The 57340-nt window shown below is 65.5% G+C and carries 47 protein-coding genes and 7 pseudogenes (2 of these 54 running past the window's edge); 30 read left to right on the forward strand and 24 right to left on the reverse strand.

From position 1 onward, the window contains the following. Window positions 1-1001, forward strand: partial view of a group II intron reverse transcriptase/maturase gene (gene ltrA / locus ACRXBZ_RS33195; RefSeq protein WP_433882425.1) — the 3' portion only. Its footprint begins 664 nt before the window's first position; only the last 1001 of its 1665 coding nucleotides appear in the window; its start codon lies beyond the left edge, outside the window; it ends in the stop codon at window positions 999-1001. Between the two features lie 224 nt (window positions 1002-1225). After that, entirely contained in the window at window positions 1226-1612 is a 387-nt protein-coding gene (locus ACRXBZ_RS33200) for a hypothetical protein (protein ID WP_433879291.1), read from the forward strand. Between the two features lie 22 nt (window positions 1613-1634). On the opposite strand, the gene ACRXBZ_RS33205 is transcribed toward ACRXBZ_RS33200, so the two are convergent. After that, entirely contained in the window at window positions 1635-2456 is an 822-nt protein-coding gene (locus tag ACRXBZ_RS33205; protein ID WP_433882426.1) for a hypothetical protein, read from the reverse strand. Window positions 2457-2716: 260 nt separating this feature from the next. Here ACRXBZ_RS33205 and ACRXBZ_RS33210 point away from each other — a divergent pair, with 260 nt between their 5' ends. The 5 genes from ACRXBZ_RS33210 (at window position 2717) to ACRXBZ_RS33230 (ending at window position 8151) form a co-directional block, all read left to right on the forward strand. After that, the gene (locus tag ACRXBZ_RS33210) at window positions 2717-3880 is read left to right on the forward strand and encodes a dsDNA nuclease domain-containing protein (protein WP_433882427.1); all 1164 of its coding nucleotides are present in this window, start codon (window positions 2717-2719) and stop codon (window positions 3878-3880) included. Beyond that, the gene (locus tag ACRXBZ_RS33215) at window positions 3867-4391 is read left to right on the forward strand and encodes a hypothetical protein (RefSeq protein ID WP_433882428.1); all 525 of its coding nucleotides are present in this window, start codon (window positions 3867-3869) and stop codon (window positions 4389-4391) included. The genes ACRXBZ_RS33210 and ACRXBZ_RS33215 overlap by 14 nt, the downstream gene beginning before the upstream one ends. After that, window positions 4388-6253 (forward strand): hypothetical protein, encoded by a 1866-nt coding sequence (locus tag ACRXBZ_RS33220; RefSeq protein WP_433882429.1) that lies wholly within the window; start codon window positions 4388-4390, stop codon window positions 6251-6253. Before ACRXBZ_RS33215 ends, ACRXBZ_RS33220 begins: the two co-directional genes overlap by 4 nt. A gap of 131 nt (window positions 6254-6384) precedes the next feature. Continuing rightward, entirely contained in the window at window positions 6385-6549 is a 165-nt protein-coding gene (locus ACRXBZ_RS33225; protein ID WP_433882430.1) for a hypothetical protein, read from the forward strand. A 228-nt stretch (window positions 6550-6777) separates the two neighbouring features. Beyond that, window positions 6778-8151 (forward strand): IS701 family transposase, encoded by a 1374-nt coding sequence (locus ACRXBZ_RS33230; protein ID WP_433881654.1) that lies wholly within the window; start codon window positions 6778-6780, stop codon window positions 8149-8151. 97 nt (window positions 8152-8248) lie between these two features. On the opposite strand, the pseudogene ACRXBZ_RS33235 reads toward ACRXBZ_RS33230, so the two are convergent. From ACRXBZ_RS33235 to ACRXBZ_RS33250, 4 genes and pseudogenes are all read right to left on the reverse strand, one after another. Then, window positions 8249-8527: pseudogene (locus tag ACRXBZ_RS33235) on the reverse strand (transposase); the annotation flags it as partial. A 154-nt stretch (window positions 8528-8681) separates the two neighbouring features. Continuing rightward, entirely contained in the window at window positions 8682-9905 is a 1224-nt protein-coding gene (locus ACRXBZ_RS33240) for a tyrosine-type recombinase/integrase (RefSeq protein WP_433882431.1), read from the reverse strand. 152 nt (window positions 9906-10057) lie between these two features. Next, window positions 10058-10399, reverse strand: coding sequence for a helix-turn-helix domain-containing protein (locus tag ACRXBZ_RS33245; RefSeq protein WP_433882432.1), 342 nt, complete (start codon window positions 10397-10399; stop codon window positions 10058-10060). A gap of 81 nt (window positions 10400-10480) precedes the next feature. Next, window positions 10481-10969, reverse strand: a pseudogene (locus tag ACRXBZ_RS33250) (site-specific DNA-methyltransferase); the annotation flags it as partial. A 5-nt stretch (window positions 10970-10974) separates the two neighbouring features. Between ACRXBZ_RS33250 and ACRXBZ_RS33255 the strand changes: the two are divergent. Together ACRXBZ_RS33255 and ACRXBZ_RS33260 are read left to right on the forward strand one after the other, a co-directional pair. Next, window positions 10975-11649: pseudogene (locus tag ACRXBZ_RS33255) on the forward strand (PrgI family protein); the annotation flags it as partial. Next, window positions 11646-13458: pseudogene (locus ACRXBZ_RS33260) on the forward strand (VirB4 family type IV secretion system protein). The pseudogenes ACRXBZ_RS33255 and ACRXBZ_RS33260, both read left to right, overlap by 4 nt. A gap of 29 nt (window positions 13459-13487) precedes the next feature. Here ACRXBZ_RS33260 and ACRXBZ_RS33265 read toward each other — a convergent pair. Beyond that, complete coding sequence (locus ACRXBZ_RS33265) at window positions 13488-14114, reverse strand: nucleotidyltransferase domain-containing protein (RefSeq protein WP_433882433.1); 627 nt, start codon at window positions 14112-14114, stop codon at window positions 13488-13490. Window positions 14115-14121: 7 nt separating this feature from the next. Beyond that, on the reverse strand, window positions 14122-14655 hold the full coding sequence (locus ACRXBZ_RS33270; RefSeq protein ID WP_433884046.1) for an AMP-binding protein: 534 nt from the start codon (window positions 14653-14655) through the stop codon (window positions 14122-14124). A 288-nt stretch (window positions 14656-14943) separates the two neighbouring features. Between ACRXBZ_RS33270 and ACRXBZ_RS33275 the strand changes: the two genes are divergently transcribed. Genes ACRXBZ_RS33275 through ACRXBZ_RS33285 form a run of 3 tightly spaced genes read left to right on the forward strand, consistent with a single transcriptional unit; the run spans window position 14944 to window position 17479 of the window. Continuing rightward, entirely contained in the window at window positions 14944-15882 is a 939-nt protein-coding gene (locus ACRXBZ_RS33275) for a metal ABC transporter substrate-binding protein (protein WP_433882434.1), read from the forward strand. Continuing rightward, window positions 15879-16619, forward strand: coding sequence for a metal ABC transporter ATP-binding protein (locus ACRXBZ_RS33280; protein WP_433882435.1), 741 nt, complete (start codon window positions 15879-15881; stop codon window positions 16617-16619). Before ACRXBZ_RS33275 ends, ACRXBZ_RS33280 begins: the two co-directional genes overlap by 4 nt. Further along, window positions 16616-17479 (forward strand): metal ABC transporter permease, encoded by an 864-nt coding sequence (locus ACRXBZ_RS33285; RefSeq protein WP_433882436.1) that lies wholly within the window; start codon window positions 16616-16618, stop codon window positions 17477-17479. Before ACRXBZ_RS33280 ends, ACRXBZ_RS33285 begins: the two co-directional genes overlap by 4 nt. Here ACRXBZ_RS33285 and ACRXBZ_RS33290 read toward each other — a convergent pair. Further along, the gene (locus ACRXBZ_RS33290) at window positions 17472-18383 is read right to left on the reverse strand and encodes an NADH-quinone oxidoreductase subunit C (RefSeq protein ID WP_433882437.1); all 912 of its coding nucleotides are present in this window, start codon (window positions 18381-18383) and stop codon (window positions 17472-17474) included. The genes ACRXBZ_RS33285 and ACRXBZ_RS33290 overlap by 8 nt on opposite strands. Then, window positions 18380-18607: a hypothetical protein gene (locus ACRXBZ_RS33295; protein ID WP_433882438.1), complete on the reverse strand. Its 228-nt coding sequence runs from the start codon at window positions 18605-18607 to the stop codon at window positions 18380-18382. Before ACRXBZ_RS33295 ends, ACRXBZ_RS33290 begins: the two co-directional genes overlap by 4 nt. Window positions 18608-18953: 346 nt before the next feature. Between ACRXBZ_RS33295 and ACRXBZ_RS33300 the strand changes: the two genes are divergently transcribed. Beyond that, the gene (locus ACRXBZ_RS33300) at window positions 18954-19553 is read left to right on the forward strand and encodes a hypothetical protein (RefSeq protein WP_433882439.1); all 600 of its coding nucleotides are present in this window, start codon (window positions 18954-18956) and stop codon (window positions 19551-19553) included. A 75-nt stretch (window positions 19554-19628) separates the two neighbouring features. After that, the gene (locus ACRXBZ_RS33305) at window positions 19629-20177 is read left to right on the forward strand and encodes a helix-turn-helix domain containing protein (RefSeq protein WP_433882440.1); all 549 of its coding nucleotides are present in this window, start codon (window positions 19629-19631) and stop codon (window positions 20175-20177) included. Window positions 20178-20241: 64 nt separating this feature from the next. Here ACRXBZ_RS33305 and ACRXBZ_RS33310 read toward each other — a convergent pair whose 3' ends face one another. From ACRXBZ_RS33310 to ACRXBZ_RS33325, 4 genes and pseudogenes are all read right to left on the reverse strand, one after another. Further along, window positions 20242-21231, reverse strand: coding sequence for a tyrosine-type recombinase/integrase (locus ACRXBZ_RS33310; protein ID WP_433882441.1), 990 nt, complete (start codon window positions 21229-21231; stop codon window positions 20242-20244). Continuing rightward, complete coding sequence (locus ACRXBZ_RS33315; RefSeq protein WP_433882442.1) at window positions 21228-22160, reverse strand: tyrosine-type recombinase/integrase; 933 nt, start codon at window positions 22158-22160, stop codon at window positions 21228-21230. The genes ACRXBZ_RS33310 and ACRXBZ_RS33315 overlap by 4 nt, the downstream gene beginning before the upstream one ends. Then, complete coding sequence (locus ACRXBZ_RS33320) at window positions 22157-22516, reverse strand: tyrosine-type recombinase/integrase (protein ID WP_433884047.1); 360 nt, start codon at window positions 22514-22516, stop codon at window positions 22157-22159. Before ACRXBZ_RS33320 ends, ACRXBZ_RS33315 begins: the two co-directional genes overlap by 4 nt. After that, window positions 22461-23438, reverse strand: a pseudogene (locus tag ACRXBZ_RS33325) (tyrosine-type recombinase/integrase); the annotation flags it as partial. The gene ACRXBZ_RS33320 and the pseudogene ACRXBZ_RS33325, both read right to left, overlap by 56 nt. 110 nt (window positions 23439-23548) lie before the next feature. Between ACRXBZ_RS33325 and ACRXBZ_RS33330 the strand changes: the two are divergent. From ACRXBZ_RS33330 to ACRXBZ_RS33340, 3 genes and pseudogenes are all read left to right on the forward strand, one after another. Beyond that, a pseudogene (locus ACRXBZ_RS33330) lies at window positions 23549-23974 on the forward strand (DDE-type integrase/transposase/recombinase); the annotation flags it as partial. A 27-nt stretch (window positions 23975-24001) separates the two neighbouring features. Next, entirely contained in the window at window positions 24002-24490 is a 489-nt protein-coding gene (locus ACRXBZ_RS33335) for a Mu transposase C-terminal domain-containing protein (RefSeq protein WP_433884048.1), read from the forward strand. Continuing rightward, window positions 24483-25295: an ExeA family protein gene (locus tag ACRXBZ_RS33340; RefSeq protein ID WP_433882443.1), complete on the forward strand. Its 813-nt coding sequence runs from the start codon at window positions 24483-24485 to the stop codon at window positions 25293-25295. Before ACRXBZ_RS33335 ends, ACRXBZ_RS33340 begins: the two co-directional genes overlap by 8 nt. Window positions 25296-25370: 75 nt before the next feature. Here the strand turns inward: ACRXBZ_RS33340 and ACRXBZ_RS33345 are convergent, their stop codons facing one another. From ACRXBZ_RS33345 to ACRXBZ_RS33360, 4 genes and pseudogenes are all read right to left on the reverse strand, one after another. Further along, on the reverse strand, window positions 25371-26129 hold the full coding sequence (locus ACRXBZ_RS33345; protein WP_433882444.1) for a proton-conducting transporter transmembrane domain-containing protein: 759 nt from the start codon (window positions 26127-26129) through the stop codon (window positions 25371-25373). A 564-nt stretch (window positions 26130-26693) separates the two neighbouring features. Further along, a complete protein-coding gene (locus ACRXBZ_RS33350; protein WP_433882445.1) occupies window positions 26694-26837 on the reverse strand; it encodes a hypothetical protein in 144 nt (47 codons plus the stop codon). A gap of 158 nt (window positions 26838-26995) precedes the next feature. Next, window positions 26996-27547, reverse strand: coding sequence for a Tn3 family transposase (locus ACRXBZ_RS33355; RefSeq protein WP_433882446.1), 552 nt, complete (start codon window positions 27545-27547; stop codon window positions 26996-26998). Then, window positions 27444-27673 (reverse strand): annotated as a pseudogene (locus ACRXBZ_RS33360) (transposase); the annotation flags it as partial. The gene ACRXBZ_RS33355 and the pseudogene ACRXBZ_RS33360, both read right to left, overlap by 104 nt. A 249-nt stretch (window positions 27674-27922) precedes the next feature. On the opposite strand from ACRXBZ_RS33360, the gene ACRXBZ_RS33365 reads away from it, so the two are divergent. The 3 genes from ACRXBZ_RS33365 to ACRXBZ_RS33375 all read left to right on the forward strand — a co-directional run bounded on the left by ACRXBZ_RS33365 (window position 27923) and on the right by ACRXBZ_RS33375 (window position 31592). Continuing rightward, a complete protein-coding gene (locus tag ACRXBZ_RS33365) occupies window positions 27923-28615 on the forward strand; it encodes a hypothetical protein (RefSeq protein WP_433882447.1) in 693 nt (230 codons plus the stop codon). Window positions 28616-28710: 95 nt separating this feature from the next. Continuing rightward, a complete protein-coding gene (locus tag ACRXBZ_RS33370) occupies window positions 28711-31278 on the forward strand; it encodes a cation-translocating P-type ATPase (protein WP_433882448.1) in 2568 nt (855 codons plus the stop codon). A 107-nt stretch (window positions 31279-31385) separates the two neighbouring features. Then, entirely contained in the window at window positions 31386-31592 is a 207-nt protein-coding gene (locus ACRXBZ_RS33375) for a three-helix bundle dimerization domain-containing protein (RefSeq protein ID WP_433882449.1), read from the forward strand. Between the two features lie 147 nt (window positions 31593-31739). On the opposite strand, the gene ACRXBZ_RS33380 is transcribed toward ACRXBZ_RS33375, so the two are convergent. Together ACRXBZ_RS33380 and ACRXBZ_RS33385 are read right to left on the reverse strand one after the other, a co-directional pair. Next, entirely contained in the window at window positions 31740-36362 is a 4623-nt protein-coding gene (locus ACRXBZ_RS33380) for an HAD-IC family P-type ATPase (protein WP_433882450.1), read from the reverse strand. Between the two features lie 2 nt (window positions 36363-36364). Then, window positions 36365-36649: a hypothetical protein gene (locus tag ACRXBZ_RS33385; RefSeq protein ID WP_433882451.1), complete on the reverse strand. Its 285-nt coding sequence runs from the start codon at window positions 36647-36649 to the stop codon at window positions 36365-36367. A 711-nt stretch (window positions 36650-37360) separates the two neighbouring features. On the opposite strand from ACRXBZ_RS33385, the gene ACRXBZ_RS33390 reads away from it, so the two are divergent. Beyond that, a complete protein-coding gene (locus tag ACRXBZ_RS33390; RefSeq protein ID WP_433882452.1) occupies window positions 37361-37666 on the forward strand; it encodes a hypothetical protein in 306 nt (101 codons plus the stop codon). Between the two features lie 932 nt (window positions 37667-38598). Here ACRXBZ_RS33390 and ACRXBZ_RS33395 read toward each other — a convergent pair. Further along, window positions 38599-38757 carry a hypothetical protein gene (locus ACRXBZ_RS33395; RefSeq protein ID WP_433882453.1) on the reverse strand — a complete coding sequence of 53 codons (159 nt, stop codon included), beginning with the start codon at window positions 38755-38757 and terminating at the stop codon, window positions 38599-38601. Between the two features lie 521 nt (window positions 38758-39278). Here ACRXBZ_RS33395 and ACRXBZ_RS33400 point away from each other — a divergent pair. Continuing rightward, window positions 39279-40640 carry a wax ester/triacylglycerol synthase family O-acyltransferase gene (locus tag ACRXBZ_RS33400; protein ID WP_433882454.1) on the forward strand — a complete coding sequence of 454 codons (1362 nt, stop codon included), beginning with the start codon at window positions 39279-39281 and terminating at the stop codon, window positions 40638-40640. A 566-nt stretch (window positions 40641-41206) separates the two neighbouring features. Here the strand turns inward: ACRXBZ_RS33400 and ACRXBZ_RS33405 are convergent. Further along, a complete protein-coding gene (locus ACRXBZ_RS33405; protein WP_433882455.1) occupies window positions 41207-41836 on the reverse strand; it encodes a response regulator transcription factor in 630 nt (209 codons plus the stop codon). A gap of 1329 nt (window positions 41837-43165) precedes the next feature. Between ACRXBZ_RS33405 and ACRXBZ_RS33410 the strand changes: the two genes are divergently transcribed. Continuing rightward, entirely contained in the window at window positions 43166-44125 is a 960-nt protein-coding gene (locus tag ACRXBZ_RS33410) for a tyrosine-type recombinase/integrase (RefSeq protein WP_433882456.1), read from the forward strand. 88 nt (window positions 44126-44213) lie between these two features. Here the strand turns inward: ACRXBZ_RS33410 and ACRXBZ_RS33415 are convergent, their stop codons facing one another. After that, a complete protein-coding gene (locus tag ACRXBZ_RS33415) occupies window positions 44214-44483 on the reverse strand; it encodes a hypothetical protein (protein WP_433882457.1) in 270 nt (89 codons plus the stop codon). Between the two features lie 10 nt (window positions 44484-44493). Then, entirely contained in the window at window positions 44494-45444 is a 951-nt protein-coding gene (locus ACRXBZ_RS33420) for a tyrosine-type recombinase/integrase (RefSeq protein WP_433882458.1), read from the reverse strand. 1419 nt (window positions 45445-46863) lie between these two features. On the opposite strand from ACRXBZ_RS33420, the gene ACRXBZ_RS33425 reads away from it, so the two are divergent. The 7 genes from ACRXBZ_RS33425 (at window position 46864) to ACRXBZ_RS33450 (ending at window position 51197) form a co-directional block, all read left to right on the forward strand. Then, entirely contained in the window at window positions 46864-47298 is a 435-nt protein-coding gene (locus ACRXBZ_RS33425; protein ID WP_433882459.1) for a hypothetical protein, read from the forward strand. 318 nt (window positions 47299-47616) lie between these two features. After that, the gene (locus ACRXBZ_RS33430; RefSeq protein ID WP_433882460.1) at window positions 47617-47982 is read left to right on the forward strand and encodes a Ku protein; all 366 of its coding nucleotides are present in this window, start codon (window positions 47617-47619) and stop codon (window positions 47980-47982) included. Beyond that, complete coding sequence (locus tag ACRXBZ_RS33435) at window positions 47969-48442, forward strand: Ku protein (RefSeq protein WP_490885444.1); 474 nt, start codon at window positions 47969-47971, stop codon at window positions 48440-48442. Before ACRXBZ_RS33430 ends, ACRXBZ_RS33435 begins: the two co-directional genes overlap by 14 nt. Before the next feature lie 717 nt (window positions 48443-49159). Further along, window positions 49160-49381, forward strand: coding sequence for a helix-turn-helix domain-containing protein (locus tag ACRXBZ_RS42190; RefSeq protein ID WP_490885429.1), 222 nt, complete (start codon window positions 49160-49162; stop codon window positions 49379-49381). 151 nt (window positions 49382-49532) lie between these two features. Continuing rightward, window positions 49533-49922, forward strand: a complete 390-nt coding sequence (locus ACRXBZ_RS33440) for a hypothetical protein (RefSeq protein WP_433882461.1) — start codon at window positions 49533-49535, stop codon at window positions 49920-49922. Further along, window positions 49919-50638: an AAA family ATPase gene (locus tag ACRXBZ_RS33445; protein WP_433882462.1), complete on the forward strand. Its 720-nt coding sequence runs from the start codon at window positions 49919-49921 to the stop codon at window positions 50636-50638. The genes ACRXBZ_RS33440 and ACRXBZ_RS33445 overlap by 4 nt, the downstream gene beginning before the upstream one ends. Before the next feature lie 88 nt (window positions 50639-50726). Then, on the forward strand, window positions 50727-51197 hold the full coding sequence (locus tag ACRXBZ_RS33450) for a hypothetical protein (protein WP_433882463.1): 471 nt from the start codon (window positions 50727-50729) through the stop codon (window positions 51195-51197). 240 nt (window positions 51198-51437) lie between these two features. Here ACRXBZ_RS33450 and ACRXBZ_RS33455 read toward each other — a convergent pair whose 3' ends face one another. Further along, window positions 51438-57340: the 3' portion of a hypothetical protein gene (locus ACRXBZ_RS33455; protein ID WP_433882464.1), read on the reverse strand. Its footprint extends 70 nt past the window's final position; the window shows 5903 of its 5973 coding nt (coding positions 71-5973); the start codon falls outside the window, past its right edge; its stop codon occupies window positions 51438-51440.

Raw genomic sequence — 57340 nt, forward strand, 5'->3', positions numbered from 1 at the left:
TAGAGGAAGGAAAAGGGTTCACGCCAACCGATGAGGGCACACCCCAGGGTGGCGTGATCAGCCCACTCTTACTGAATGTCGCTCTGCATGGGCTGGAAACAGCAGCCGGAGTCCAATACTACCCCGCCGGCACCAGCGAGGCGAGGAAAATCAAACCGGGCTCACCGATGGTAATTCGGTACGCCGACGACCTGGTCGCACTCTGCCACAGCCAGCGGCAGGCACAGGAAATCAAGGCCAGAATCGCTGAATGGTTGGCACCCAGGGGTCTCAGCTTCAATGAGGAAAAGACCAAGATCGTAAACATCGATGATGATGGGTACGACTTTCTGGGCTTCAACATCAGGCGGTATCACGGCAAGCTGCTGATCAAACCATCGAAAGCGGCTGTCCAGCGAATCCGGGAACGGCTCCGCACCGAGTTCCGCGCCCTGCGCGGGGCGAACGCGGCTGCGGTCATCGCCAGGATCAACCCCATCACCCGGGGTTGGACGGCCTACTACCGGGGCGTGGTCTCGTCCAGCACATTTTCCAGTCTGGACAACTATCTGTGGGTGCTCTGCTACAAGTGGGCAACCTTCAGCCACGCCAACAAGCCGAAGAAATGGATCGTGGCCCGCTACTTCGGCAAATACAACAAGTTCAGAAACGATCGCTGGGTGTTCGGTGACGCCGCCAGCGGCACCTACCTGGCGAAACCCTCCTGGACCGGCATCGTCCGGCACACCATGGTCAAGGGCGCGGCATCCCCAGATGACCCTGCCCTGGCCGAGTACTGGGCCAACCGGCGACGGCGCGTCAAACCCCCGCTGGACAGCTACACGCTGCGCCTGCTCACCAAGCAGGACGGCCGCTGCCCGATCTGCCGGGGACCGATCCTGACCGCCGACCAACCGCAGTCCCCCCCACGAATGGGAACGGTGGTGGCAGCACGTCGTCCGACGGGCGATCAACGCCAACTACCTCACCCATCACGGACGGCCCAGCTCACCAGACGGTGACCACACCCGCCTCGTCCACGCGGCCTGCCAGCGCGAACTCCTCGCTCGCCAGCGCAGCCGCACAGCCTGCACTCCCACACCGCCCTCGCGGCTTGCTTGCGCTGACTCGCGGTGAAAGCCGCACGGGCAGTGCTGAGGGGAGGCCAGCGGGGCAACCCGCTGGCCTTACCCGATAGATCGAAACCGCCTACCTGGAACTGAAATCGTCCATCCTCGGCGGCCGGGTGTTACGCGCCCGCACCCCGGCTGGCGCCGAACAGGAGATCTACGCCCTGCTGGTCACCTACCACCTGCTGCGCACCGCGATGGCCGACGCCACCAACACCCAACCCGACATTGATCCCGACCGAGCCAGCTTCACCATCGCCTACCAGGCCGCCCGCGACCAACTCATCCAGGCCGCCAACGTCATCGCCGACACGGTCATCGATCTGGTCGGCACCATCGGCCGCCATATCCTGGCCAACCTGCTCCCCGCCCGACGACTACGGGTATGTCCCCGCATCGTCAAACGCGCCATCTCCAAATACCAGGCCCGAGGCCCGAACATCGACCGAACCAGCTACAAAGCCACTGTCGGCGTCGACATCCTCACACCCGCAGACCCTTGACGATCACTACAACAGCCAAACTTCACGGCCTTGAGGTTAGCATCCGGCCCTGCCAGCCGGCGTACACCGCCAGGGTCTCCAGCCGCAGCACGTCATCCCAGTCCAGAAGCAGGTAACCCAGGAGTTGTCGCAGCCACTCCCCCACTGGAGGCGTAGATTCCCTGGTGAGCTTGACGTCAACCAACGCCTTTCCGACGATGAGATCAGCGATACCAAACCCATTACCGAGCTCCGGCGCAACGACGACACGATCCCCCAATGCATGAAATGCCGCGCGGCCCTGCTCGACATACTGCGCCCATGCCTTACCCAAGGCATCGACCGCTTCGAGATCAGCTCCCAGCGAGCCGCCCTCGGTGGCCGCGACGAACCAGAACCGCCGCCGATCGACCGCCCAGTCGCGATGGTTATGGGCCATCTTGTTGACTTCCATCAGGTCCAGGGACGTCGCCAGAGCGCGGCGTTCTCTCTCCTGGTCAACAGGCTGTGGTTCGGGAGCGCGTCTCCAGTCCAACAAGACAGGGTCACTGGTCCCGCCTGCAGGCATCCCGCGAACGTACCTCGGTTTCATCCCTACAGAGACCAGTAACTCCGCGTACTGCTCCGGCGGAAGATACGTCAGCAACCCCTGGGGCTCAGGACACTGGCCAAGATCGAGGCCAATACGAAGTTCCAGAGCACGACCAAGATCGTCCCACCTATGGCGCAAACCGCACTCCGGACCAGACGCCGCTTGAAGCATCTCCACCCAGCCATCCTCAACATCGCCGCGATGACGCAGACGATCGTCCAGGAAACGACACAACACGCTCGCAGAACGCTGAGCTTGAGCAACGATCGACATGCGATGAGCGTCCCAGACCTCACCGACATCATCTGGAACCGCGAAACGCCGCCGTTGGGGCCAAGCTGGCCACGACGATCGCATCCAGCAGGAGCCAGAGATGCGCGGGAGCCTTTAACCCTGGCGCCATCATAGGGGGGAGTCACCGGATTGGCCTATTGCCAGTATGGCGTACAAGGCGTTTTGTCTCATTAAGATCGACAACCTCAGAGATCACGCTCTAGACTAGCTTGAGCAGGACTAAGTTCACTGGGGGATGTGTGGGCGATCCACTCGACATCGCGGCACCTGACGATTCCGGCTCCGCCACACTACGTCGGTTCACCTATCAGGAACACGTTGCCGGCCGTTCCGTGCTGGCCATGCTTGCCGAGGGAGCATCTGTCCAGTTCGTGATCTGCGAACATATCGAGGATGTCGTAGTAGGACGCCTACTCAACGGAGACATGCTCTGGGACTTCCAACAGGTCAAGACGCGCGATAACCCCGCGCCTTGGGGCTTGACGGAGGTCTTAAGCAGCAAAGCCCTCAAGAGTTTATGGCGCACTCACGAGACACTCGATGGCCAAAATCTCTGCTACCAACTTACCGCTTCACTCGAAGGCAAGCTCGATCCTGCCGATGACGCCCTAGCTCACCTCGCCCGCGGAGCTGGCGCCGAACACGAGAAATGCCTGGCTCGGGTAGCAGCGCATCTAAAGGCACCGCTTGAGAAAGTGAAGTCGTATCTCAGGTTGGTACGGGTTGAAGCACTGCCAACGCGCGGGAGTCTGGAAGAGAAGAGTCTGCTCGCCCTGAGTGAGTTGGCACCCCAAGTCACGAGCGCAGTGCAGCGGGCTGTCTACGAGGCTGTACTCACCCGGATCCATGAGGCCATGCAGGGCGCGCTGGGACCCGATTGGCTCCGTCGCCTCGGGCTTGAGCCGGACGGCGTATTCGATAATAAAAGAATTTCCCGAGCCTCGATCGCCGACCTGGCCCAGCGCCTTCAACACCCCGACCATGTCCTCCTGAGCGCCTACACTGAACGCATAGAAACCATTGAAACAAAACTGGTACACAAGATGCGCGCAGGCGGCGCCTCCCCCGACACCATCCAAGAAGCGCAGTACCTACGGGCGGAGGCGGACTACCGTCGTCTGCAGGAGGAATCCCTCGGTACCTGGCCGGGTCGGGAGACCGCAGACGACCTGGACACCCGACTTTTGCTGATGGCACGACGTATAGTGCGCCGCCACAACGCGACCATCGATCGACCGGCAGACCAGATATTCGATGAATTGGCCACGGAACTCAACGCGAACGCCCACATGTTGGACGCGCGATCACTCTACGCCAAAGACGGGTTACTCCTGTTAGGACGTGCCTGCGCGAAGTCTGATGAATGTCACTTCGCCTGGGGGAACGCTAATGACACCGTCTGATGTCCTCGAATATGCACCACCGTCGATCGACGCACAAGCCCGCCTGCTGGTGTTGATCGATGCCTTCGGCACAGCTGGTGTCGAAGGACGCATGAAGCTCGCTAAGCTGGACTTCCTGCTCCGCTACCCAGACCGCTTCGCCCGACTCATGGCCGACCGCGCTCCCGATTCAGACGTAGGCGATGACCCGTGGCTGACAGGCGCTATCGAGCAGGGGATGATCCGCTACCGCTACGGCCCCTGGGACCCCGCCTATTACAGCCTTATAGGTGCGTTGATAGGCAAAGGGCTGATCAAGCCCCACCAGAAGGGACCCACTGCGACATACACAACAACCAGCCAAGGAAAACAGGTCGCTAGAGGTTTAGCTACTAGCACCAGTTGGTCTGCGGTGCGCGAGCGCGCCCTCCTGCTGCGGCGCCATTTCAATCTGAGCGGGACTACGTTAAAAAATCTAATCTACAACACGTTCCCCGACATCGTCGAGGCATCGTGGGGGACGAAGCTATGAGGCTACAAATCGAAAGTTTGAGGCTCAACGGCACAAGCCGCGAAGTCAACTTCAAGCCAGGCATGAACGCCATCACCGGCGCGATGAGTGGTGGCAAGACAGCGGCCGTTTCTTGCTTGCGCGCCCTCCTGGGAGCCGATGTCAGCGTCATCCCGGAGTTACGAGGAAAAACGATCTCGGGAACAGTATTGATCGGAGACCGCCGTTTCCGCATCGTCCGCCCCTTGGTAACGACGGACACTGCCAAGGTTGAAATTGCCGAGATAGGCGGCCCGCGGGAGGCGTGGCGGCTGCCGGCCAGCAGACTTCAGGCCGGATACGACCTCACGTTCCGCGACTGGTATCTGCGGATGCTCGATCTGCCACAGGCCAAAGTCCCCCGTGCCCCCTCTGACCAGACCAGCGATCTGGTACCTGTGACGATCAGCGATTACCTCATGTATTGCGTGCTGCGGCAAGATGAGATCGACTCTTCTGTCTTCGGAACGCCAGACAACCACAACAAGAACATCAAGCGCCGATACGTCTTCGAGATCCTATACGGCATCTACGACCCAAACACGATCGGCTTGCGTGCCCGCCTGCGCGAGGTTGCCATCGAACTCAAATCGCTAACCGGCGATAGCGCGACCCTGGAGCGGGTCCTGTCCGGGCAGGTCTTTGACTCGCAGGCGACGCTCGAGAACCGTAGGGCCGATGCACTCGACCGCCTACAAGAGCTCCGTGCACAGGAGCGAGCCCTGTCCCTGATCGCCAGGGATTCTTCGACGGTGCGCCTGAGGAGACAAATTGGCGAGATTGAGGCACAAATGCAGTCAGCCGAGGCCGAGCTACGCTCAGAGACTGCCTCGAAGACACGGCTGACGGGGCTGCGCGACCAGCTTGTGGCCCAAAGTCGAAAGATCACCCGGACCCTGGTCGCCGAACGGTTTCTGAGCGATTTCGAGTTCCATACCTGCCCACGCTGCGGCTCATCAATCCCTGGCCGCGGCGATGAAGACACCTGCAGACTATGTCTGCAGGTGCACCCGCCAGCTCCGCCGACATCGGCCTTGGCATCCGAACAAGACCGGGTCATTGAGCAGATCGCGGAGACTGACGAACTCGTTACCAGAAGCGACGAGCGCTTGGCCGCCCTCGAACAGAAACGTTCCGACCTCGCCAATCGACGCGCTGTCCTCGGCACACAGCTCGACGAAGCAGCAGGTCACTATGTCTCCGATCGAGTTGATTCGCTCCGCAGACACGCAGCCGAACAGGCGCGACTAGAGGAGCACGTAGCACGTATCGACGATGCGCTCGCTCTGTACACGCAACTACGCGGCAATACCGCACGAATTGCCGAACTTCAACGTGAACACGATCACCTTGTCACTCGTCTCGACAGTGAACGACACCACGATCCCAAGGTCGCCGGACGCATGGCAGCGCTCGATGCAGCCTTCGAAGAGACCCTACGGGCCTTCGACGCACCGCGATTCGATGACAGTCCCGGTTCCTACATCAGCCGAAAGAACTACCTACCCATCGTGGACGGGCGATCTTTCTCAGAGCTGAGTTCGCAGGGCGTGGAAGTACTTGTCAACGTCGCCCATGCCCTAGCGCACCAACGAGTGGCTCTCTCCGACCCCAGCAGTCATCTGCCTAACTTACTGGTAATTGACGGTGTCAGCAGCAATGTAGGCCACGAGGGAATCGACCTGGTCCGATTGAAGAACATGTACCGCGAGTTGCTGAACGCCGCCACGAATCACGTCGATGAGCTGCAGATCATCGTGGTCGACAACGACCTGCCACCGGTTGAGGGCGTCCACATCGCCCTGCAGCTGTCTGATATCGAGCGATTCGTCCCTTCGGAATAGCGATTTCATACGATCCGTACTAACTTCTCGAGACGCCCGAGCGATTTCTTACGGGTCGACTGGTTCACGATCGTCAGCCCGTTGGCCTGTCGGGTTCCAATACTCGGCCGGTGGGGCTGATTTGCGGTTTCATGCTGCAGGTATTCGTTGATGAGACCTGCGAGGACCGCGCGTTGTGCGATCCGTTCGTGGTTGAGGTTAGGGACGGGGTGGTCTGGCTGTGGAGGTCGGAGCTGCTGACCTCGGTGCGGTCGCTGACCGTTGTAGTGCCGTACGCAGTGGGCCAGTACGGTTAGCAGGTGTCGTTCAGCGAAGATCAGGATACGGGTCGGTGATTTCGGTTCTGGCGGTGAGCACGAATCGTTCGGCGAAGCAGTTCGCTCGGGGACAGCGGGGAGGAATCTTCACAGCACGGATGCCGACGTCAGCTAGTACGGCAGCCGCACTTTGGTGATCTTGGCTGGTCAGGGGCGTTGAGGGGGCCCGGTTAATCAGGCGGGCAGCCGCCTCGCGATGATCATGTTGTGACGCAAGAAGATCGTGAGGCGGCTGCGGCTGTCATGGTAGAGGGTGCGCGTGCGGTGGCGAACCTGGAGGTGCTGCACGGACGGTTGAGGCCGTGTTTCGCGCGGGCGAAGCCGTTTGGGCAGGCCAGGAAGTACATGTCCGGGTTGATGAGTGATCTGCCGCGCAAGAACGGGTGGACCATCGCCGAGCACGCGGGAGACCGGACTCCGGATCGGATGCAGCGGCTGCTCAATCACGCGGTGTGGGACCACGATCAGGTTCAGGGGGTGGTGCGACGGTTCGTGGTCGACCAGTTAGGAGACCAGCCGTTGCGGGTGGTGGCGCTGGACGAGTCCGGTCAGGAGAAACAGGGGGAATGCACTGCGGGCGCCAAACGGCAGTACATGGGCTGCGCGGGCCGGGTCGCGAATGGGGTGAACACAGTCTATTGTTCGTACGCCACCCCCGGCGGGCACGCGCTGGTCGGTGCCCGTATCTATGTGCCGGCCGAACAGCTCGACGATCCTGATCGCCGTGTCGCGCTCGGTGTTCCCGACAAGACCGAGTTCCGAACGAAACCGCAACTGGCGCAAGACATTCTTTTTGACATGATCTCGGATGAGACGATACCACCGTGGGTGGCGGGCGACGAGGTCTATGGCCGATCGGGCCCGCTACGGACTTTCTTGGAGGACAACGAGATCGGGTACGTGATGCGCGTCGGGTGCGCCTTCACCATCGAGTTGCCAACGGGTGAGCGGATACGCGCGGACGCTACCGTGGCCACGCACCTGGCCAGCCGCGAGCACGAGCGGGCCTGGCAGGTCTGCTCGGTGACCGGGTCGAAAGGCGAACGCATGTACGCCTGGGCCTGGATCGCGACCGCGAGCCCACGCCACTTTCTGTTGATACGCAAACACTTGCAGACCGGCGAGTTGGCCTACCACTACTGTCACGTTCCCGCTGGACGGCCGATCACGCTGATGACCCTCGTGCGGGTCGCATGCTTGCGCTGGCCAGTCGAAGAAGGGTTCGAGTTCGGAAAAGACCACTTCGGACTTGATCACTCCCAGGTCCGCCTCTACACCGCACTGCTGCGGCACATCGTACTCACTCTGGCCGCGCTCGCCGTCTGCGCCATCACCGCAGCCCAAGCCAGAACCCGAGCTCCAGCACCAATCTTGCCCACCACGCCCGATCAGCAGCCACCCGAGGATCCCGGCCTGATCGCACTCACTGTCGCCGAGATCAAACGACTATTCACACTGGTCACCCGTCGGCTCCACCCCGAAACCCACCACCTGCACTGGGTCTGGTGGCGACGCCGACACCAAGCTCGCGCCCGCTGGTTCCATCACCGCACCCGACTACGTCGTGACCAGCGAACATAGCCCAACCGGAAAGTGCGGCTGCCGTACTAGCCTCGATGTTTCGCGCGTCCAGCAGACCGGAGGTGATCTTGTGTAGGTGATCTTTGGTTGTCGGATCCGAGGCCACCGCCCCGAACACCTCCGGCTGCGCCCGCACCACGTCGATATCGGCCGCGCAGTCCCCACCCAGCGCGACCGCAATCGCCAGATCGGCCACGATCTTACCCGGATCATGCACTGCCAGCGGCAGCCGCCAAGGCCCTAACGCCGCCGACAACACCCGTTCCAGGCCACACGCCTGGGCCGTCTGCGCCAACAGAGCACCACCGGCCGAGGAGATCAACGACTCGCCGCCGACGATCACGGACAACCACGGACGCCACTGGTTACGCTTCACTCGCGGGGTGCCTTCCTGTTCGGGTCAACTGTTGTCGTCGCAAACACCAGTTTCCCTTACAGGACAGGCACTCCCGCGCAAATCACGCCACGTGTCTCCACACACCGCGTGAAAGCGGCAGATTAGGGCCTCGTCCGCAACGACGTCAAGTTGTTCATGCTGCTGTCATGGCAGGGAGTGTTCGTAGTCCGATGGCTTCGGTTGTGGTCGTAGCGGTGCGGGTGCTCTGTTGGTCGAGCAATGCGGTGAGCGCTGTAGCCCAACGCTGTTGGAGTCCTTGGAGAAGGCGGGTTTCGATTTCGGGGGCTACGTGGGAGTAGATGTGTTCGATCTTGTCGGGGATGACGTGGCCGAGGCGGCGGGCTTGGGCGACCTGTGGAATGCCGTCGGCGATGAGCCAGGTTTTGTGGCTGTGGCGGAAGCTGTGGAAGACCAAGCCCGGCGCGATCGCCTGGAGATGGTGCCGTGCGCAGGGTTTGTGGAGAGTCCCGTCGGCTGCGGGGCGCGTCGCGCGACGGGAGAAGTTGCTGCGGCGCAAGAGTTCGTTGTCCTTGGTGACGAATACATGGGAATGGGAGTGGGTGTCGAGATGGGCTCGGAGCATCTCGATGAGAAACGGCGGGAGGGAGATGGTGCGGGCGGATTCCTCGGTCTTCGGCGGGCCTAGGCTCAGGACACCGTCGACCTCGTGGAGAGCGCCGATCTCCGGGTCGATCACGATGCAGCCATCGTCCAGATGGGTATTGAAGCGTTGCAGGCCGGCGAGTTCGCCCCAGCGTGCCCCGGTGTAGGCAGCAGTGATCATCAGTACTCCTGCTCCTGGCCATGCTGTGACAGCAGCTTGCAGGGCGATCCTGAGGACTTGATCAGGGGTGGCCCAGAGAGCTTCGCGACGGGGTGCGCGTCGGCGTTTGCCTCGTCGTTGGGGCCGGACGGGGTTGGCGGGGATGAGTCGCTCATGAGCGGCATCGGCGAGCATCATCGAGAGGATCTTGACGATCGTGATGACGGTGGAGTTGGCGTAGCCCTTGGCTCGGAGTTTTTTGGACCAGCCGTGTACGGCGGATCCGGCGATGTCGTTCAAGGAGGTGTTTCCCCATTGGGGGAGGATGTGGTTGCGGGTGAGACTGCGGTACTGCGATTCGGTCGCCTGTTCCACGTCGAGGGAATCGAGCCATGTGGTGGCCCAGTCGGCGAGAAGGAGTCTCCCGGCGTTGGGGTCGAGGAAGGTTCCGTGGCGGCGTTCGCTGTCGATCTCGTTTGCTTTGTTTTCGGCGGCTTTTTTCGTGGCGAACCCTGGGATAGAGCCGTGTGTGCCGTCATCTTTCCAGTATCGGACACGCCACGTGTTCTTGCCTGATTTTTCCACAAAGGACATGACAGGGCTTCCTGGGAAACTTGCGCCGTATTGGCTGGGTTGGTGTTGTGACGGACACATGGACGCTCTGTTACTGACCGGTGTCAAGTAAATCCGGTGGGTAATGCCCTGTTTGGGCGTATGTAGTCGTGTGGTAACTGCGTTGAGTTTTCCTAGGTATTGCTCGCGGTGGGAGGGTCGATTCCTGCGATCTCTGCGATATCGCTACGCGAGAACCGCAGGTGTTTACCAAGGAACCGGCAGGGGATGGCGCGAGCGGAGGCTTTCCGTCGCAGCCACGAAGGGCGGACGCGCAGAAGGTAGGCGGCTTCTTCAGCGGTGTAGAGGAATGTGCCCTGGTTTTCGATACTGCTTGCGTGCTCGGCCTGTTGTCCAGGTGTGGTGTTTTCTTGCAAGACCTCGGTCGCAGGGATGCTGGGTTTACTTGCCGGCGTACTGCGAGGTGTTTTCAGTCCGGCCCGGCGTGGTAGTGCTGATCTGCCTACATTTCTCATGAGATAAACGTCCTGTCTGGATCTGACTTCGGTGATCGCCGTCGTGCTCGCCGTGGATGCGGGTGTCTTTGCGGACAGTACCTACGCCGCAGTAAGTGGCGCGTGCACCGAGTCTCGGAGCTGTAGCTGAGGGGTTCCTTTTTCTGCGGTGGCTCTCGACGTGGTGGGTTTGGTGAAGATGAGGACGTCTTCGTGGGCGATGAGGTGCAGGGGGAGTCCGTTGTCGCGTTGTTTGCGGATGAAGTCGCGTTGGAAGAAGCTGCCGCGGGCAACGAGGTCGGTTTCGGCGATGCGGGCCAGCAGTGCGACGCAGCGTTCGGTGGGGATGAGTCCTGCTTGGCGGCCGCAGGTGAGGATGTGGGCGGGCAGGTCGATGAGTTCGGCGTGTTCGCGCCAGGGGCGCAGTGTGACCGCGACGTGTCCGCCGGGCTTCAGGAAGACGGCTGTGTGGGTGAGGATCCGGGTGAATCCGGCGAGGAGGCGGTGGTGGCCGATGTTGGCGAGGTTGCCGCGGTCGAGGGTGTTGCCGTAGCGGTGGTGGTGTTTGTGGACGCCGGCGGTGCCGGTGGTGGCCGGCCGAGGCCGGTGTGGTGGATCTCGGCGCGGACGGGCTGGCGGTGGTGGCCGTGGCCTCGACGGTCAACTTCGCGCTGCGCACCCCGGCCGAACAAGCCGGTCTGGTAGCCGGTTTCGGGCGTTATCTGCATTCCCTGACCGCCCCGATCCAGGTCCTCATCCGCGCCGAACGTCTCGACCTGACCACGCAGATCGCCGACCTTCGGGATCGTGCCGGGGGATTGCCACATCCCGCGCTGGAAGCCGCCGCGGCCGAACACGCCGACTACCTCAACTATCTCGCCGGGCACGCGGACCTGCTCCGCCGCCAGGTCCTTCTCGTTCTGCGTGAACCCCTGCAACACGCCACCACGAAACCAGTCTTTCTCACCTGGCGGCGCCACAAGCGCACCACCAGGAGCGTCCCCGGGGATGCGGCGCGGCGGGCCGCCGAAGCGCGCCTGGTGCGACGGCTGGACGAAGCCACGGATCTCCTTGCAACTGCCGGGATCGTGGTGACTGCCCTGGATGCGGGACAGGCCACCAGTGTGCTGGCCGCCGCCTGCAACCCCGACCGCGTCCTGCCCGCGTTCACGGGTGTGGTCGGCGCGGAGGACATCATCACCACCCAGCCCGAGGCATCGCGGCATACCCATGACATCGCCGGCGAGGACGAGTGGCGGCGAGCGGCATGAGGGCCCGCACACGGCAGCGTGCCGCACGGGAGGCGAGTTCGGCGGTGTTCGCGCCGGAGGCGCTGAGCATCTGGCCTCGGCACGTGGAGGTCGGCGGGGACTGGGCCGCGTCTTTCGCGATCACCGGGTATCCCCGCGAAGTCCATCCGGGGTGGCTGCAGCCCCTGCTGACCTATCCCGGTCGGCTGGATGTGTCGCTGCACGTCGAACCGGTCGACCCCACGACCGCCGCGAGGCGCCTGCGGAACCAGTTGGCGAAACTGGAATCCGGTCGCCGGCACACCGCCGAGCACGGCCGTCTCGCGGACCCGCAGATGGACGCGGCCACCGAGGACGCCTACGAGCTCTCCGCCCGGATCGCCCGCGGCGAAGGCAAACTGTTCCGCCTCGGCCTCTACCTCACGATCCACGCCAGCACACAGGAGGCCTTGGCTGACGAGGTTGCCGCGGTCCGGGCGTTGGCGGCGTCGCTGTTGCTGGACGCCGCACCCGCCACCTACCGCAGTCTGCAGGGCTGGGTGTCCACCCTCCCCATGGGACTCGATCTGCTGGGGATGCGCCGCACCTTCGACACCAGCGCGCTGGCCGCAGCGTTCCCTTTCACCAGCGCCGACCTCCCTCCGGCCGACCCCACCTCGGTGTCGGCGCCGACGGGGGTGCTCTACGGGTTCAATGTGGGCAGCCAAGGGCTGGTGCACTGGGATCGCTTCGCGGCCGACAACCACAACAGTGTGATCCTTGGCCGCAGTGGTGCCGGGAAGAGCTACCTCGTCAAACTGGAGACGCTGCGTTCGCTGTATCGCGGGATCGAGGTCGCTGTCATCGACCCCGAAGATGAATACCGGCGTCTGGCCGAGGCCGTGGGTGGCAGCTATCTCCACCTCGGTGCCGACGGTGTGCGCCTCAACCCCTTCGACCTGCCCATCACTACCGGTGCCGATGGCACGCGCACCGCGCCGAAAGACGCGCTCGTGCGCGCAAGCCTGTTCCTGCAGACCGTGATCAGTGTGCTCCTCGACGCGTCACTGTCGGCGGGGGAGCGGGCAGTGCTGGATGAGGCGATCGCCGCGACCTACCGCCAGGCCGGAATCACCCCGGATGCCCGCACCTGGACTCGCCCCGCTCCCACGCTCCGCGATCTTCGCGACACCCTCACCGCCACCGGCCACACTGTCGCGGCCGATCTCGCCGGGCGGCTGCACCCCTATGTCGACGGAGCGTTCCAGGACCTGTTCAACGGGCCCACCACGATCCGCCCCGACGGGCACCTTGTGGTGTTCTCGCTGCGGGATCTGCCTGAGGAACTCAAACCCATCGGCACCCTGCTCACCCTGGACGCGGTGTGGCGCCGGGTCACTCACCCCGTGCTCCGCCGGCCGCGGCTGGTCGTCGTCGATGAGGCGTGGCTGCTGATGCGGCAACCCGCGGGCGCGGAGTTCTTGTTCCGTATGGCTAAGGCGTCCCGTAAACACTGGGCCGGGTTGACCGTGGCGACCCAGGACACCGCCGATGTGCTCGGCAGCGATCTCGGCAAAGCCGTCATCGCCAACGCCGCCACCCAGATCCTGCTGCGGCAGGCCCCGCAAGCGATCGAGGAGATCAACCCGCACTTTCGATCTTTCCGCCGGCGAACGCCAATTCCTGCTCGCAGCTGAACAAGGCCAAGGCCTGCTGGCCGCTGGCACCCAGCGCGTGGCCTTCCACACCGTCGCCTCACCCACCGAACACACCCTCGTCACCACTGACCCGGAGTTCCTCGCAAGATTGGAAGGTTCTGAGATGAACTCCGGGATGGTGGATCTGTCGTGAGCGTATCGGCGTCCCAGAGTTGGGCAACTTCAGTCACTGGGTGGTTGCGGCAACAGCTGCTGCAGCCAGGGATGGTGGCCGTAGGTGTCGCTGATGGCGTCCGCGAGCCATCGACGTTGTCCGGTGCTGAGCATCGGCTGGGCTGCGGCGAAATCCGCGTCGTCCTTGGGGCGCGGCTCCTTGGCTTTGTAGAACAGCTGGATCTCGGGAGCGAGGTAGGGGATGCCGTCGCTGCTGGTGTGACCGAGCGTGGTGACCGGGCGTCTCAGGTGGGGGTTGCGCTGCGATACCCAGTCGTCGCCGACGGATTCATCGAGCATGACCTGGATGCGCCACGGCTCGTCGGCGCCGGGGCGGCACCAGATGTCATGGACGCCGTCGGGCAAGCGCTCGCCGGGTCGCCAGGGCCGCAGCCTGCCGGGCGGGTCGGCGGCCCACCATTCCCATCCGGCCAAGGCATCTTGGACCGCGAGCTGATCGCGGCGCAGGAGGAGCACGTCGATGTCGGCGTGCTCCCGCAGGCGTCGTTCGAGAGCGAGTTCGATGGCGTAGCCGCCGGCCAGCCACCACGGCACGTGCAGCGAGCCGAACAGGCTCGCCACCTCTGCTGGGGTAGCAGAGTCCCAGGCTCCCCACGGCATGCATGTCGGTGTCACCACCTCATCATCGTGGACCCGGCTGCTGGTACGGGCCGGTGTGCGTCATGGCCCGAGCTCGGCGACGACGACGCTGAGGGATCAGTCTGGTGTAGACGAGGCCCATGCCGGGGTGCACCCCAGCACAGCACAGAGCACGTCCAGATCGTCGAGCCGGATCGCCGAAGACGTCGTAGACCGACAGGTCGAAGTCCAGTGTCGAGACCGCCAGCATCCGGTCGTGCGCGCCGACCGAGTACCGGGCGTTGATGTCGGCGATGGTGTTGACCGCCGAGTCACGGGTGATCTCCACCCCCTTGGGGCTGCCGGTGGAACCGGACGTGAAGATCACGTAGGCCAACGCGTCTGGTTCGACGGGCACGGGCTCGGCCAGCGGATCGGCCCGCAGGGCCGTGGGCAGATAGAGCCCGTCCCCGGTCTCGTCGATCACGACGCGGACCTCCGCATCGGCGTAGATGCGCTCTCGCCGCAGACACGGATGTTCGACGCCGACCGGAACGTAGACGCCGCCGGCGCACAGGATCCCGACCGCCGCGATGATCTGGTCAGGCCCCTATCGCGGCGGCCTGGTCGATCAGCGGATCCTGTACCGGCTCGGCGTGCGCGAGGAAGCGCTCGCCTGGCTGGGCGCCCGTGCGGGCCGCATCCGGTTGCTGGGCACGATCCCGGCTCTGCCAGCGAGATCGCGGAGCTGGCCGAGCGGGGCGGAGCGGTCGCCGAGTTCCCGACGACGATCGAAGCGGCGCAGGCCGTGCGCGGCCCCATGGCCTGACCTGTTTTCGGAGCGCCAAATATTGATATTCGTCTGTGTTAACTCTAGTGTTCTCGCATGCGAACCTGGTCTTTGCTCTTGAAGTCCGCCCGCCGGGCCGGGGCGGCGGTGGTCACGGCCGGTCTCGCGCTGTCGCTCGCCGCGTGTGGCAGCGCCACGGGCACGTCGGGCGACCGCCCAGTGGTACTCACGACGTTCACCGTGCTGGCCGATATCGCGCGGAACGTCGCGGGCGATCACCTCCATGTGGAGTCGATCACCAAAGCCGGGGCGGAGATCCACGGCTACGAACCGACCCCGGACGACATCAAGAAGGCCGCGAAGGCCGACTTGATCCTCGACAACGGGCTCAACCTCGAAGCGTGGTTCGCACAGTTCGTCGAGGAATTGGACGTTCCACATGCGGTGGTCAGCGATGGCGTCAAGCCCATCGACATCGCGGAGGACGCCTACGCTGGGCGGCCGAATCCACACGCCTGGATGTCCCCGCTGAACGTGCGGGTCTACGTGGACAACATGGTCCGGGCATTCAGCGAACTCGACCCGGACAACGCCGCCGCATACCAGGCAAACGGGCGGGCGTACCAGGCCTCACTCCAGACGGTCCAGGACGAGCTGATCACCGGGCTGGGCGCGCTCCCGGCCAACGAACGAGCGCTGGTCACCTGCGAGGGCGCGTTCTCCTACCTCGCCCGCGATGCCGGCCTGACGGAGAAGTACATCTGGGCGGTGAACGCCGAGCAGCAGGCGACCCCGCAGCAGATCGCGTCCGCGATCGCGTTCGTTATGGAGAACAAGGTTCCCGCGGTGTTCTGCGAATCGACAGTCTCCGACGCGCCGATGCGACAGGTCACCGATGCCACCGGCGCGGCATTCGGCGGCACCCTCTACGTCGACTCCCTTTCCGAGACCGGCGGCCCGGTCCCCACCTATCTGGACCTGATCCGCCACGACGTGCGGACGATCGTCGGAGCGCTCACGCGGAGCGCCCCGTGAACGATCCGGCGATCCTCGTGGAGGACGTGACCGTGCACTACGGTGACGTCCTCGCGCTCGACCACGCCAGCCTCACCCTCGGCGCCGGCCGCGTCTGCGGGCTGATCGGGATGAACGGTTCCGGCAAGTCCACGCTGTTCAAGGCCATCATGGACATGGTCAGACCCGACACCGGGCGGGTCCGCGTCAACGGCGGCCCGCCGTCGCAGGCACGGAAGGCCGGGGCCATCGGTTACGTTCCGCAGAGCGAGGACGTCGACTGGGCGTTCCCGCTGTGCGTCCGCGACGTCGTCATGATGGGCCGCTACGGGCACCTCGGGTTCACTCGGCGGCCGAAGAAGGCCGATCACGCCGCGGTGGACCGAGCCCTCGAGCGGGTCGAACTCACCGAGTACGCGGACCGGCAGATCGGGCAACTGTCCGGCGGGCAACGCAAACGCGCCTTCGTCGCCCGTGGCCTCGCCCAGGGGGCTACCGTGCTGCTGCTCGACGAGCCCTTCGCCGGTGTGGACAAGCGTTCCGAGGCGACCATCACCCGCCTGCTGCGCGAACTCGCGGGCGCGGGCGCGGCCATCCTGGTCTCCACCCATGACCTGCACGCGCTGCCCGAACTCGCCGACGAAGCCGTCCTGCTCATGCGAAAGGTCCTGCTGTACGGCACGCCGGGCGAGGTACTCGAACCTGGCAACCTGGCGCTGGCCTTCGGCGTGGACGTGCTAGATCGGGTGCCCCGATGAACGTCTTCGACTTTCTACTCGAACCTCTCGGCTACGCCTTCATGGTCCGCGCCCTCATCACCGCCGTGATCGCCGCGGTCGTCTGCGCGGTGCTGTCCTGCTGGCTCGTCCTGATCGGCTGGTCCCTCATGGGCGACGCTGTCTCGCACGCCGTCCTTCCCGGTGTCGTGCTCGCGTATATCGCCGGTGCCCCGTTCGCGCTCGGCGCTGTCGTCTTCGGCTTCCTCGCCGTCGCCCTCATCGGGGCCGTCCGGGACACAAGCCGGGTCAAGGAGGACGCGGCCATCGGTATCGTGTTCACCACCCTGTTCGCGCTCGGGCTCGTGCTGATCTCGATCACCCCCAGCCAGACCGATCTCAACCACATCATCTTCGGCAACCTGCTCGGGGTTAGCCGGGCCGACCTCGTCCAGGTCGCCATCCTCGGCGTGGTCACCTTCGGCCTGCTCGTGCTCAAGCGGCGCGACTTCACGCTCTACGCCTTCGACCCCAGCCACGCCCACGCGATCGGCCTCAATCCCCGCGTCCTCGGTGCCGCGTTGCTCGGCCTGCTCGCCGTCACCGCCGTCGTCGCGCTCCAGGCAGTGGGGGTGATCCTTGTCGTCGCGATGCTGATCATCCCCGGCGCCACCGCCTACCTGCTCACCGACCGGTTCAACCGAATGCTGCTCATCGCGCCGTCGATCTCCGCCCTGTGCTCGGTGCTCGGCCTGTACCTCAGCTACCACCTGGACACCGCGTCCGGCGGGATGATCGTGCTCACGCAAGGCGCCGTGTTCACCCTGGTCCACCTGTTCGGCCCCAGGCGCGGACTTGTTACCGCCAGACTCGCCAGGCGCCGCCGCCTTCCCGTCAACTGAACTTTCCAGCCGCCTGTTCGCCGCCGCCGGACACCTCGTGCGCACCGTCCGGCGGTGCGCACGCGAACCGCCACGCCGCCGAACGGCGAAGACTCAGCGACGATGCGGACCCCGCGAACTCCCAATTGCGACCGGGAGAGCGGGCCAGCCGACGTCGTTGCACAGCGCGTCGATGTCGGTGATGTGGTTGTACAGCCGTTCCAGTTCCAGCAGGATCGCGCGGATACGCTGCGCGTCCGGGGGGCACGGCCAGGTCCAGGGCGTCTTCCACGGCGAGGCAGAAGGCCAGGGTGTGCCCGACGGCGGTGTCGCCGCTGATGCGCTCGGCCAGTTCGACCGCCTGGTAGGGGCGGCGGCCCTGGAACAGCTTCTCCAGTCCTTTGTGGACGAACCAGAGGCGGGCCTTGAGGTCGAGGATGGTCTCGCCGACCACGCACCGGGCCGACCGGGATCTCATACACCCCGGGGCCTTCGACGGTGCGGACGGGTACGGCCCGGCGACATCGCCGGACTCCGGCGGGTCGCCGGCGTCGGCGCGCATCGGGTACCAGCCCTGCGGCCAGTGGAAGTGGCGGACCAGTCGGCGCGGCAGCGGGTGGTCGGTGGGCACGATGCCGAACAGGTCGCGCATCTCCCGTTCGAACCGGCTGGCGGGGAACGATAGCGCGGCCAGGCTCGGCACGCGCGGGTCGTCGCGGTCCAGTGGAACGCGCAATTCGACGCGGCGGTCCGGGGCGGCGGCGGTGAACAGGTAGACCGCGCGCAGCCGGTCACTGTCGTCGTGCCCGGCGATCAGCGCGACCCGGAATCCGCTGTCGAGCAACGCGTCCGCGTGCGCGGGAAGCTCCTCGGGTGCGATGGTCAGGGCGGTGCGGTGGGCACCGACCGGTTCGCCAGTGGTCATCGGGTGCCTCCCAGCAGCTGAGCGGCTTCGGTGAGCAGGGTCGTCAGGGGACCGGCGGTGACGCCGAGTGCGGCGCAGGCCAGCAGGCCGCCGACCAGCGCGATGGCGGTCGTCACCGGCAGGCGGGAGACTGCGGTGGCGGCGCCGGGGCCCTCCGGTGGGGTGCCGAGCAGCATGCGGCTGGTGCGGCCGATGAGTGCCGCGCCGATCACCAGGATCAGCACCAGTGCGGCGGCGGTCGCCCAGCCCAGGGGCCGCGCGGGCGATGCCGAGTTCGCTGAGGATGTGCAGGAGCGCGGCGGCCCGCGCCAGCGGGGTGCCGATCGCGGCGCCGAGGGCGATCAGCCCGAGGTGTTCGATGCTGGAGTAGGCTGTCCGCCGCCGCTGAGTGCGCCGATATAGGCCGGTGTTTCCGTCGGGGAGTGTGCCGATGGAGGTTCGGCCGGCGGGTGGGGGTTGATCGTGTTCGTCGGCGCCGTCACCGTGACGAGGTTGGGAGTAGGCGACGGCCCTCCCGTTGTCTCTTGGGAGGAGCCTCGGGAGGGCCGTGCGATAGCGCACGGAGGCGCTGTGGTCACGGTAGAGGCTGACGTGGATGGGGTCGAGCGCAGGTTGGTCGCGGGTGAGCTGACCTGCCCGTTGTGTTCGGGAGTGCTCACGGGATGGGGGCATGCGCGGCAGCGGACGCTGCGGGGCCAGGCGGGTCCGGTGCTGCTGTGGCCGCGCCGTGCGCGGTGCACCCGTTGTGGGGCGACGCATGTGTTGTTGCCGGTGGCGGCGCTGCTGCGGCGGGCGGATGCGGTGGCGGTGATTTGGCAGGCGCTGGTGGCCAAGGCTGCCGGTGTTGGTTTCCGGCGGATCGCCGCTGGTTTGGGTCGTCCGGCGGAGACGGTGCGGGGCTGGCTGCGCCGGTTCGCCGGCCGCGCCGAGCCGGTCCGGGCGGTGTTTACCCGGTGGCTGCGGGCGCTTGAGGTGGATCCGGTGTTGCCTGGGCCGGCTGGGGGTGTGTGGGCGGACGCGGTCACGGCGATCCTGGCCGCTGCGCGGGCCGCGGCGGGCCGGTTCGTGCTCGGCACGGTGGCGCCGTGGGAGTTGGTGGTCGCGGTCTCGGGGGGCCGGTTATTGGCGCCGGGATGGCCGGCGGAGTGGATCAACACGAGTTGCCCCTGACGCACTGGTGATCACTTCCTGTTGGGTGCATTTCTGTCCTGTGTGGAACAGGCACACCCATGGAGGTGGTGGGAGATGGTTGTCGGAGACGACGAACAAGCGGCGCGGGCCGAGCGGGCCCGCAAGATCGGGCTGTTTCGGTATCAGCTGATCCGGGAGGCGGCGGATCCCGAGCTGTCGACGAAGGCGCGGGGCAAGATGGTGCGCGCGATCGCCGCGGTCGAGCACGTCGACCCGTTCGGCAAACGGGTGCGTTATTCCCGGGACACCTTGGATCGGTGGATCAGGGCTTGGCGGCGGGGCGGGTTCGATGCGCTGGTGCCGGCCCCGCGGCAGTCGATCCCACGCACCCCGGCCGAGATCATCGAGTTGGCGCTGGCGCTGAAGAAGGAGAACCCTGACCGCACCGGTGCGCAGGTCCACCGGATCCTGCGCACCCAGCTCGGGTGGGCGCGCCGGGTGAGCGCACCGTGCAACGTTTGTTCGCCGAGCACGGGCTGGCCACCCACGGCAGCGGCGGCCCGGCGGTGTTCGGCCGGTTCGAAGCGGCTCGCCCGAACGAGTTGTGGACCGGCGACGCTTTATGCCGAATTCGGCATAAAGCGTCTTATGCGGACTATCTGATTATGCCGACTGTCGCGGGAAATGAAGTTTGTGGAAAGTTGTCGCGCTCACGTGCTCGGCATAATCATAGGCTGTTGAGGAAGGTGATGATCGCATCGGAGGGTTGGTAGCGGCCGGGTTTCGTGGTGATGGGGGCGGTTCGGTCCAGGGCTCGTTCTTTGAACGCCAGGTCGGCGTGGATGTAGATCTGTGTGGTGGCAACGCTTTCGTGACCGAGCCAGAGTGCGATGACGGTGGTGTCGACGCCGGCATGGAGAAGCCGCATGGCTGCGGAGTGTCGCAGGATGTGCGGTGAGATCTTCTTGCTGGCGAGGGTGGGGCAGGACTTGGCAGCGACGCACACGTACTGGGTGAGGCGTCGTTGCAGGGCGTCGCGGCTGAGCCGTTGGCCGCTTCGGGTAGGGAACAGTGGATCGACGGGTAGTCTGCTGCCTTCGGTCAGCCAGCTGCGGAGCAAGGTCGCGGTGGCGGTGGTCAACGGGGTGATGCGTTGCTTGCGGCCTTTGCCGTGGCAGCTGATGTGTGCTCCGGTGCTCAGGTGAACATCGCCGATGGTTACCGCTGTCAGTTCCGAGGCGCGTAGCCCAGTTTGGAGGGCTACTGCCAGCATGGTGTGGTCCCGTCGGCCAATCCAGGTGTCTGTGTCTGGGGCGTGCAGCAGGGCGTTGATCTCGGGCTCGGTGAGATAGGTGAGGATGTTGCGGTCGAAGCGTTTCGGCGGAATGGCCAGGACCCGTTGGATCACCGCCGCATGATCAGGGTGTTGCAGCGCGGCGTAGCGGAACAGGGAGTGGATCGCGGCCAGCCGGGCGTTGCGGGTGCGGACGCTGTTGCCGCGCTCGGTCTCCAGGTGGTTGAGGAACTCGCCGATCAGCGGCGCGTCCAGGTCCTCGATGCTCAGTCGGGACGGCGCGATGTCGGTGCGGTCGAAGGTGAAGGCCAGCAAGAGTTTGAACGTGTCACGGTAGGCGGTGATGGTGTGGGGGCTTGCCTGACGCTGCCGGATGAGCCGATCGGTGAAGAACGCTTGCAGGGTGCCGGCGAGCGTGCTCATGCGGTGTCTCCCAGGTAGGCGTCCAAGCGTTGCCCGGCCAGGGCGAGAAGTTCCGGTGCCGCCGACAGGTACCAGAACGTGTGCTTGGGGTCGGTGTGGCCCAGGTAGGTCGACAGCGTGGGCAGCAGGGCGGCCACGTCCTCGCCGCGGCGATACCAGTCCAACAGCGTTGAGACGGCAAAACTATGACGGAGGTCGTGGATGCGTGGCCGACAGTTGCCCGGCCGCGGCGCCAATCCGGCCAATCTCCTGATCCTGCGCCACGTCTTCTGCACGCGGCTGTGATCGAGACGGGTTGCGGCGTTGGAGATGAAAAAGACGCCGCAGTCAACGAGATTCTTGTCGCGTATCAACTGCTCCCTCCGGGTCAGGTAGCGGCGTAATCCCTCTGCGGTGCTGGGGTGTAGCGGTAGCAGACGGCTCTTGCCGAACTTACCGGCGCGGATGGTCAAGATTCCGGCGGCGGCGTCGAAGTCGGTGACATCTAGGGCGATCACCTCACCCAAGCGCATACCTGTCACGGCCAGGACGCTTATCAACGCCGGGAAGGTGGTGGCGTAGAACCGGTTTTGTAGCCCGGTTGCAGTCTGGACCAAGGCACGGATCTCCGCGTCGGAATACAGATATGGGGTGGCCCGGTGTTTGCCGCAAGCGATCAAACCAGGCGGCGGCACCTGGGTGCGATCATCGATGGTGTGTAGATAGACCGCGAAACGGCGCACTGCGCACAGACGCAGCGCATGCCACCAGCCATCTCCGCCGGGCAGTGTCGCCCACTCCACCGCGTTGTCGATGGTGATGATCTCGGCCTGCTGCTGTTCCAGGTAGGTGACGAACTGGCCCAGCAGCTTCTCCGCCCGATCCAAGGCGAAACCGAGTGCGCGGCGGACACTCAGATAGTCGGCAAGAGCTTGACGCAACGCGCTCATGCAACACTCTCCGAAGCAGGCCAGCGGCGGGCGACCTGACGCAGGGCGCCCACGTCGACCTTCGCGTAGAGGGCGGTCGTGATCGGGTCACGATGACGCAGCACTTGACCGATCTCGGCCAGCGAGGCACCGGCGGTCAACATGGCGGTAGCCGCGCTGTGACGCAGTCGATGTGCATACATCACCGGCAGCCCGGCTCGGCGGGCCGCCCGGGCCACCACGTTGCTGATGGTGTTCCGGCTCATCGGCCCATGCGGCGCATAGGCGCATAGGCGCATAGGCGCAGACAAACACTTGCCGGGAAACGGTTTTCGGTCGCCAACTCGTAAGATACGAAACGACTGCCTGCCCGACATCGGCCGGCAGCGGTAGCCGCTCAGTTCGTCGGCCCTTGCCGGTCACGGCCAGTTCGCCGTTGCGCCAATCGATATCCTCCAGCCGTAGGGATGCGACCTCACTGGTGCGAAGCCCAAGCCGCGACAGGATCGTCAGGATCGCCGCATCCCGCTGCCCCGCCTGGCTACTGAGATCGCAGGAAGCCAGCAGCGCTGCCACCTGATCGGCCGCCACGGCCTTCGGCAGACCAGCCAGTTTCCATCGGGCCACGGTCGGCACCGCAGAAGCCAACCTGACCGGGGTGATACCTGTGACATGCAGGTACCGCAGCAGCGACCGCAGCGGGGTCACCAGCCGCGGCACCGACCGAGGATCGCGACGTGATTGCTCCACCACGAACGCGGTGACCTCAGCGGCAGTCAGGTTCTCCAACTCCAGGCGGCCATCGCGCATCCGCGACACCACAAACCCGCGGATAGCACGAATGTTCCGGTCGATCGTCCGGTCGCAGAGGCCACGCTCCCTCGCCTCGTAGTGGGCATACTCGGCCAGGAGAACATCAACGGCCGTCGTCACTACCGGCGGCGGATCAGCCAGCGATAACCCCGCCGTCGGCAGGTATTCCAGCAGCGCCGCCCATGACCCCATCCTCCAGTTTCTGAAACGTCCCTGCGCATCCTTGGCCACGATGAACGCCTGCACCGTCGCCGGCCCGAACAAGTCGACGTCGATCTTCTCCGCCTGCATCCACGAGCTCAGATGCACCATCCGCCGCTGGTGGATTCGCACCACGGCAGGCGCATAACCCTTACGCACCAACCAATCAGTGAACCCCGCCTCAAAAGGTGCCAGCGGCCCGGATATCTCCAGCCTTGCACGAGACCACGTCACGATCTTCCTCCTTCTGTCCGGATCTGACACTGATCCAGACGGAGAAACCATTCGCACACGATGCAGATTTATGCGGAACTCACCCGAATAGCCGCACTCCTCACCAGGCACTCACCATCACAGTCGGCATAATCAGATAGTCCGCATAAGACGCTCTCCACGGACCGAAGGTGGGAGGCCGGAAAACTTACCTTTTCGCTTTCCTTGACGACCATTCACGTCTGATCACCGGGCACCGGTTCGGCTATGGCGAGGACACCGTGCGACTGGCCGCGGCGCTGCGTCCCGCGCTGGGAGCCCGCGGCGTTCCTGATCGAATCTACGTGGACAACGGATCATCCTTTGTGGACTCATGGCTGCTGCGGGGCTGCGCTGTCCTGGGCATCAAGCTGACCCACTCCACCCCGGGTCGACCCGAGGGCCGCGGGAAAATTGAGCGCTTCTTCAAGACCGTGCGGGATCAGTTCCTCGTCGAGATCACCGGCGAGGACGAGCCGGGACGTCACCAGGTCGCCGACCTGCTTGAGGTGAACCGGCTGTTCACCGCCTGGGTCGAGACGGTCTATCACCGGCGGGTGCATTCCGAGACCGGACAAGCTCCACTCCAGCGGTGGATGACCGGCGGGCCGATCGCGCTGCCCACCCCGGAGGCGCTGGCCGAGGCGTTCCGCTGGGAAGCCCGCCGCACGGTGCGCAAGACCGCGACCGTGTCGCTGCACGGCAACGTCTATGAAGTGGATCCGGCCCTGGTCGGCCGCGCCGTCGAGCTGGTTTTCGACCCATTCGATCTCACCCGCATCGAGGTCCGCCACCGCGGCCAGAGCTGGGGCCTGGCGGTCCCGCACCACATCCGCCGGCACGCCCACCCCAAGGCCCGGCCGGAGATCCCGCCCGAGCCGCCGAAACCGACCGGGATCGACTACACCCGCCTTGTCGACGCCACTCACCAGGCCGACCTCGCCGGCGGCATCAACTACACGGCGCTGACCGGCATCCACACCGGGATTCCCGGACAACTCGACCTGCTCACCGGCGCCGAAATCTCCCCGGCCCCGCCGAGACCGCCCATCGACGACGAGCACGCGGAGGCCCACGGTGATTGACAAGCTCAACCAGTACTGGGGCCTGACCAAGGCACCGTTCGGCCGGGACCTCGCCCCCAGCATGCTGCACCGGCACGCCTCCCACAGCGAAGCCGTCGCCCGCATCAGCTGGTGCATCGCCGAACGCCGGATCGGCGTGATCACCGGCGAAGTCGGCGCCGAGAAGACCGTCGCCATCCGCGCCGCACTATCCACCTTGGACACAAGCCGGCATATTGTGATCTACCTGCCCAATCCGACGGTCGGAGTGCGCGGGATCCACCACCAGATCGTCGCCGCCCTGGGCGGACAACCCCTGGTACACCACGCCACCCTGGTCCCCCAGGCCGCCGACGCCCTCGCTATCGAGCACGCCGAACGCGGTCGCGTCCCCATCCTGATCCTGGAGGAGGCCCACCTGCTCTCCCAGGACCAACTGGAATCCCTGCGCATGCTCACCAACCACGAACTCGACGCCTCCAGCCCGTTCGCGCTGCTGCTGGTCGGGCAGCCCACCCTGCGACGGCGCATGAAACTCGGGGCACTGGCCGCGCTCGATCAACGCATCGGCCTGCGCTACGCCATGCCGCCCATGACAGCAGAGGAGACCGGCGGCTACCTGCGCCACCACCTCGAGCTGGTCGGACGCTCCGACACCATCTACAGCGACGACGCCACCGCCTTGATCCACCAAACCAGCAGGGGCTACCCACGGGCGGTGAACAACCTCGCCATCCAAGCCCTCATCGCCGCATTCCTCGCCAACAAGACCATCGTCGACGAATCCACCGCCCGCACCGCCATCGCCGAGGTGACCGCCGAATAACCACCCCGCCACCATGACGACCACGACGACACCGTGAAGATCCCAGCCCCATCGGCACCCGCCGACGGGGCATCTTCATCCCCTCGTCATCGGCACCGTCAACGGCGCGGTCATCGGCACACATCTCGGCGGCGAACAGTAGGCCAGCATCCGCTTGTAGTCGCGTTGCGCCAGCAGCAGCGACGCGGCCAGGGCGAGGGAGGCCAGTGCCATCACCGCCAGCAGCACCTGGGTGAAGCCGGTGCCGAGTGCGGCGTCGGCGACCACCTTGACCCGCAGGATCGCGTAGAACGCGACGGAGAGCAGCACACCGGAATCAGCGGACACCGGCGCCGGAGCCTGGCTGTGGGCGTCGGGCAGCCAGGCGTGCAGCGGCGCGAGCCCGGCCTTGGTGCCGAACCCGAGAATCAACAGCACGACCGCGATGCGGGTGACTCCGGGATCGAGACCCGCGGCATGCGCGGCGAGCTCGGCCAGCTCCAGCCCGGGGGCACCTGGGGCGTGGGCGGCGGCGTAGTTGAGAAGGAAGGTCCCCAGCAGGGCCAGGGCGATCCCGGCCGAGCAGATCACCACGTACTTCCACGCCGCCTCCACGGCCGCGCGGGTGCGGCGGTGGCCGACCAGGAAGGCGGTGACGATGGTGGTGGCCTCGACCGCCACCCACGGCACCCCGAGGTTGGCGGCCAGCACCGCCACGGCCATCGCGGCCAGGAACAGCTGCACCAGCACGCTGTGCCGCGTCGCGGTGCGCGACGTGGCCCACCCGGCGGTGATCTCACCCCGGAGATAACCGGGGGTGGCCACTGTAGACAGCAGGCCGACCGCGCCGATCACGATGAGATGAAGGCCGAGAGCGCATCCACCCGCACCCCTCCGCCGAGCGAAGTGACCGGGCCGGAGCGCGTCACTGCGGCAGCAACAGTGATGGCGGCGGCGAGCAGCAGCACCGCACTTGCGGCACTATCCGGGCAGTCGCTGGCTGCCAGCCCCACACGAGGTAGGTGAGTGCTCACAGGACCGGCACTGCGACGGGAGTGAGTATCAAGAGGGTGGTCATCAGTCGCGCAACTCCCGCAGTTCGTCCAGGTCGGTGTCGCCGAAGGCTTCGCGCATGCGGGTGGTGAGGATCTGTAGGACCAGCACCGCGTTCGCGCGGGTCTCCGCGGTGCTCCGCATCCAGCCCAGGGGCTACGCCGCCTGACAGACAACACCAGCCCTGCAAGCAGTGAAGGCCCGCCGATCCCCGGCGGGCCTTCACTTTGTGGTGCACGAACCAGCAATCCGCGCGGCGCAGCGTGAGGTTCCCCGTGTGTCCTGAACGTGAAGGAGGGCTCGTGACGTAGGCGTCCCGAATTGGTGACCTCGCGGATTCAACTGTCGCGTGTTCTCCGTCCTGTGTCACCGGCAGTGGTCATCGGGGCGTAGCGGGGCCCAGGCGCCCCCGGCCTCGGTGGCGAGCCGGGCGGCGTGATCGAGGGTGTAGCCGAGCATCCTGGCGACCACCGGCGCGCTTGGAGGACGAGCTGCCGGAGCGCCAAACATCATCCACCATGGATCAAGCAAGGAGGGCCCGGCTGGTGAGGCCGACGGCGAACACGGCCAGGCCGCTGAGCACGACTCGCGGGCAGCTGTTCGCGTCCGCGCGGCCACCGGCAGGGATGAGACCGTGCCCACCGTGTTCGTCGGCGCGTAGGCGATGGTCAATCCCAGCTATCAGCAGGACCCGAGGCTGCGGTCCGCGAGTACACACCCCATTGGGTGGGCGCCATCGAACAAAACCCTCGTGGGCGTCGCTTCGGTGCCCTGCGGGCGTCGAACGGTTCCGGGGTCAGTTCGATCTCGTCGGTGGCGTACTCCCCGAAACGCTGGATGCGGGCGGTCAGGTACGGCGAGAGCACTGTCAGATCCTCCAGGGTGATCGTCCAGCCCTCGGCGATCAGCTCGCGGACCACCATCATCATGTCCAGTGTGGTGTGGAAAATGACCGTGTTGGTCAGCAGGGTGGAGAACTTGAGGATCTTCTCCTGCTCCTCGGGGTCGTTGGCGGCGATCACCCCGTGGTTGCCGAACCGGCACCAGGAGGAGAACTTGTTGTAGGACTCGACCTTGTTCGTCTCGGCCGTGGTCCGCCGACGCAGTTGGGCGTCCGAGAGGAACCGCAGCAGTTGGACAAGTCTTGGCCCGTGTGCCGTTACGCGAGTTGCCGCCGTCGCGGCCGACCGGGTCGTGCTTGCCGTAGCCGAGATGATCATCCATCTCGCCGGCTAGCGCGGCCTCGGTGACCAGCTTGGTCAGCCGGCCCAGCAGCCCACCCTCACCAGTCAGCCGCAGCCCTTCAGCACGGCCCGATTGGCCAGCTGCTGGATCTGCTCATCCATCACCGCCAGGTCTGCCGCGGCGGCCTCGCTGGCCTGCTCTGCCTTCACCTCAGTCACTGGTGCCTCCTACACGGGTCTTTCGGGGTTCGCGTGGCGTTCGCGTGTCTTACGCTCGTGGTTTACCAACGTGCTCGTGCGTCAGGGAGGCGGGTCGTGGCTAGAGCAGCAGCGCGTGCGCGATCGCGGGAATCGGGTTCGAACGGCTCAGCGGATTCGGCTCGCACGGCGTCGAACGGCTGAGCGCCTTCGATGTTGCGTACGTTGGGTGCGTTGGCCTCGCAGATCGTGGCGCCGGTGGCGGCTGCCGCGCAGAGCATCGTGGGCTTGGGGCGTCGGCGGGCTTGGGTGTCGGAGGGGCGTGCGCACGTTGAGGTGCGTGGTGTTCACCAGCCGGGGAGCGAGGAAGCCGGCGAGCGGATCGTCCGGTGGCTGGAGAAGGTGCCGGGCGTTGTCTGGGTCGAGATCAACGCTGTGGTGGGGCGGGTGGTCATCGGGCACGATCCGGACCTGGTGGGGATCGCCGGGCTGGTGGGTGCGGTGGAGGATGCCGAGGCGGACACCGGCTTGGACGAGGAACCGTTCGCCGCGGTCAGCGCGAGCCACCCGGACAATCCGGCGAAGGTGATCGCCGAGGCGACGATGCTGGGGGCGAACTCGACTGGCGCTGCGATCGCGATGGGGGCCCGGCTGCTGCCGCTGCCCGCGCTGCCGCCGTCTGTTCCGGCACTGGTGTCGACCGGTGAGTCGGTCTCCCGGGTCCGGAGGCCGCTGGAAACGCGGATCGGGAAGACCGCCACTGACCTGCTGTTCGGGCTCAGCAGTGCGATGGCGAACACGCTCGCGCAGCGCCCGGCGAGTTTGCTGGCGGAATCGGGGTACCGGTTCTGCCTGTTGCGGGAGACGCTGGCGGCGCGGCGCGGCTGGGCCCGGTGGGCGCGCTAGCCGCGTTCGGGCCCGCTATCGGGAGTCAGGCCCGTGCTGGAATTCCGGTGGCCGTGTGCGCGGCGATCGGCCTCGGGGCGGGGACGTGGTGGGGGATGCAGGCTGTGTGGCGCCCGGTTCCGCGCGCCGTGCCGCGCACTGCCTGGCATGCGATGGCGCCCGGCACGGTGCTGGAATTGCTCGACAGTTCACCAGAGGGCCTGACCGATGATGCGGCGCACCAGCGTTTCCCGGATCACGACGAAGGAGCGGACTTCCGCCGGATGGGTGTGCTGCGGGCGTCGCTGGAGGAGCTGGCGAGTCCGCTGACGCCTGCCTTGGCGGGTGGGGCCGCGATCTCGGCGAGCATCGGTGCCGTCGCGGACGCGACGATCATCCTGGGCGTGCTGGGAATGAACGCGTTGATCGGCGGCGTGCAACGTATCACCGCCGACCGTGCGTTGAACAAGCTGCTGGCGGCCAGCGTTGTTCGGGTTGTGGTGCGCCGCAAGGAAAACGTGACGCAGTTGCCCGCTGACCAGCTCGTGCTCGGCGATGTGGTGGAGTTGGTGGCCGGGGATGCTGTTCCGGCCGACTGCCGACTCCTGGAGGCGGACGGGCTGGAGCTCGATGAGTCGAGCCTGACCGGCGAGTCGATGCTGGTCACCAAGACAGTGACGGCGACTCCGGCGGTGCCGGTCGCGGACCGGACCTGCATGATCTACCGCGGCACCGCGGTCGCCGCCGGGCGAGCCGTGGGTGTCGTGGTCGCGACCGGCGCGAACACCGAGGCCGGCAGTGCGATCGGGCCTGAGGTCCGACGAGGTGCAGATGGTGTCGCGGCTCGCCTGCAGACGCTGGCCAAGGTGACGATTCCGGTCTGCCTGGGAGCAGGCGGGATTCTGCTCGTCACGGACATACTGCGCGGGCGTCCGTTGGGGACATCGCTGGGGCGGTCGGTGAGCCTGGCGGTGGCGGCCGTTCCCGAGGGATTGCCGTTCGTTGCCACCGTCGCCGAGCTCGCGGCCGCCCGGCGGTTGTCGAAACGCGGGGCGTTGGTGCGTAACTCCGCGACGATCGAGGCTCTGGGGCGGGCGCAGGTGTTGTGCTTCGATAAGACCGGCACCCTCACCGAAGGGCGGATCGCGCTGCGGCGGGTATCCGATGGTGCGTCGAGCCGGTGGCTCGAGGACATTTCCACAGTGGAACGCCGAGTGCTCGCGGGTGCCTTGCGGGCAAGTCCGTTGGTGGACAACGGAGAACTGCTCCCGCATCCCACCGATCGCGCGGTCGTCGATGGCGCGCGCGGCGCGGGAGCGTACCCCGACGATGGTAAGGAGGGCTGGGTGCCGATCGACGAGACGCCCTTCGAGCCCTCCCGCGGCTACCACGCGGTGCTCGGCACCTTCAGCGACGGCAATCTGCTGAGTGTGAAAGGTGCCCCGGAGATTGTGCTGGCCCAGTGCACCCGGTGGCGCAGACCAGACGGCGACGTGCCGCTGGAGGGTACCGCTGGTCGAGACGTCGAGCGCGTTGCCGAAAACCTCGCCCGGCAGGGCTACCGGGTGCTGGCTGTCGCCGAGCGGGCCGCCTCGGATCGCAGTGATCTCGACGAGTCCCGGATCCGGGATCTGCGGCTGATCGGTTTCGTCGCGCTGGCCGACCCGGTACGGCCCACCGCGGCCGCCGCCGTCGCGCAGCTCCAGCAGGCGGGTGTCGAGGTCGTGATGGTCACCGGCGATCACCCCAGCACCGCCGAGGCGATCGCCGCCGAACTCAACGCGCTCAACGAGCGCCGCGTCATGACCGGCACCGAACTGGACACCCTCGACGACGAGCAACTAGCGGCGGAAGTGACCACCGTCGCGGTGTTCGCGAGGGTCAGCCCGGCGCAGAAGGCGCGCATCGTCGAGGCCCTGCAGCGCAACGACCGTGTGGTCGCGGTGACCGGGGACGGCGCCAACGACGCCCCGGCGATCCGGTTGGCCGACATCGGCATCGCGCTGGGGGAGCGCGCAACTCCTGCGGCGCGTGAGGCCGCCGACCTCGTGGTCACCGACGACCGCATCGAGACCATCGTCGACGCCATCGTGGAAGGCCGCGCCATGTGGGCATCGGTGCGCGACTCGCTGGCCATCCTGCTCGGCGGAAACCTCGGCGAGATCGGCTTTACCGTCGTCACCGGTCTGATCAACGGCGGGGGCAGCCTCAACGCCCGGCAGCTGCTGCTGGTCAACCTGCTCACCGACATCCTCCCGGCGATGGCGATCGCGGTAAGGCCACCGCCGACGATCACCGCCGAGATGCTGCTGGCCGAAGGCCCCGAAGCCTCCCTGGGCGCCGCGTTGACCCACGACATCTACCGGCGTGCCGCGCTGACCGCCGGGGCCGCCATCAGCGCATGGATCCTCGGGCGCGCGACCGGAACCCTGCGCCAGGCCAACACGATCGCGCTCGTGGCACTGGTCGGCGCCCAGCTCGGACAGACCCTGGTCGTGCGCGGACGGACACCACTGGTCGTGGGGTGTGCCCTCGTCTCCCTCCTGGCGTTGGCCGCCATCGTCCAGACCCCCGGGCTGAGCCAATTCTTCGGGTCCAGCCCGCTACTCCCGCACGGCTGGATGATCGCCGCGGGCGCAACGACCGCCGCCACCGCCCTCAGCCTCCTGCTCCAACAATGGTGAACCGCCGTGTGTGAGCGCCAAGATCCCGTCAGCGCAGCCATCGTCGGGCCCGACTCGGGACAACTTCGAGCAGACAAGACCTCCAGCCGACGGGCGGTGAACTCGTGATGGGGATCGATCAAGCGCGGCTTCAACGAGAACTGGACCTGGTACGGGAAGATCTGTCCGGCCAGTTCCCCGACGCACGGCCCGGACAGATCTTGCACGCGATCAACACCGCGGCCGCCGAGCTGGTACCGCAAGCCACGATAGGAACCTTCCTGCCGATCCTCATACGCCGACGCGCGCAGGAAAGACTACGAACACGGCAATAGCACGCGAGCGGATTTCCTGCGAGTGCCTACCCGGACCGGGATAGGGCGGCGAGACGGCAAGATCGACGGCTGTCGGGTCTTCAGTTGTGGCGGTGTCCTCTCGCCAATGATTCGACTGCGCTGCTTCAGCCGTGGTTGGGCGCACGGTCAAGACCGTTCCGGCGTATCTTCCGCGACGGCAAGGGACGGCACCCGCTGCGGCGGCGGCCCGTTGGCATCGTCTCGGCTGGCGGGGCGGTCGTGTTGGTCCGGTTGAGTGTGGTCGGCCCGGACCAGCGTTCGCCCCAGTGTGAAGGAAAGCGCTCGATCTTCGTGGCCATTGTGATCGTGGGTTGTGGTTTCCGGGTCGGCGTGGTGGTGATCGGCCACGGTCTCGACGATGTTGTCGGTTTCCGACGGCATGGCCTGCTGGCTGCGTGGCCGTGGCTGGAGGATGAGGCCGGCGGCGCTGGCGGCGACGGTGCAGCCCAGGGCGATGGCCCAGCCGTGCGGCAGCAGGGGTGTGGAACCGAAGAAGTGGCTGAGGCCGGGGATCTGCACGATGGCGGCCAGTGCCACCATGGACACGAGCGCACCGGCCACGACCAGCGGGGTGCGTCCGCGGATGACCAGGGTCTGGCCGAGTTGGGCACCGACGAGCGCGACGAGCGCGACCGTGTCGGCGTGTCGCCGGGTTCCCGAGATTCGGCCGAGGATCCAGGCGGTGAACGCGGCTGCGGCGGTGATGATGCCGCGCCGGTAGATGTCGCGGTGCAGTGCGGCACCGAGGGAGGCGTCGGGCCCTTCCTCCAGGAGCATCTCAGGCGTGATCTCCGGTGGGGGCCGTACGGCGATGGCCATCGCCGGGATGACGTCGGTGAGGAGGTTGACCAACAGCATTTGGCGGGCGTTCATCGACCCACCGGGGGTAAGCAGGCCGGTGACGACGGTGAACAGGATCTCGCCGAGGTTGCCGCCTAGCAGCAGCGCCAGGGAGTCGCGCACTGAGGCCCACATGGCGCGTCCTTCGACGATGGCGTCCACGATCGTTTCGATGCGGTCGTCGGTGACCACGACGTCGGCGGCTTCCCGGGCGGCCGGTGTGGCGCGTTCGCCGAGCGCGATGCCGATGTCGGCGATTCTGATAGCGGGTGCGTCGTTGGCCCCGTCGCCGGTGACGGCGACGACGCGGTCGGTGCGCTGCAGTGCTCGGACGACACGTGCCTTGTGCGCCGGGGTGGTGCGGGCGAAAACCGCGATGTCGGCGACCTTGGCGGCCAGTTCGTCGTCGTCGAGAGTGTCGAGGCCGGCGCCGGTCATGACCTGGTGGCCGCCCAGGATGCCGAGTTCGGCGGCGATGGCTTCGGCGGTGCTGGGGTGGTCACCGGTGATCATGATGATCTGCACGCCTGCCTGCTGCAGTTGGTCCACGGCGGCGGCTGCGGTGGGGCGGACCGGGTCGGCCAGGGCGATCAGGCCGGTCAGCCGGAGGTTGCGCAGGCGGGAGTCGTCGAGGTCGCGGCGGCCGGTGGCGGGCCGTTCGGCGACGGCCAGCACGCGGTATCCCTGGCGCGCCAACCGGTCGAATTCCTTCTCCGCACCAAGGCGTGCGTCGTCGTCGAAGGCCACGTCCACGTCGTCGCGGCGCCAGTGGGTGCACTGGGCGAGCACGACCTCCGGGGCGCCCTTGATACTCAGCAGGTGGTCACTGCCGACCCGTCCGAGCACCATGTGGTAGCCCCGCGACGGTTCGAAGGGGAGCTCTTCGACGAATTGCCAGCCCGGGGTGCCTTCGCTGGGCTGCACCCCGAGATCGCGGGCACCGTTGACGACCGCGCGGTCGGTGGGATGCGGCAGGAATTCACCGTTGTCGGCCAGCGGACTGGCGCGCAATGCCGCCGCGAGAATTTTTCTATCCACTGTGGATAGATTTGCGATGTCGCGGGTGGTGGCCCCATCGGATACCCCGCGCAGGGCGATGCGTCCTTCGGTGAGGGTGCCGGTCTTGTCGAAGCACAGCACATCCGCTCGGCCCAGCGCCTCGATTGTCGAGGAATTGTGCACCAGGGCACCACGTTTCGACAACCGCCGGGCCGCGGCCAACTCGGCGACGGTCGCAACGAATGGCAGGCCCTCCGGTACGGCGGCGACGGCCAGGCTCACCGCTCGGCCCAGGGCCGCGCCGATGGGCTGACTCCGCAGCAGATCCGCGACCAGCAGCAGCCCTCCGGCGCCGATCGAGATCGGCACGGTGACCTTGGTCAGGGACCGCAAACGCGCCGCCACCCCGCCGGGACGATCCGGGGCGCCGTCGGAGACTGCCGCGCTGCCGGCTTCGGTGGCCTCTGCGGTGGCGACGACGACCGCGACGGCGCGTCCGGCTGCGATCGCGGTGCTCTGGTAGAGCATGCAGTGCCGGTCGGCCACCGCTGCCGCGGGTGTGGCGGCGGTGGTTTTGGTGACGAGTTGGGATTCGCCGGTCAGGCTGGATTCGTCGACCTCGAGCCCGTCGGCTTCCAGCAGGCGGCAGTCCGCGGGGACGGCGTCGCCTGCCACCAGGTCGATGACGTCGCCGGGTACGAGTTCGTCGGCGGGCACGCGGGTGCGTTTGTCCTTGCGGCGCAATGCGACCGGGATCGCAGTGGCATCCAGGAGCTTGCGCAATGCGCGGTCGGCGCTGACCCGCTGCACGCCGCCGATCAGCGCGTTCAACCCCAGCACGCCACTGATGATGACCGCGTCGGCGGTCGCTCCGATGCTGGCGGAGATCCCCGCTCCACCGGCCAACGCGGGGGTCAGCGGGCTTGCCAACTCGTCCAGGCTCGCGAGCATCAGGCTGGTCCGGCCTGGCTGTGAGTGGTCCTGGCGTCCGAGTGCGCGCTGCTGCGCATCAGCGTCGGTCAGACCGTTCGGCGAGCTGCCGAGCAGTTCCAGCACCGTGGACGGAGACATGGCGTGCCAGGGCGTGCGGGCGGTGTCGGACGGCACCGGGCGTCGACCCGCTTGCATGCCCCAATACGCACCGGCGCCGAGGGCCAGCAGCGCACAGGTGGACACGGGCACCGCCGCGCGGGCCTGGCTTCCCGCGGCAGGCCCGAGTGCGGCCAGCAATGCACCGCTGGCCGAGCCGATGACGGCGAGCTGGGCACTGCGCCGGCTGACGGTGCGGGCGGTGGGGATCAACCGCAGCAGCGCGCACGCCTCGCCCAGGCCGGGCCCGGTGATCAGATGCGCGCCCCACGGGGGTGGCCCGTGGCCGGTGACGCCGATTCCGAGGTCGGCGGCGGCCAGGCCCGCGCGACTACGCGTCGAGACCACGGCGACGCCGTGGCCATCGGCCTGCAACTCCCGCACGAGCTCTGCGAGGTCCGCGCCGGCAGGCGCGATGCGATCGACCTCCCATTTCTCCGCAAGCCGAGTGTCTGTTCCGGCGAGAACAACCGAGCCCACCTCACGGGCCGCGGCGAGAAGCTCGTCGGTCAGCGGCGCCGGTTCCTCCTCGATCTCGACGATGGCAACCGGGTGCCCATCCCGGTTCAGCGCGTGGGTGTGCACCCCCGGGCCGGCCGTCTGCCGGAACGTGCCTTGCCGCTCCACGTGCGACAGATCTGCGTCGCCCAGTTGCGACAGCGCCCAGCCGTCGCGTTTCGCGTCCGCGTGCACCACCACGCCGACCAGGGCGTGCGCTCGTTCCCACAATCCCGCGATGTCGACCTCGCCGTTGAGCGGAATCACGTCGCGCACCCGCTGCGTTCCCGTCTGCACGGCAGTCGCGTCGATCACGACGGTGTCGATCCGGTCCAACCTCCGCAGGATTCGTGGATCGACCACCAGCGCATGACGTTCGGAAAGCGCGATCCCGATCTGTGCCGCGAACGCATCCCGGCCCAGCCCTGCCGCTCGCGGGACACCCGCGACCAGAAAGCCCTGTGCCCGCTGCAGACTTCGTGTCACCGCCAGGGTTCCCAAGAAGGCTGCGGGCCCGGCCACCGCCGAGGTGTTCGCCACGCGCTCGATCGGTCCATTGGGCAGGGGTGCCGGGCGGGAACCCACGTCGACAGGCTCGCACCGGTGGTACTCGGGGCGGTCCCCGAACTCGGCTTCCCGCCGCGCCCAGCTTCGCTGCACCGCCTGGGACTCCCGCACCAAGCAGAACCGATGCGTGGCATCGGCCAGCAAGGTCGTCGGGCGCTGCGCCAAGGTATTCGCTGCAGCGCCCCCGAGACCGAACAACAAATCCGTGGCCGTCCAGCCCACCCGCGCCTGGACGGCACCCCGGACCTTCTGCACGGAGTCAGCGGTGGAGACCAACGCCGGAATGGACGGCGGCACGGCGGGTACCGGCAGCCAGCGGGCCGCCACGGCATAACCCAAGCCCGCCAGGTTCGCCCCCATCACCACCGTGTTGCCGAACACCCTGGCGACATCGCCCGGGCGCACCGCGCCAGCCTCGCGGCGAGGACGCTCGCCCATACCGCTGGCCTGCTCGGCTTCGTCCACCGCGGCGACCAATTCAGCGAGCTCGACTGCCTCCGGGTCGTGCCCGATGACCACCCGGCCCAGCGCCGCGTTGACCTCGGCCCACCGCACGCCGGGCAGCTGCGTGAGCCGATTGGTGATCTGCTCGGCCGCCGGTTCGGACCCCGGCTCGTGCACGCCACGCACCTCGATGTGCGCGCGCCCGTCCGCGGTCCACGCCCGCCGACCATCACCGAAAAGCACAACGTCGCGCGCGACAGCGACCGCTGGTGCCGCGAGTTGCGACACCAGCGTCTTCAACCCACCGAACATGGTTACGCGCTCGTACGGTTCGACCGAGACCCGGACGTCGCTCGTGATGAACTTGATTGTCCTTCGCCGGCTCGCTGCGCGACCATCGTGCCGATCCCGATCGCTGCGGCCACCGGCCATTCGATCAGCGACAATGCCGCCAGTGCTCCCAGAACGCCGTAATAGGCCAGCTGCCCGGGTGGGGGAAGGTTTTTCCGCACGGTGTTGACCATGCCTGCGACATTCTCCTGCCCAGGAATGTGCATTTCCGGAGGACGAAACTCCGCTGTCACGAACGGCAGCTTCACGGTCGCAGGCTGCGGGCGACCGGTCTTCCCCGATGCGCTCTGTGAGCGATCACCACGGGACCCACCGGAGGTTCCAGCCTCAGACTTCGCGTTCCGGGTTCTAGCAGCCACGACGCTCCTTTGCAGAACTAACGGGTAAACCCCGAGACTAGGCCCGGTGAAGGTCCCTTGAAGACCCGGATGCAGGCATACACCCCGTTCAAGTGAAAACAATCCACAACGGAAGAGATAGGGGAACCAGGATGTAGCTGTTTGTGGACCTCGTCCGAGCGGAACACCAACAAGCGAACACGTACTGGCGAACACTGGCCACCTACGGCTTCACGTGCGTCGCTGGCCGTGCACGCAAACGGTGTCACCTCAACGCGACATGATGTCCGTTCGCTGTTGCCTGAACGCAACACCAGCCCGGCCCTACAACGCACAATCGCCGGGCGTCCGGGGCGGTCACGTCGGCCAGCGCGTGATGCACAGCCCGGCATTCGGGCTTGTCGGCGCTGCCCGGGCGCACCGCGCATCAATGTTGTTGCAACACCGCGCCCTGAAGGAGACTGATGTGGCAACGAGTCCGAGACCCCAACAACTCGACGTGGGGCGGTTTCGTCGTATCCAGGCGTAAAATCGTGCTGTTCGTCTGGTCCGGTTCGGGCCAGTTCGATGCCGTGCGGGGCTGACCATGTCGCATGAGGCTGCCCTAGGGAGGAGCGAGTCATGGCTACCAAGCAGCGGAGACCAGCGGGCGCGGAGACGACGCCATCAGGTGCTGGCGGGACGACGGTGAACCTTCCCGGTGTGACGGCGGAGTTCCACCGCCCTGATCACTACATTCCGACCCGCGAGGATCTTACTGGTGCGGCGGAGACGGTTCGGGGCTATCTGCCGTCCGGTCAGATGATGGCTTTCTACGGTGGTCTGGGAGCGCTGGCTGCGTTGTCGATGATCGAGTGGCCGGTGGCGGCGGCGATCGGTGTGGGTGTTGCGGTCGCACAGCGTGCTGGCAGTACGGCCTCGGAGTAGTCCGGTTGCCGATGGTCCCGGTGCGAATGAGCCGCTGGCGCGTCGATGGCGCTCAGGCCAGGCGGACTTGTGCACGCAGTTTCACTGCGTGCGTCACATCCGCCATATCCGGGGGTGCTGAAGAGGGATCGGTGTCTGCTGCCTCCGGACACGAGTAGTTCGGCCAATCCTTCGATGGTCGGGACTGCGGCGCACGATCCCGGTCCGGGCACGGCATCCGGGACCCGCGTCGCCGGTTTCGCAGGCTGATCAGGGACCGCCAACGCCGCAGCAGTCATCCGTCGGTTGAGTGTCCACATGTCACGGTTCACCGTGGTGGGTATCTCCTTAGGGCTTGCGGTCGTTGTTGTGGGAGGGGCTAGTGACAAGGCCGTGAAGTTTGGACGTTGGTGTTGGCTGTCAAGGATCTGCGGGCGTCAGAATGTCGACGCCGAGGGTGGCTTTGTAGCTGGTCCGGTCAACGCGAGGGCCTCGTGCCTGGTATTTGGAGATGCTGTCGGCGGTTGCGGGTGTGTCCCCGCGAAGACGGCGGCGGCGTCGAGTCGTTCTGCCACCGCCGAGGGGGCATCCATACGCACCGCGACGCGGGAGATGCCGCGCCGGTTGTCCAGGTTCCCCCTTTTTTTGGTGACATACTCCCCGAGGGCCGACAGCGGGGGGTCGGCTCGCCCGTCGGCGAGGTGTACGACCGCGCGTTGCAGCCCACCATGGCCTACGTCGCCAGCGCGGTGAGCGAAGTGAGCCGACGGTCGGGACATCTCGGCCCAGCAGAGCGCCGAGGAACGTGCTCTTGCCCCGCTTGGCCTCGCCCGCCATCCACCCGCAGTTATCTCACACCGACATGACCGCCGCGAGCCGGGAACAGCGCGGTTCATCAGGCTGGCCACCGCGCCCACGAAGCCACCTCCGCAACTCTTCGGTGGTCACGGAGATCAACGATGCGCAGCGGCTTGCGTCCCTTGCCATGACGCGTCGTCGAGTGCGGCACTCGTGTGCCCAACGGGGATCCGGGCGAGCGGCTGCCAGGAGGTCGAGTCGTCCGCCTGCCGGCACAGCGCGAACTGCCCGCCCGGGGTGTCAGCGATCAGCATGGACGCTCTGTGCGACACGCTGGAACGACGAACCTGCGCAGGAGTGGTCCTCAAAGGGCTGCGCCGTCGGCGAAGGTCAACGGCTCATTGACAGCGCCCACTTGCCCGGAAATCGTCGTGATCGAAGCCACCATCAACGGGCCCCAGTCCTGCAGTCCAGGGTCCATGTCGAGCGGGACTGGCCACGGGAAGTGCGAGCTCGTCAGGCCACGATCTTGCGGAGCACCGCGGAGACCAGCGCGAAATCGTGTAGGGCTACCGTATGACGGCTGTGTCAGCATCGGGGATGTACGACGAGATCGCCCTGGCTACACGACGACCGTGGGATGAGCCTCTGTCGGCCAATACGGGAGTTTCACAGCGAGGTTGCTCGCGACCACTCCCGACACACCCGTCTGAGTGACGATCCCAGGATCATGTGTGGACTCCCACGAAAGTGTCCTCCGATAGCGGGCCCGGAGCAGCAACGAGCACTGTTTGACAGGTCGCGACGGCAGAACGATCACGGTGTGGGGTAGGAAATGGCGAGGCAGACTATCAGCGCGTTGGACATGGTGTTCCTGTGCCTGGAGCGGGAGCTCACGCCTATGCACCTCGGCGGCGTCGCGGTCTTCGGACCTGGTCGGCCGGTCGACGGAGCACGGCTGGTAGAGCTGATCGCCGACCGGGCCTCACGCCAACCCCGCCTGCGGCTACGCGTCAACAAAACGTGGCTGGTACCCGGCCAGGCCCACTGGGAACCTCAGCCCGGCTTCGACGCGGAAAGCCACGTAGTCGCGCACCACCTGCCCTCCCCGGGCGGGGAGCCCGAGTTGGAAACGCTGATCTCCGAACTCATGAGCTCTCCGCTGGATGTTTCCCGACCGCTGTGGGAAGTCCACGTGATCACGGGTCTCGAGGGCGGCCGCTTTGCTGTGTTCGTCAAGCTCCACCACGCGCTGGCCGATGGCGCGAGTGCCGTCGAGCTCGGCCTCGGCCTGCTGGACGGCTTCACCCCGGAGGACACCCCGCCCGAGCACACGAGCCCGCCGAGCATTCTCGGCTCCGCTGCCTCAATGCTGAGCAACCCGGGGAAAGCGCGCCAGATGTTCGACGAGACTCTCTCTGCCGCAAGTGAGTTCCTGCAGGTGTTGCTTCGGCCTGAGACGGTCGAAATCGCCACGTCCGTGCTCGGCCGCCTTCGGCCGGCCCACCGCTCACCCTTGGCAGCGCCGCACACCGCCGCCAAGCGCGTCGACATGGTCACCCTGCCCCGAGCAGATCTTCGCCGCATCAAGCGTCGCTACGGCGCCACCACGAACGATATCGTGCTCACCATCGTCACCGGAGCCCTGCGGCAGTGGCTGGCCACCCGGGGACACCCGGTCCACGAGCTCGACCTGCGCGCGCTCATTCCCGCCCAACACCGCCAGACCAACGACTCAGCCAACAACCAGCTCTCCGCCTACCTCTGCGACCTACCCGTCCACGAGCCCGACCCTTCCGCCAGGCTCGCACTGATCCAAAGCTCCATGCGCCGCAACAAGTCCAACGGGCCCACCCGCGGCGCCGGTGCACTGCCCGTGCTGGCCTCCCAACTGCCACCGCTGCTGCACCAGGTCCTCACTCCGATCGCCACACACGCCGCACACCTGCTATTCGACACCGTGATCACCAACGTGCCCCTGCCCGACATAGAGGTCTCCCTGGACGGCGCCCGCCTGCACCAGCTCTACCCCCTGGTGCCGCTGCCCGCCGGGCACGCCCTGTCCATCGCCGCCTGTCCCTACCGCGACAACGTCCACATCGGGCTCCTTGCCAACCGAAGCGCACTGCCCGACATCGAAAAGCTCCACCACGCCCTCCCACACGCCCTCGCCGAACTCGACGACCTCGCGCAATGACCAGTCAGGCCCTACACCCAGCCCGATCCGCGCGCCTACTTCAACACGCTGCGTGAGCCGGCCGGGTGAGCGTTCTCGTCAGCCCGGACGGCCACGGCGTAGTCCATGCCACGAGTGGTCAGGCGTGCCGGAACGCGGCGGTCTAGCCGAAACCGGCATCAGCGACACCGCTAGGCGGTGTGCCTGCTCGGTAAGTTCATCGAGGATCTCCAGAGCCAGCCGCCACTTTTCGACATACCTGATCTCCTCTGGCATTCCGCGGTGCGAGCCCGGCGCGTATCTTCCCGATCATCCCGCAACCAACGCCGACTGGGGATCAAGCCTCGGGCTCGGCATCCCGACACGGCACTAGGTGGCGACAGATGACATAGTGGTGGGTCATGCGTTGCATCGGCTCGAAGCCGCTGCAGTTGGTGTAGGAGACGCGAACTGCGCTCTATCGGCCCCTGAGCGTTGACGTCAGGGCAGGGTGATTTCGGGTGCCGTCAGGACGCCCCTGTCGCATTTCTGGGCACCCGCCTCGTGGTTCGGGAGGGGTCGGTTGCTGGGCATCGGGCGGTGCGGGTTCAGATGAGCCCCGAGCGAATCGCCAATGAGACGGCGTGTACGCGGTTGCGCAGCCCGTAACGCGCCATGACCTGGTAGAGGATGTTCTTGATGGTGCGTTCGGAATAGGCCAGTTTCTGTGCGATCTCCTTGAGATCGAAGCCCTCGGCGATCAGCTGGAGGACGTCGACCTCACGGGTGGTGAGTCCGCACATGGTCAGGTCGAGGGGGGCGAGCACGTCGCGTTGGACGCGCTGGTGTTCGTCCAAAAGCGTGCCTTGCAGTGATGGAGGGAGAACTCCGCCGCCGTTGCTGACTGCGTGGATGGTGTGCAGGAAGGAAGTGTGGGAGAAGCGGGCGCGCCAGAGTATGGCGCGGACGCCGTGCTGCACGGCGGTGGAGATGTAGGGTCGCCAGTCGCCGTCCACGATGAGCAGGAAGCGCTTGGCGGCTCCGGAGGACAAACTACGCAGAGTCTCCATTGCGTGCGAACCGGTGGTTTCCTGGACAAGAACGACGACGTCGGCGTCGGCAGTTTCGGTCAGCGAGAGTCGCCGGTCCTGGTTTATGCAGCTGGCCAGGCCGACACGGGTGAGGTCGTCTGTGTCGTGGAGGGCCACGCGGACTGTCGCCACGGCCGCGTCGTGCACGATGCATACCTCCTTGTGGCGGTATGAGTCAGCAGCTGATTGGGCGCGGTTGTGTCTTTCCGCGGGCGCAGGTAAGGAGTCCGCCGATTCCCGCAGCGTGTGGGCGCAATCGCCGGGCTCGCTGTGCTGATCGGCGGCCCGGTCGGACTGTCGCGGGCCGGTATGTGTCAGGTCGTGCTCCGCTGAGGTTCCCGTTGGCCGCCTTTCGGCCGACTTTCAGTCCCGGGTCCGGCAAACCGTATAACCGCCGTGCTTCGTTTGTCGAAACGAGTACCCCCGGCTGCTCCACTATGCCGCCCGGCATCCGCACGCCCGTGAGCACTCGGGTTCATGGGCGTTGCCCTGGTCGAGTTGGGCGATCGGCCCCTGTGACCGCCTGCATAGTCGAGTCTTTGTCAGAAATGACGCCGTAGTCAAGGGAAATGGGCAATGGACACGCGAAGTTGGCGCTGCGGCAACCGGTACCGTCCCTGTGCGACAGCTGCGGCAGATCGGCCCTTCCCAGTTTGCGGCCTTGGAGGCCCGGCGTCCGCAGCGGATGTACCAGCGCTCGAACTGTGCCCACTTGGACTGTGGCCACGCTGTGGTAGAGGGAGGTAACCGGCCGGCGACCAAACGTTCCCCCGTAGTTTCTTGCCTGCCCGGCCGACAACCCCGAGTATGCGTTACACGCATGACGCTGAAATGGCTTCAACCGCGAGCGCATGTGCCTGGTGAGGTATCGGGGCCCTCTCCGGGAACGGGGCCGGGCGACGGGGCGCCCGCCCCAATGCACTTATTGATGCATAACTCAAATATGGCGTGGTTGTTGGTTATGGTTTGAGTCCATAAGAGATGGTCCTTCGGCGCCTGTTGGGGGTGATCAGCTTGCAGCTGGTGCGACGCCGTTGCCCAGCGCGCGGCACGGATGGGAGGGCGAACGTGGGGCAGGGCAAAGCGGCAGGATTCAATCGCGCTGGACGGCACTGAACTGCGGCGAGCGGTCCACAGCGGAACCGTCACACGCCCGCCCGGCGGTGTTCAGGCGATCCCTTTTGACGCCAGCGGTGGGAGGAAAGTGGGAGGATCGTGCTTACGTCAACCGCGTCGTACTGCTCTGTACGGCAGCGAACGGAACCGTTTGGACCTGCGGTTTCACGGTTTCTGCTGGTGGCGCACTTGTTCGGGCGGCACTGGGGGTCAAGGGGTCGCAGGTTCAAATCCTGTCAGCCCGACGGTGAAGAGGGTCTTCGCAGGTCAGAGCCTGTGAGGACCCTCTTTTTGTGATCATGGTTCGTTCTTCGGAGTCAAGCACGCCGCTTATCGACCCCTTGACTTCGGAGCTTGGACATGCCGCTTTTGGATCTTGAACGGCTCACTGACGGCCTCTCGCCGACCTGGACGGGCTACCTGCGGGACTGGGACCGCAGCCTGCGGTCGGGCAACTACCCGGAGACCACCCGCTACAACTACATCCTGGCCGCAGCACAGTTGGCGCGCTATCTCGCCGAGCACTCGCCGGACCCCGAGGCGAGTGCGGCGTCGGAGGATCCTGCGGAGGTCACCAAGGCCCACATCGAGGCGTTCCAGTCCTGGATGATCGAGACGCGCTCGGCGGCCACGGCGGTGAACAAGCACAAGGCACTGCAGCAGTTCTTCAAGTGGCTGATGCTCGACGAAGCGGAGATTGATCGCTCACCGCTGGAACGCGTCCGGTTGCCCAAAGCCCCCACCAAGCTGGTGCCGGTGATCGACGATGAGGTGACGACACAACTACTCGGCGCATGCAAAGGCAAGGACTTCCTGAGCTTGCGAGATGAAGCGATCATCCGGCTGTTCTGCAACACCGGGGCCAGGCTGTCGGAGGTCGCCGGCCTGACGCTGGAGGATGTCGATCTCAAGACGGAGTCCGTCGTCTTTCACGGCAAGGGAGCCAAGGTTCGGCGGGTGCGTGTCGGGGCCAGGACCGCCAGGGCGCTGAGCCGGTATCTGCGCGCACGCGCCAAGCGTAAGGGCGCTGAACTGCCGGCGTTGTGGTTGGCCGATCGTGGGGGACGACCGCTGCACGCCAATGGCATCAAGATCCGTCTCAAGCGACTTGGGAAGGCCGCGGGGCTGGCGGGTCTGCATGCGCACCAGTGGCGTCATACCTACGCCCACCAGTGGAAGCTCGCCGGCGGTGACACCGGTGACCTGATGTTGTTGCTGGGCTGGAGTTCGGATGCGATGCCGCGGCACTACGGTGCCAGTGCCGCCGCCGAGCGAGCCCAGCAGACCCAGGTGCGCATGGGCATCGGCGACAACGTGTGATCACACCGCACAGGGGACAGCAGGCGTCGCGGCGTGGAGGGTGCACGCCGCGACGTTCGCATGCCTCGGTGTAACCGAGGAGTCTGCGTCAGCGCTTGGTGTTGTTCTGCTCGTCGAGCTTCCTGCGCCTGGCCTTGGCGGAGCGCTCGGCGAGCGTGAGCATGTATGCCATACGGGCGTGGCGTGCGCGCACCTCTCGCTCTCTGGGATCGAGCTGCCCGAGGGGGTCGACTTGCTGCTCGAAGCGAGCAAGAAACGCCCGAGTGCCATGACTCGTTCGTGCTGCCCGATCAGCGGTGTTGGCCCACGAGGCGTGGGCCGCCACGCGGGCACGCCGACTGCGCTGAGCGGGAGTCATTCCCTGACTGCTAGACATTTTCCCCGATCCCCATGCGTAGTTGGGTTTCTTGAGCGCGTTCCGCTGCGGCGCTGGCACCGTAGTGGCGGGCCATCGCATCCGAGCTCCAGCCCAGCAACAACATCAGGTCACCAGTGTCGCCGCCGGCGAGCTTCCACTGGTGGGCGTAGTTGTGGCGCCATCGGTGGGCATGAACGCCGTCCACCCCAGCACGTTTTCCGCGCCTCTTGAGCATGATCTTGATCCCGTTCGCCTGAAGCGCCTGGCTCCCGCGTTCGGCCAACCAGAGGCTCGGCGACTCCGCTCCGCGGTGCTTCGCCCGGGCCCGCAGGTATCGACTCACCGCTCGGGCTGTTTTCGGCCCAAACCGGACGCGTCGGAACTTCCCGCCTTTCCCCAGGTACACGACCGAATCGGTGGCCATGTCAATGTCATCGGTTGTCAGGCTTGCGACTTCCGACAACCGTGCACCCGTGCCGTAGTAGATTCGAATGATCGCGTGGTCCCGCAGATCAGCGAACGTCTTTGCTTTGCAGGATTCGAGGATCTTCTTGGTTTCCTGATCTCCCATCACGGGCACCAGCTTCGTGGGTTGGCTGGGGGCCTTGACGCACTCCATGGGGGAGCGGTCGATCTCCTCCTCGTCCGCGGCGAGCCACTTGAAGAACTGCTGCAGAACCTTGTGCTTGTTCACCGCCGTGGCCGCCGAGCGTGTCTCGATCATCCAGGACTGGAACTCCTCGACGTGGGCTCGCGTCGTCTCCGACGGATCTATAGCCGCTGCGGTGGCGTTGTCACCTGGCAGATGCTCGGCGAGAAAGCGAGCAAACTGCGCGACGGCAAGCAGGTAGTTGTAGCGCGTTGTCTTGGGCCGGCCAGAGGATCGCAGGGTCCGGTCCCAGTCGATCACGATATGGCGCCAGGCCGGGGCCAGCCCCGTTGTCAACCTCGTCAAATCCATCGCACAACTCCGAAGGCCAGTTCTTGTGCGGCAAAACTAGAATTTTGTATTGTTGCTATTTGGGATGGCTGCAGTAATGATTTTTTGTGCAACTGATGGTTTGTGGTGATGTGGGATAGGGAATTTTCTGCCGTGTGTGGGTAGGTCATGTCTTCAATATCGAAAGTGGTGTCTGTCTTGGGAATGGTTGAGCTGTGTCCATTTGGCTCGATCGTGTGGCCCGTTGTTGGACACACGATCCGCGCATAAAGCGATCAGGCGGAGACGCAGTGGCCCAGGGGGTGGGCCCAGCCCAGGCAGCGGCAGAAGGTGCCGGAAGTGTCAAGCGATTCGACAGGCACCTTCGGCACCTTCGGCACCTTTGGCGCCTTCGTGAGGAGGTGCAACGGCAGCTGCGGCATTCCTCCGCTGGATGGCTACCGCCGACCGGGAGACTGGCCCAGTCGCAACCAACCCGAATCCCCACCCGGGCAGTTGGCGAGGCCTCGATGGTCGTGGACACCTTCTGTCTGTTGGTGCAGAAACCCCGCCGACTGGTTCTCAGACGGCTTTGGCGTGACGATCGGCAGCATCGAGAGTCCCGGTTTGGGGCGCTGGACTCAGAACTGGACGGATGTTGAGCTTTGCTCAGGGGAGACGTGCTGAACCGTGCCTGACCAGGGAGTTCTCTTCGATCGGGTTGGGTACGCGATGGTTGACTCGCAGGGGTTTCGGGTCATAAAGGATGGGTTCTGGATGGCTGCCGCTGGCGGCCTTGCTTGGTTCGCGCCGGCCGAAGGAGCGCGCACGCCGGAGACGAAGCGTGGTGAGGCCGGTTCTGGCGCATCCGGAGGTTGTGCGAGGGGCTGCGTGGAGATCACGTCGAGCCGCACCGAGCGTCCGGTCCGCCTCTGCGGGCGCATGGGACGCAGCATCGCTCCTACGGCTCCCCCAGGGATACGCTTGCGAGGTGATCGACTCTTCTCGTATTGGGTGCGCAATCTACGTCTCCGGAATCAGCAGCGGCTCTTTCGAGTCTTTCGTGGCCGACGGCAGGTGGCTCCTAGAACACATCGAGACGGAGAACTTATTCATTCCCCTGGCTCTGCCGGGTAACTGGCAGACGGCCTGGGACAGGCACCCAGGTCGTTATCCGGCGATCCCAGCCCTTTTGCGGTGGCGGTGAGGTTCGCGAATTGCATCTCCTATGACCACGAGATATCGACAGTAATACGGCCGTTTCCGTCTGGGGGACCGACTTCTTACGAGCCGGTCGGCTTCTCCGGAACGTGGATAGGCCCGGGACGGTCCTACGCAGACGCGCTTGTCGCGGCAGCGGATGCTGCAGTCGAAACGCGGTTCACCGACGCCCTGGAGTTCCGATACCCCAACGACGCACTGACTGAATTCTCCGGGCGCTTCGACGGAAGGGAGGAACCATTGGCAATGTACGCAAAGGGCCCGCGTCAAGTGGATTTATTGTCAGAGTATTTGTGTCTGTACCGCATTTGCGAGTGGGCCGATCACGGCAACGGGAAGTCCTTCATCAACAAAAACGTCGATGCCATCGCCACCCGCGACTTCGGCGAACTGCTGATGTACCACCACACTACGACAAGCGAACGACCATCGCTCAACGTCTTCGAGGCTTACCGAGATCGGGCCATTGCCTCGTACATGAACAACGAGCTGCGCTACTCGCTGGAAAACGTCGTGGAAGACAAGCTCTGCTCAACGACACCGGCGCGAACGACGAGCCGAGGGGCCTGCTCAACACCACCGGTGTGCAGGAACAGACCTACACCGCCGGTGCCGATGCGACCGAAAGTCCTTGCCGGACCGGCGCGGACCGGGGTTCTGGGGGGCCGGACATGAACGCCCCGAACATGTTCAACCCAGACGATGACCTTGCCGCGCCGACCCCAGTCACGTAGTACTCCCCCAACGGATCAAGCCCGGAGGCGCTTCACCAGCACATTCAGGAAAACGATTCCCCACAGGAAGGCGACCTCTACGAACTGGAGTCGCTCCAGGAGCGCAAACTGCGCTACAAACCTACGTTCTATGGTCTCGGAGCGGGGTCATGCAGAGCTTTGAACTCACCAGGGCGCTCAACCAGCCGCAGCGGTGACGTCTGCCTCTGCACTTGCCCGCGGTGAGGTGGTGGACTTCGACCATGTAGCGAAGGAGGTGGTGAGCGATGGCGCATGCTGTGTGGGGCGGGGTGCTGTCGTTTATGTCGGCCTGGTGTCGGTCCCTGTGCAGTTGTTCACCGCGGTCGAGACCCACGCGATCCGGTTTCACCAGATCCAACGGGGTACTGGTGACCGGGTGCGGCAGAAGCGGGTCAACGAACGCACCGGTGAGGAAGTGCCGTTCGATGAGGTCGTCAAGGGCTACCCAACCGAGGACGGCTGGGTGATCGTGGAACCCAAGGAGCTGGATGAGATCGCTCCTGGTCGTTCACGGTCCTTGGAGATCGTCGGATTCGTCGACCGAGGCCAGTTGGGCCCCGTCTACTTTGCTGGGACCTACTACGTAGCCCCTGACGGAACCTGAGTACCGCAAGGTTTATACCCTGCTCAAGGAAGCGCTGGAAGCGACGAACCGTGTTGGTATCGCGACATTCGTCATGCGCGGCCGCCAGTACCTCGCGGCGTTGAAAGCCGAGAAGCACGTCCTCGCGGCCCACGTGCTCCACTGGGCGGACGAGGTCCGCGACCCACACCGGGAGCTCGGCGCGAGCCTTCCCGACCGCAGCGGCGCCACTGCGTCGGAGCTCGACGTGGCCGTCCAGTTGCTCGAGTCGATGGCAGTCGACTGGAACCCGAAGGACTACCGCGACACTTTTCAGGAACGCGTTCGTGCTCTCATCGACGCCAAACGCCACAACGAGGTCATCGAGAAGGCAGTCCCACCGCCGCAATCCACGGCCAGCGTCGACCTCATGGAAGCCCTCCAGGCCACCATCGAGAAAGCCCGGGGTGCCAGGCCATCGCAAAGCCAAACATCCCAATAACGGGCGGTAGAACCCAGGCAGCATGATTACGGCACTAGCCGAACGGACGCCGCAGCACACGTCCTCTTTGCCGTTAGCGCGCTCGGCTACTGGCCACCGTTGGCGGGTTCGCCGATCTTTCCGTCCGGGCAGAAGAGGTCGAGCGGGAGCTGGAGCTGTTGCGCCCCATGCAAGGCGGGTAAGCGAGATCGTCCGGCACGCCGCAAATGAGCCCTTCGTAGAACTTGACGACGTCGAGTGAATCTCATTGCCACCGACACGCGGGATTGGGCTACCTCGTCAGGTCATGCGCTTTCTACGCATGTCCGCTCCGGTGATCTTTGTGGTGGTGTTGGTGCCGGGGAGCTGGTGGACTGCGCGGGGGCTTCGGCCCGCCGGTCGTGGTGATCCTTCGGCCGCGGCGCCGGCGACCGCCTCGTCGAAGTCGGGGTCGGTCAGCCCGGCGTAACAGGCTGCCGTGTATTCGCATCCGATGCGGGCGGCGGCCTGTTCGATGGTCCAGTCCGCTGGGAGTTCTTCGAGATGGCGCTCGTGCTGGTCGAAACGCCGCAGTGTGTCGGCAGGTTCGGCTTTGCGTTGAGCTGTGTCGTTGGGGATGACACGAGACGAGCCATTGTGGACACAGGGATACCTTGTCGCTGGTGGCCTTCGTGGGTTATTTGTGGATAGGTGGCAGGACTTACCGCGATGAAGGTCGATTCGGTGTGGTGATGGTGAATGAATCGGGTCATTAAGAATCCCAGTGAAGCAGACCGTGTTGCTGTGACGGTGGCCGTGGCCGTGTCGATGCTGTCCTTGTCGGCGTGGCAGGTGAGGAAGTTGATCGCTGACGGGAAGCTACGCGCGCGGAATACTGGTAAGGCGTACATTATTCCGGTTCACGCGATCGATGAATTCTTGGCCGGATCGGATGCTCCGTTGCGTCACCCCGACTCGTGATCGAGAGGTGGCTTGGCGAAGCGGCTTCCTTTGAGCTATCGAACATGGAATGCCGTGCCGGACGCGGTGAGGTGTGGTTGTGATCTCGGACTGCGTCATCGTTCGACGTGTCCGAGCGGAGTTTCTGGGCTTTCCCGGCAAGGAGTGGGTGATGTCGGAGATCGACGAGCAGGTTGCCGTTCCGCGATGGCTGTATGACCGGCTTCTGGCGGATGCTGCGGCGTGGCGGGAGTTCGGTCAGCAGTTGCACGGCGAAGTGCCTGTGTTGGCGTTGCTCACCGAGTCGCCACATGTGCGCGAACTGATCAGGGACTGGTTCGAATGGTTCCGGCGGCGCCAAGCAGCGGCCGCCTCGCATGCGATAAGTGCGGCCGGCGGGTGGACGGGCGTGGCTGGTGCGCCGACGTATGCCGAACTACGGCGGCGACGCGCTCAGCCCGGAGATGTTGCCGACGATGCACGTCGGCGTCGCGGCGAGTACCGGGGTGGTCCTGTGGACTGGGGTACGGGACTGCCGATCGATTCTGGCTGCGGTTCATGAGCATGAGGTACGGGCGCCGGAACCCGGATGCTGAGGCGTGGTATGACCCGGCTGATGGCGCGGTGTATGCCGGTGGCGCGAGTGTTGATGAGGCGTTGGAGGAACAGCAGCGACGCGAACGGCAGGACCAGGAGGCCGCTGATGCTGACATCGTCGGCATCGACAGCAAACGGCCGGCTGATCCGTTGCGTCGCGTGGCCTGGCGCAGAGCCAGCGAGATCGCGATCAAACGACGGTCATGGTTGTGGGCGGACCAGGTTCCGCTCGGGGAGACGACCCTGTTTGTCGGCCATGCTGGTGTGGGCAAATCGCAGGGGGCGGCGTGGCTGTCTGCTCAGGTGACCCGGGGCATGCTGCCGGGGGAATTGGAGGGGCAGTCATGTCCGGTGATGTACGTCGCCACCGAGGACTCGTGGGAGTACACCTTGGCCCCGCGCTTGCTCGCTGCGGGCGCCGATATGGACCGGGTCCTGGCCGTGCATACCGAAACCCAGATTGGCAGCGACATCGCCGTGGGAACGCTGTCGCTGGCAGTGGATGTGCCCTCGCTGCGCGACGCGGTGGAGGCCACCGGGGCTCGTGTGATCGTGCTCGATGCGCTGCTTTCGGCCATGACCGGCGCCGATCTGATGAAACAGGGCGTTGTGCGGTGTCAACGGACGTTTGGTAGTCCGGTCGCTTCTGGAACCGCTTTCCGCGCTCGCCCAAGATCGTGAGCTCGCCATCATCGGCGTCGCTCACTTCCGCAAGGCCGGGGGCGCAGACCCGTTGCTGTTGATCTCGGGTTCCGCGGAGTACGGACAAGTGGTCCGTTCGGCGATCGGGTTTGCACGTGACCCCGAGGCCGAGGACGCCTCCTGCGTGATGTCGTTGATCAAGTCCAACATCGCCCCGATGGGAACTCCGTCTCTGCGCTACATGATCGCGCCCGCTTCTGTGCGGGCGGACGACGGTCAGCCCACCTCGGTGGGCAGGTTCGAGTTAGTCGGGGAGTCCGATCAATCCGTATCGGACCTGCTTAATCACACCCCGGTCTCTCGGGATGAGCAGTCGGAGCGGTCGGAGGCGCGGGAGTGGCTCATGAACTACTTGGTGGATGCCGGGGGGCGTGCCGAGGCGGGACGGGTGATCAAGGCGGCAGAGGCAGCAGGACTTTCTCGGGACCAGGTCAAGAAGGCCCGGATCAAGATCGGGGCGAAGTCGGTCAAAGCCGGTTTCGCTTGCGGCGCTTGGGAGTGGGTGCTGCCTGAAGGTGCCGAAGGTGCCGGCGCGTAGACCGGCACCTTCGGCACCTTCGCGGGCACCTTCGCAAGATCGTGCGAAGGTGGGCGTGGCTCGCCGCAGTTGTTCCGGGTGGTGATGCTTGGTGTGGAGTTGTCAACGATGCGGGAACCGGTTGCGGCTGCCTGGGTGAGCGACCGGTGCTCGCCGACCTTCAGCGCCGCACCGTCTCGGAGATCGCCGCACACCTCGCACAGCTGTCAGTATTCGGAGTCGGTTGATCTTCCAGGAAAGTCATAGATATTGCCAGGAGCGTCGCAGCAGTGGGTCGATGGCGTACGTGTCGTGCTTGATGTCGAATGCCCCTAGTGTTATTAGGCCCTGAACTGTGATCGTGGGTGAAGGGTCGGTGGTCATGGCAGCTGCGGTGTACAGGTCGGCTTCGGTGACGGGGTCGTTGATGAGTTCGAGGAGATGGCCCATCATGGCCGACAGTGTCTCGTCCTCGCTGATTCCAGTGTCGGCAAGGAACTTGCGTGCTGCGTCCGGAGCGGCAACCTCGTCAGCGATCAGTTTGAGAGCGCGGGTTTCGCTATGATCGTGGGCAAGCTGGGCGGCGCGTTCAACCAGAATCGGCCATCCGCTGGTAAGTTCGTAGAGTTCGTTATGACGATCCGCAAACTTTTCGGCTGTCAATGTCCATACGCGCAGGGTATCGACGGTGTGTCGTGCCAGTGTGATCAAGCCCAGGTTCGGGTGGTCGTCGACTTGCAGGCGGGACCACCATTCCAGCTCGCTCGGGCCGACGATAAGCACAACCGACCGGGTGGCGCCGGAGGTTTTGAGCAGTAGCTCTTCTGCTTGCTCCAGGCTGGAATTGGGAGTGTCGGCCGATCGGCCCCGCAGGTCTGACAGCACGATGCGGCGCTCGCCGCGATGTCCTGCAGCCAGTGCTTCCTTGAAGTGCTTCTTGCGGGGCGGCTCCTCCAGCATGAATCGTGCACCGAGCCCAGCGCATGTGGACTTAATGGCATCGGAGACATCGCTAATGCCAGTCGCCTCTGAACCGATAACTACGCGGATCTGATTGTTGTGCTCGCCGAGCAAGTCGGTGATCTGCCGTGCTGACAGCGGAGAATGGGTGCTGCGCCCAGACAGGGGATGGCGGGTCTCCAACGCGATGAACTCCGGGGGGAGGGAGGTTTCTTCTGCGGTGAGCAGCTCCTCCATGACCTCGTTGTGGGTGCCGATCATGCGCAGTGTGTTGGGGGACCGCAGCCGCCAGCCACGGCTACTCCTTGGCGCAAGGACGCCGAGCCCGACCATTTCGTCGAGGTAGGCACGGAATCTTTCAGCGGGCAGGGTGGAGAACCCTCGGGGCCAGTGGTATTGGCACTCTGCGCGGAGATCCGCATCAGATAGCCGGGCATCGGCACCGTGCTCGTAGGCGTGGTGGGCAACTACATGGGCGATGATCTTGTAGCACGGATCCAGGTTGAGTGTGTCCTTGAAGGCACGGTGGATGCCCGTTTTCAGCTCGGGATCGGATTCGACGGCTTCTATGTGGGCTCGCGTGATGGTGTAGGGCGGCTCACTGGCAGTTAGGCCATTCTTTCCGCGCTCAGCCTGCAGCAGCTGAAGCAGCCGGTAGCCGAACATCTGCAGCAGGAATGGTTGGTAGCTGCAGTAAGTCAGCACACGGTTGATGAGATCGAGGTCCTCCCACTGATATCCGAGGGCGGCCAGGGGGCGGGCGATGAGGTCGAAGGCCCCCTGGGGTGAGAGTGGACCGATGACGATGGGGCTGCCGAGGTGGCTGAAGGGCCCGTTGGTGTTCACTCGGGAGAATCGTTGCACCGTGTGCAGCCCGGCGAAGACTATCTTGACGCGCGCAGGCCCGGGGCTGGTGTCTTGGCCCAATTGCTTGAGCCTTGTGGTATCGACGAAAGAAGGTGCGTCGGACTCGAAAAACCGGTCAGACTCATCGAGAAGGATCAGCAGACGGCGTTGACCGTCGTCATTAAGCCACGTGGAGATTCCGTCACGTACGCAGTCGTAGCTCCTGGTGCGAGACCGGGTCTTGTTTCTCCTAGCAGGTACAACACCTCGCTCTTGCAGCGCGGTGAGGATGCTGTCCCAGACAGCTTCGGCCTGCTGCCCAGTACCAAAGACGGAGTTGAGGTCGAGGTAGATCGCGACGTGGTGTGCTGCACGTTCGAAGCGTTGTGCGCAGGCACGCAGCAGCGCGGACTTGCCCAGCCCACGTCCACCGTAAAGCACGCTGGTCTGCTCGGGATCCAGCACCGCACGCTGTTCTTCCACCCGGCCGTGGAACATTTCAGGGGCGACCAGTCCGCGGCGCACGTTAACGTAGGGATTGACTGCGGCAAAGGGCAGGGTGACGGACATGGTGGCATCCAGTTGGCCCTCTCCCTTGGCGGCGAGGTAGGCCAAGGCGGCATCGTCGATGACAATGACTGGGGCCGCGCCCTGGGCGGCCCGTGTGGCCAGCCGTCGGCGTGCCCCGGTTGAGAGGACACCGAAATACAGTACGAGAAGGCTGCCGTTGCTGGGGTCATGGTCTGCCCATGACATGATCTGCTCTTCGGAAGGTTTGCCCCACACCAGCAGGATTCTCAGTCTCTGCAGGTGGGAGCCGAAGGCAGGAACCATCGCTTGGCCGTTGACGCGCACGTCGTTGAACTGGATGAAGCGACGTTCAGCGCTGCGTGCTAGTTGTTTGAGTCGTTCAAAGCGATCCACGTCGTAGCCCAGGATCCTCAGCACCGGCCGGAACTGCTCACGGTCACTGAGGTTCCAGCGCTGTTCCGGGGTGGCTTCCCGGATTTTGGCCCATTCTTGCAGGGCCTCAGCGGTCGTCAGCCGGGCGTCTGGTGACAGGTTGCTGAAGTCCAGTGCCGCGACGTTTTTGAACCGGCGGCCGCCGCGGATGGCTGCGAGCAGCTGCGGGGTGATGCCGTGGGTAAGGGCGTCGGGGACGTGGGGGAAAAACGCGCTGAGATCATTGCGAGTCCGGTATTCGGGGAACGGTTCACCGGCTTCGAGGAAGTAGATCAGTTCTTCAGCGACGCTGAGTTCACCGTTGTCAAGCTGGGCTTCGATAGTGGCGGTTGCCCGCGGGTCGCACGGCTGCAGTTGCTCGAGACGAGCGCGCAAACGACGTACGGCCTCCTCGCGGAAGGACGGCAGAATCTGTGTCACGCCATCCAGTTCGGCCCGCACCGCAGCGAGGTCGAGCCTGTCGGTCGGGTCGGCCGGATCGGCGTCTTTGAGACGTCCCGCCAGCTCGGCATCCTCATGTTCGGACAACTCGTTGTGGCGGCGCGCCAGGCGGAGCTGAGCACAGAGTTGGTCGTGGTGCGTGGTCAGCTGCTCGCGTGACCGAGCCACTGCGTCGTCCAGCCTCTGGTGATTGATCACATCGCGATCGGCCTCGATGCGGCCTGTCCGCACCAGGTCGCAGAGGGCACCGGCCACCGCGAAGTTCTCATGGACAAGGTGCGCGCCGAATGCCTCTTCCCAACATGAGCTGAATGCCTCGAGTAACCGTGCCGGGCTCGGTGTATGGCCCAGCACCACCCCGTCATGCTCCACGATTCGCACATCCGGAACGCGCAATAGCTCGATCACACCTCCGGTCTGCGCAGGCGGTTCGACACCGCCCAGCCCTGTTCCCTCTATCAGGAAGTCGAACGAGACTCGCAGCGAGTCGCATGCTGCGGTGGCTGCGGCGGTCAAGAGCGGATCGGTTGACTCCTTCGCCAGCGCTGTCAACGCCGCCTCCACGCTGTGGCGGCGGCTCGTGATCGTGCTGCGCAGGCCCGCGAGTTCCGAGGCGATCCAGCGGGCGTGAGGATCGTTGCCGTGACGACGTGCCAGGGCAACGCTGTGGTTGGCCCAGTCGGCGACGGGCGCCACCACGGTGTCCACCAGCCCGGCCAGTTCGGTCACCGCCGAGTTATCGAGAGCTCTACGGCCATGACCTTGGGTGCTTGCTGCACTGATCTCGCAGTGAACGGTCTCGCTGCGCAGGAGACGTTCGGCCTCGTCTCTGACATCCTGTGCTCGGTTGCGCTGATCACGCGCGGCAATCTGCAGCAGGGACCCGAGAAGCCCCTCCGGAGCCAGCCATCGGTGTGCGATGTCCGCTCCGCGTCGTTGCCGCGGGAGCCGTGGCTTGCGGTCGATCAGTGCACGTGCCTGCTGGCTGGCCTCGCGGATGGTCTTTTCAAGATCCTGTGGGTCGGCATGGGAATGGCGCAGGACGCCACCGGAGAAGACACTTTTGACCGCCCGTTGCGCGACTTCGTCGGCCACGGTAGCCAGGCACGTTTCTGTCGCCGCCACGAGCTCCTGCAGCAAGGTGCCAGCCGTCGCGTCGCCACAGGTCAGCGAGGCACGGATCAGTGCTGGCACCAAAATCATCCGGCTCGTGCGATCGGTGTGCATCGCGGCGATGTCCACGTCGGCGAGTACGGTGCGCAGACGGATGGCGCAGAGTCCGTTGTCGCTACGTGCGTACTCGGCCAGTCCCGCTATCTGCAAGGCACGTTGCAGATCAGGAGACCAGGACGCGGCGGCGGCCACGGCACCTGCGGCGTCGAAACGCCGGTGCGCGATCAGGTCTGCGACGCCGTCTGTGACAGCGCTGCTACGTCGGTGTGATTCGACCTGGGTCTGCTGGGTATCGGCGGGGTTGTCCGGCGCTCCAGGCGTGGCGTTGTGCCCGTCGTGCTCCGCAGTCGCCTCACGGGCGGGAGCGTTGCTGTCGGCGTGTTCCTTGCTGTCTGGGACCTGTTCAGTGCTGTCATCGTTGGCCCCCGGGGAAGCACCGGGTTCGGCCGGGCGTTCAGAATGCGGCGGCATGCCGTTACGGCGGAGCTGGCCTATCATGGCGGCTATGACGACGGCAGCGTGGTCGGGGAACGCGCTTTGCGCACGCTGCTGCAGACTGCCTACGAGCGCCGGATCGGCCGGTGTGTCGGTCGAGTCGGCAACGAGGGTCACCAGTTCGTCGAAGGCGATCAGTCCTTCGGTTTTGAGCGCGCTGGCCTCATCGGGCTCGCTGATGGCCAGCTCGGATGCTTGGCTCTGTAACGAAGCGAGGGCCTGGGCGACGGGCTGTGACGAGCCTGAATAGCTGATCTGCCCGATCAAGGCGAGGCGGGCTCGCCGCGCTGCGGTGCTGGCGACCGTGTCAGCGTAGGCGAGGGCTTCGTCGAACTCCTCGAGCGTGTCACAATCTTCCGGAATCGTCATACCGACCGCGGTGAGCGCCTGCTGAACGCTGGATCGCGCCGTGTCGAAGAGCTCGGCGGCCCGGCTGAGCTCTTCGATATCCCCACTGGCGGGCCTGCGTTTATCACGCACCGCATTGAGCAAGCGCGGCAGGATCTGTGTACCGCACTGCCCGAAGGCATCGCTGGCCGCGGTGACACGCGCGCGTGCCGCAGCCACCGCTTCTCCACCGTTGGTCTGGGCATCGGTTGCCGACTCGTCGGCAGACGGGAGCTCGGCTGATTCGCCGGAGTCAGCATCGACGCCATCGGCGGGCTCACACCGGTTAGGAACCGCCTCGGTCACAGTGTCCTCCGACGCGTCGGTCCACCGTCTCTGGCGTGGTGCGGGAAATGGCTGGTAATCGGGCGTCAGCTCGACAACATGCCGGGCTGCCGCGATCACAGGCCCCACGTCGTCGGCAGACAACCCCGGTGGCACGAACCAGTCCTGATCAGAGGCCCAGGCCCACATCCGGGCGGTGAGCCCGGAGCTGCTTCGGTTGGTCCAGATCGCACCGCGCAGCACGGCGGGAGACCAGTCACTCACGGGCCGGACCGTCTTGAACTGGTCCCGTAGATCGTCACCGGCGTCGGCGAACGCGGCCACGACCAGGTCGTGCCAAGCCGGACCGCACAAGATACTGACGACCGCTCCTGCCGAACCCACCGGAGCTTTCCTGAGCAAGCTCACGGCATGTTGGGACAGCGTTGTCGTGATGGATCTGGGCTGAAGCTTCAATCCCAATTCACGGAAGACCCGTGTGCGGTCCCGCAGAGATAGTGCTTCCAGCGTGGCGTGTACGTCCGTGACAGTCAGCCCGTCGACGCACGGCGACAGCCATCCGTCGACGGCGTTGACCGAGGTCGCCAACTCCAGCAGGGCAGCGCGGACCCCTG

The organism is Saccharopolyspora hattusasensis, from assembly GCF_050972075.1.
Lineage (GTDB): Bacteria > Actinomycetota > Actinomycetes > Mycobacteriales > Pseudonocardiaceae > Saccharopolyspora > Saccharopolyspora hattusasensis.

Bases quoted from the DNA above. Each gene is read 5' to 3' on its own strand.
- ACRXBZ_RS33205 (WP_433882426.1), bottom strand. From the start codon at position 2,456: ATGTCGATCGTTGCTCAAGCTCAGCGTTCTGCGAGCGTGTTGTGTCGT.
- ACRXBZ_RS33215 (WP_433882428.1), top strand. From the start codon at position 3,867: ATGACACCGTCTGATGTCCTCGAATATGCACCACCGTCGATCGACGCA.
- ACRXBZ_RS33220 (WP_433882429.1), top strand. From the start codon at position 4,388: ATGAGGCTACAAATCGAAAGTTTGAGGCTCAACGGCACAAGCCGCGAA.
- ACRXBZ_RS33225 (WP_433882430.1), top strand. From the start codon at position 6,385: ATGCTGCAGGTATTCGTTGATGAGACCTGCGAGGACCGCGCGTTGTGC.
- ACRXBZ_RS33240 (WP_433882431.1), bottom strand. From the start codon at position 9,905: ATGTCCTTTGTGGAAAAATCAGGCAAGAACACGTGGCGTGTCCGATAC.
- ACRXBZ_RS33245 (WP_433882432.1), bottom strand. From the start codon at position 10,399: ATGAGAAATGTAGGCAGATCAGCACTACCACGCCGGGCCGGACTGAAA.
- ACRXBZ_RS33275 (WP_433882434.1), top strand. From the start codon at position 14,944: ATGCGAACCTGGTCTTTGCTCTTGAAGTCCGCCCGCCGGGCCGGGGCG.
- ACRXBZ_RS33285 (WP_433882436.1), top strand. From the start codon at position 16,616: ATGAACGTCTTCGACTTTCTACTCGAACCTCTCGGCTACGCCTTCATG.
- ACRXBZ_RS33290 (WP_433882437.1), bottom strand. From the start codon at position 18,383: ATGACCACTGGCGAACCGGTCGGTGCCCACCGCACCGCCCTGACCATC.
- ACRXBZ_RS33305 (WP_433882440.1), top strand. From the start codon at position 19,629: ATGGTTGTCGGAGACGACGAACAAGCGGCGCGGGCCGAGCGGGCCCGC.
- ACRXBZ_RS33310 (WP_433882441.1), bottom strand. From the start codon at position 21,231: ATGAGCACGCTCGCCGGCACCCTGCAAGCGTTCTTCACCGATCGGCTC.
- ACRXBZ_RS33315 (WP_433882442.1), bottom strand. From the start codon at position 22,160: ATGAGCGCGTTGCGTCAAGCTCTTGCCGACTATCTGAGTGTCCGCCGC.
- ACRXBZ_RS33320 (WP_433884047.1), bottom strand. From the start codon at position 22,516: ATGTCGGGCAGGCAGTCGTTTCGTATCTTACGAGTTGGCGACCGAAAA.
- ACRXBZ_RS33335 (WP_433884048.1), top strand. From the start codon at position 24,002: ATGACCGGCGGGCCGATCGCGCTGCCCACCCCGGAGGCGCTGGCCGAG.
- ACRXBZ_RS33350 (WP_433882445.1), bottom strand. From the start codon at position 26,837: ATGTTTGGCGCTCCGGCAGCTCGTCCTCCAAGCGCGCCGGTGGTCGCC.
- ACRXBZ_RS33355 (WP_433882446.1), bottom strand. From the start codon at position 27,547: ATGATCATCTCGGCTACGGCAAGCACGACCCGGTCGGCCGCGACGGCG.
- ACRXBZ_RS33365 (WP_433882447.1), top strand. From the start codon at position 27,923: ATGTTGCGTACGTTGGGTGCGTTGGCCTCGCAGATCGTGGCGCCGGTG.
- ACRXBZ_RS33370 (WP_433882448.1), top strand. From the start codon at position 28,711: ATGCAGGCTGTGTGGCGCCCGGTTCCGCGCGCCGTGCCGCGCACTGCC.
- ACRXBZ_RS33375 (WP_433882449.1), top strand. From the start codon at position 31,386: ATGGGGATCGATCAAGCGCGGCTTCAACGAGAACTGGACCTGGTACGG.
- ACRXBZ_RS33380 (WP_433882450.1), bottom strand. From the start codon at position 36,362: ATGTTCGGTGGGTTGAAGACGCTGGTGTCGCAACTCGCGGCACCAGCG.
- ACRXBZ_RS33390 (WP_433882452.1), top strand. From the start codon at position 37,361: ATGGCTACCAAGCAGCGGAGACCAGCGGGCGCGGAGACGACGCCATCA.
- ACRXBZ_RS33395 (WP_433882453.1), bottom strand. From the start codon at position 38,757: ATGCTGATCGCTGACACCCCGGGCGGGCAGTTCGCGCTGTGCCGGCAG.
- ACRXBZ_RS33400 (WP_433882454.1), top strand. From the start codon at position 39,279: ATGGCGAGGCAGACTATCAGCGCGTTGGACATGGTGTTCCTGTGCCTG.
- ACRXBZ_RS33410 (WP_433882456.1), top strand. From the start codon at position 43,166: ATGCCGCTTTTGGATCTTGAACGGCTCACTGACGGCCTCTCGCCGACC.
- ACRXBZ_RS33415 (WP_433882457.1), bottom strand. From the start codon at position 44,483: ATGACTCCCGCTCAGCGCAGTCGGCGTGCCCGCGTGGCGGCCCACGCC.
- ACRXBZ_RS33420 (WP_433882458.1), bottom strand. From the start codon at position 45,444: ATGGATTTGACGAGGTTGACAACGGGGCTGGCCCCGGCCTGGCGCCAT.
- ACRXBZ_RS42190 (WP_490885429.1), top strand. From the start codon at position 49,160: ATGAATCGGGTCATTAAGAATCCCAGTGAAGCAGACCGTGTTGCTGTG.
- ACRXBZ_RS33440 (WP_433882461.1), top strand. From the start codon at position 49,533: ATGTCGGAGATCGACGAGCAGGTTGCCGTTCCGCGATGGCTGTATGAC.
- ACRXBZ_RS33445 (WP_433882462.1), top strand. From the start codon at position 49,919: ATGAGCATGAGGTACGGGCGCCGGAACCCGGATGCTGAGGCGTGGTAT.